62 protein-coding genes, 1 tRNA gene and 1 pseudogene (1 of these 64 only partly in view) are annotated in these 55,362 nt (G+C 63.2%); 16 read left to right on the top strand and 48 right to left on the bottom strand.

Annotated features, from left to right (window positions below):
• The 4 genes from prmC to F3J20_RS18560 all read left to right on the top strand — a co-directional run.
• A protein-coding gene (prmC, locus tag F3J20_RS18575; RefSeq protein WP_167284152.1) for a peptide chain release factor N(5)-glutamine methyltransferase crosses the window boundary here: on the top strand, positions 1–414 show its final stretch. The gene continues 465 nt to the left of window position 1, outside the view; only the last 414 of its 879 coding nucleotides appear in the window; its start codon lies off the left edge, out of view; the stop codon is at positions 412–414.
• A 143-nt stretch (positions 415–557) separates the two neighbouring features.
• Entirely contained in the window at positions 558–869 is a 312-nt protein-coding gene (grxD, locus tag F3J20_RS18570; protein WP_167045712.1) for a Grx4 family monothiol glutaredoxin, read from the top strand.
• Between the two features lie 28 nt (positions 870–897).
• Positions 898–1,497 carry a UbiX family flavin prenyltransferase gene (locus F3J20_RS18565; RefSeq protein ID WP_167284151.1) on the top strand — a complete coding sequence of 200 codons (600 nt, stop codon included), beginning with the start codon at positions 898–900 and terminating at the stop codon, positions 1,495–1,497.
• 191 nt (positions 1,498–1,688) lie between these two features.
• A complete protein-coding gene (locus F3J20_RS18560; RefSeq protein ID WP_167284150.1) occupies positions 1,689–2,474 on the top strand; it encodes a class III extradiol ring-cleavage dioxygenase in 786 nt (261 codons plus the stop codon).
• Positions 2,475–2,635: 161 nt separating this feature from the next.
• Here F3J20_RS18560 and F3J20_RS18555 read toward each other — a convergent pair whose 3' ends face one another.
• Complete coding sequence (locus tag F3J20_RS18555; protein WP_167045703.1) at positions 2,636–4,231, bottom strand: APC family permease; 1,596 nt, start codon at positions 4,229–4,231, stop codon at positions 2,636–2,638.
• Between the two features lie 430 nt (positions 4,232–4,661).
• Here F3J20_RS18555 and F3J20_RS18550 point away from each other — a divergent pair, with 430 nt between their 5' ends.
• Positions 4,662–4,865, top strand: a complete 204-nt coding sequence (locus F3J20_RS18550) for a cold-shock protein (protein WP_007180251.1) — start codon at positions 4,662–4,664, stop codon at positions 4,863–4,865.
• A 125-nt stretch (positions 4,866–4,990) separates the two neighbouring features.
• Here F3J20_RS18550 and F3J20_RS18545 read toward each other — a convergent pair whose 3' ends face one another.
• The gene (locus F3J20_RS18545) at positions 4,991–6,241 is read right to left on the bottom strand and encodes an Hsp70 family protein (RefSeq protein WP_167045700.1); all 1,251 of its coding nucleotides are present in this window, start codon (positions 6,239–6,241) and stop codon (positions 4,991–4,993) included.
• Between the two features lie 219 nt (positions 6,242–6,460).
• On the opposite strand from F3J20_RS18545, the gene F3J20_RS18540 reads away from it, so the two are divergent.
• The 4 genes from F3J20_RS18540 (at position 6,461) to F3J20_RS18525 (ending at position 9,747) form a co-directional block, all read left to right on the top strand.
• Positions 6,461–7,945 carry an MFS transporter gene (locus F3J20_RS18540; RefSeq protein WP_167284149.1) on the top strand — a complete coding sequence of 495 codons (1,485 nt, stop codon included), beginning with the start codon at positions 6,461–6,463 and terminating at the stop codon, positions 7,943–7,945.
• 382 nt (positions 7,946–8,327) lie between these two features.
• Positions 8,328–8,804 carry a type VI secretion system tube protein Hcp gene (locus F3J20_RS18535; protein WP_275691471.1) on the top strand — a complete coding sequence of 159 codons (477 nt, stop codon included), beginning with the start codon at positions 8,328–8,330 and terminating at the stop codon, positions 8,802–8,804.
• Complete coding sequence (locus F3J20_RS18530) at positions 8,801–9,193, top strand: DUF3592 domain-containing protein (protein WP_167284147.1); 393 nt, start codon at positions 8,801–8,803, stop codon at positions 9,191–9,193. Before F3J20_RS18535 ends, F3J20_RS18530 begins: the two co-directional genes overlap by 4 nt.
• On the top strand, positions 9,190–9,747 hold the full coding sequence (locus tag F3J20_RS18525) for a hypothetical protein (protein ID WP_167284146.1): 558 nt from the start codon (positions 9,190–9,192) through the stop codon (positions 9,745–9,747). Before F3J20_RS18530 ends, F3J20_RS18525 begins: the two co-directional genes overlap by 4 nt.
• Positions 9,748–9,865: 118 nt before the next feature.
• Here F3J20_RS18525 and F3J20_RS18520 read toward each other — a convergent pair whose 3' ends face one another.
• The gene (locus F3J20_RS18520; RefSeq protein ID WP_205299333.1) at positions 9,866–10,459 is read right to left on the bottom strand and encodes a nitroreductase family protein; all 594 of its coding nucleotides are present in this window, start codon (positions 10,457–10,459) and stop codon (positions 9,866–9,868) included.
• A gap of 189 nt (positions 10,460–10,648) precedes the next feature.
• Positions 10,649–11,932 (bottom strand): MFS transporter, encoded by a 1,284-nt coding sequence (locus F3J20_RS18515; RefSeq protein ID WP_167045683.1) that lies wholly within the window; start codon positions 11,930–11,932, stop codon positions 10,649–10,651.
• A gap of 153 nt (positions 11,933–12,085) precedes the next feature.
• On the opposite strand from F3J20_RS18515, the gene F3J20_RS18510 reads away from it, so the two are divergent.
• Positions 12,086–12,727, top strand: coding sequence for a TetR/AcrR family transcriptional regulator (locus tag F3J20_RS18510; protein WP_167284144.1), 642 nt, complete (start codon positions 12,086–12,088; stop codon positions 12,725–12,727).
• 54 nt (positions 12,728–12,781) lie between these two features.
• The gene (locus tag F3J20_RS18505) at positions 12,782–13,336 is read left to right on the top strand and encodes a DUF1415 domain-containing protein (protein ID WP_167284143.1); all 555 of its coding nucleotides are present in this window, start codon (positions 12,782–12,784) and stop codon (positions 13,334–13,336) included.
• A gap of 96 nt (positions 13,337–13,432) precedes the next feature.
• Here the strand turns inward: F3J20_RS18505 and F3J20_RS18500 are convergent, their stop codons facing one another.
• Positions 13,433–14,275, bottom strand: a complete 843-nt coding sequence (locus F3J20_RS18500; protein ID WP_167045674.1) for an SAM-dependent methyltransferase — start codon at positions 14,273–14,275, stop codon at positions 13,433–13,435.
• Positions 14,276–14,660: 385 nt separating this feature from the next.
• Between F3J20_RS18500 and F3J20_RS18495 the strand changes: the two genes are divergently transcribed.
• Positions 14,661–14,981, top strand: a complete 321-nt coding sequence (locus F3J20_RS18495) for a DNA-binding protein (RefSeq protein ID WP_167045671.1) — start codon at positions 14,661–14,663, stop codon at positions 14,979–14,981.
• Positions 14,982–15,135: 154 nt separating this feature from the next.
• Here F3J20_RS18495 and F3J20_RS18490 read toward each other — a convergent pair whose 3' ends face one another.
• A complete protein-coding gene (locus F3J20_RS18490) occupies positions 15,136–15,345 on the bottom strand; it encodes a DUF1059 domain-containing protein (RefSeq protein WP_167045668.1) in 210 nt (69 codons plus the stop codon).
• 444 nt (positions 15,346–15,789) lie between these two features.
• Here F3J20_RS18490 and F3J20_RS18485 point away from each other — a divergent pair, with 444 nt between their 5' ends.
• Positions 15,790–17,061: a TIGR03862 family flavoprotein gene (locus tag F3J20_RS18485; protein ID WP_167284142.1), complete on the top strand. Its 1,272-nt coding sequence runs from the start codon at positions 15,790–15,792 to the stop codon at positions 17,059–17,061.
• A gap of 90 nt (positions 17,062–17,151) precedes the next feature.
• Here the strand turns inward: F3J20_RS18485 and F3J20_RS18480 are convergent, their stop codons facing one another.
• The 3 genes from F3J20_RS18480 to F3J20_RS18470 form a co-directional block, all read right to left on the bottom strand.
• The gene (locus tag F3J20_RS18480) at positions 17,152–18,285 is read right to left on the bottom strand and encodes a class I SAM-dependent methyltransferase (protein WP_167284141.1); all 1,134 of its coding nucleotides are present in this window, start codon (positions 18,283–18,285) and stop codon (positions 17,152–17,154) included.
• Between the two features lie 434 nt (positions 18,286–18,719).
• Positions 18,720–20,882, bottom strand: a complete 2,163-nt coding sequence (locus tag F3J20_RS18475; protein WP_167284140.1) for a glycoside hydrolase family 28 protein — start codon at positions 20,880–20,882, stop codon at positions 18,720–18,722.
• 452 nt (positions 20,883–21,334) lie between these two features.
• Positions 21,335–21,946, bottom strand: coding sequence for an ABATE domain-containing protein (locus tag F3J20_RS18470; RefSeq protein ID WP_167284177.1), 612 nt, complete (start codon positions 21,944–21,946; stop codon positions 21,335–21,337).
• Here F3J20_RS18470 and F3J20_RS18465 point away from each other — a divergent pair.
• A pseudogene (locus F3J20_RS18465) lies at positions 21,917–22,177 on the top strand (alpha/beta fold hydrolase); the annotation flags it as partial. The gene F3J20_RS18470 and the pseudogene F3J20_RS18465 overlap by 30 nt on opposite strands.
• A 480-nt stretch (positions 22,178–22,657) precedes the next feature.
• Here the strand turns inward: F3J20_RS18465 and F3J20_RS18460 are convergent.
• The gene (locus tag F3J20_RS18460; protein ID WP_167045650.1) at positions 22,658–23,002 is read right to left on the bottom strand and encodes a DoxX family protein; all 345 of its coding nucleotides are present in this window, start codon (positions 23,000–23,002) and stop codon (positions 22,658–22,660) included.
• A 2-nt stretch (positions 23,003–23,004) separates the two neighbouring features.
• Entirely contained in the window at positions 23,005–23,928 is a 924-nt protein-coding gene (locus F3J20_RS18455; protein WP_167284139.1) for an NAD-dependent epimerase/dehydratase family protein, read from the bottom strand.
• A 127-nt stretch (positions 23,929–24,055) separates the two neighbouring features.
• On the opposite strand from F3J20_RS18455, the gene F3J20_RS18450 reads away from it, so the two are divergent.
• Positions 24,056–24,661, top strand: a complete 606-nt coding sequence (locus F3J20_RS18450) for a TetR/AcrR family transcriptional regulator (protein WP_167045644.1) — start codon at positions 24,056–24,058, stop codon at positions 24,659–24,661.
• Between the two features lie 468 nt (positions 24,662–25,129).
• Here the strand turns inward: F3J20_RS18450 and F3J20_RS18440 are convergent, their stop codons facing one another.
• From F3J20_RS18440 to F3J20_RS18400, 9 genes are all read right to left on the bottom strand, one after another.
• On the bottom strand, positions 25,130–25,414 hold the full coding sequence (locus tag F3J20_RS18440; protein WP_240159127.1) for a ribbon-helix-helix protein, CopG family: 285 nt from the start codon (positions 25,412–25,414) through the stop codon (positions 25,130–25,132).
• Positions 25,415–25,907: 493 nt separating this feature from the next.
• The gene (locus F3J20_RS18435) at positions 25,908–27,104 is read right to left on the bottom strand and encodes an integrase arm-type DNA-binding domain-containing protein (protein WP_167284138.1); all 1,197 of its coding nucleotides are present in this window, start codon (positions 27,102–27,104) and stop codon (positions 25,908–25,910) included.
• Between the two features lie 184 nt (positions 27,105–27,288).
• Positions 27,289–27,364: transfer RNA gene (locus tag F3J20_RS18430), tRNA-Thr, on the bottom strand.
• Positions 27,365–27,383: 19 nt separating this feature from the next.
• Positions 27,384–27,884, bottom strand: coding sequence for a ClpXP protease specificity-enhancing factor (locus F3J20_RS18425; protein ID WP_167045638.1), 501 nt, complete (start codon positions 27,882–27,884; stop codon positions 27,384–27,386).
• Positions 27,885–27,950: 66 nt separating this feature from the next.
• Positions 27,951–28,562, bottom strand: coding sequence for a glutathione S-transferase N-terminal domain-containing protein (locus F3J20_RS18420; RefSeq protein ID WP_006052302.1), 612 nt, complete (start codon positions 28,560–28,562; stop codon positions 27,951–27,953).
• A gap of 95 nt (positions 28,563–28,657) precedes the next feature.
• The gene (locus F3J20_RS18415) at positions 28,658–29,413 is read right to left on the bottom strand and encodes a cytochrome c1 (protein WP_167284137.1); all 756 of its coding nucleotides are present in this window, start codon (positions 29,411–29,413) and stop codon (positions 28,658–28,660) included.
• A gap of 23 nt (positions 29,414–29,436) precedes the next feature.
• On the bottom strand, positions 29,437–30,816 hold the full coding sequence (locus F3J20_RS18410) for a cytochrome bc complex cytochrome b subunit (protein WP_167045632.1): 1,380 nt from the start codon (positions 30,814–30,816) through the stop codon (positions 29,437–29,439).
• The gene (petA, locus tag F3J20_RS18405; RefSeq protein ID WP_167045869.1) at positions 30,816–31,436 is read right to left on the bottom strand and encodes a ubiquinol-cytochrome c reductase iron-sulfur subunit; all 621 of its coding nucleotides are present in this window, start codon (positions 31,434–31,436) and stop codon (positions 30,816–30,818) included. Before petA ends, F3J20_RS18410 begins: the two co-directional genes overlap by 1 nt.
• A gap of 219 nt (positions 31,437–31,655) precedes the next feature.
• Positions 31,656–32,402 (bottom strand): Nif3-like dinuclear metal center hexameric protein, encoded by a 747-nt coding sequence (locus F3J20_RS18400; protein ID WP_167045629.1) that lies wholly within the window; start codon positions 32,400–32,402, stop codon positions 31,656–31,658.
• A 19-nt stretch (positions 32,403–32,421) separates the two neighbouring features.
• Between F3J20_RS18400 and F3J20_RS18395 the strand changes: the two genes are divergently transcribed.
• Positions 32,422–33,642: a Do family serine endopeptidase gene (locus tag F3J20_RS18395; RefSeq protein WP_167045614.1), complete on the top strand. Its 1,221-nt coding sequence runs from the start codon at positions 32,422–32,424 to the stop codon at positions 33,640–33,642.
• Positions 33,643–33,851: 209 nt separating this feature from the next.
• Here F3J20_RS18395 and tatC read toward each other — a convergent pair whose 3' ends face one another.
• The 28 genes from tatC to F3J20_RS18255 form a co-directional block, all read right to left on the bottom strand.
• Positions 33,852–34,637 carry a twin-arginine translocase subunit TatC gene (gene tatC / locus F3J20_RS18390; RefSeq protein WP_167284136.1) on the bottom strand — a complete coding sequence of 262 codons (786 nt, stop codon included), beginning with the start codon at positions 34,635–34,637 and terminating at the stop codon, positions 33,852–33,854.
• Between the two features lie 34 nt (positions 34,638–34,671).
• A complete protein-coding gene (gene tatB, locus F3J20_RS18385; protein ID WP_167045608.1) occupies positions 34,672–35,205 on the bottom strand; it encodes a Sec-independent protein translocase protein TatB in 534 nt (177 codons plus the stop codon).
• Between the two features lie 48 nt (positions 35,206–35,253).
• A complete protein-coding gene (gene tatA, locus F3J20_RS18380; protein WP_167045605.1) occupies positions 35,254–35,496 on the bottom strand; it encodes a Sec-independent protein translocase subunit TatA in 243 nt (80 codons plus the stop codon).
• Between the two features lie 319 nt (positions 35,497–35,815).
• A complete protein-coding gene (locus tag F3J20_RS18375; protein ID WP_167284135.1) occupies positions 35,816–36,181 on the bottom strand; it encodes a histidine triad nucleotide-binding protein in 366 nt (121 codons plus the stop codon).
• Positions 36,182–36,268: 87 nt separating this feature from the next.
• Positions 36,269–36,664, bottom strand: a complete 396-nt coding sequence (locus F3J20_RS18370) for a hypothetical protein (protein ID WP_167284134.1) — start codon at positions 36,662–36,664, stop codon at positions 36,269–36,271.
• Between the two features lie 127 nt (positions 36,665–36,791).
• Positions 36,792–37,187: a phosphoribosyl-ATP diphosphatase gene (locus F3J20_RS18365; RefSeq protein ID WP_167284133.1), complete on the bottom strand. Its 396-nt coding sequence runs from the start codon at positions 37,185–37,187 to the stop codon at positions 36,792–36,794.
• A complete protein-coding gene (gene hisI, locus F3J20_RS18360; RefSeq protein WP_167045593.1) occupies positions 37,184–37,594 on the bottom strand; it encodes a phosphoribosyl-AMP cyclohydrolase in 411 nt (136 codons plus the stop codon). Before hisI ends, F3J20_RS18365 begins: the two co-directional genes overlap by 4 nt.
• A gap of 1 nt (position 37,595) precedes the next feature.
• On the bottom strand, positions 37,596–38,369 hold the full coding sequence (gene hisF, locus F3J20_RS18355; RefSeq protein ID WP_167045590.1) for an imidazole glycerol phosphate synthase subunit HisF: 774 nt from the start codon (positions 38,367–38,369) through the stop codon (positions 37,596–37,598).
• A 162-nt stretch (positions 38,370–38,531) separates the two neighbouring features.
• A complete protein-coding gene (hisA, locus tag F3J20_RS18350; RefSeq protein ID WP_008918717.1) occupies positions 38,532–39,284 on the bottom strand; it encodes a 1-(5-phosphoribosyl)-5-[(5-phosphoribosylamino)methylideneamino]imidazole-4-carboxamide isomerase in 753 nt (250 codons plus the stop codon).
• A 181-nt stretch (positions 39,285–39,465) separates the two neighbouring features.
• Positions 39,466–40,107, bottom strand: a complete 642-nt coding sequence (hisH, locus tag F3J20_RS18345; RefSeq protein WP_167284132.1) for an imidazole glycerol phosphate synthase subunit HisH — start codon at positions 40,105–40,107, stop codon at positions 39,466–39,468.
• Between the two features lie 148 nt (positions 40,108–40,255).
• Positions 40,256–40,843, bottom strand: coding sequence for an imidazoleglycerol-phosphate dehydratase HisB (gene hisB / locus F3J20_RS18340; RefSeq protein WP_167284131.1), 588 nt, complete (start codon positions 40,841–40,843; stop codon positions 40,256–40,258).
• A 70-nt stretch (positions 40,844–40,913) separates the two neighbouring features.
• Positions 40,914–41,984, bottom strand: a complete 1,071-nt coding sequence (gene hisC / locus F3J20_RS18335; protein ID WP_167045585.1) for a histidinol-phosphate transaminase — start codon at positions 41,982–41,984, stop codon at positions 40,914–40,916.
• 279 nt (positions 41,985–42,263) lie between these two features.
• Positions 42,264–43,598 (bottom strand): histidinol dehydrogenase, encoded by a 1,335-nt coding sequence (gene hisD, locus F3J20_RS18330; RefSeq protein ID WP_167284130.1) that lies wholly within the window; start codon positions 43,596–43,598, stop codon positions 42,264–42,266.
• Between the two features lie 80 nt (positions 43,599–43,678).
• A complete protein-coding gene (gene hisG / locus F3J20_RS18325) occupies positions 43,679–44,380 on the bottom strand; it encodes an ATP phosphoribosyltransferase (protein ID WP_167045579.1) in 702 nt (233 codons plus the stop codon).
• Positions 44,377–45,639 carry a UDP-N-acetylglucosamine 1-carboxyvinyltransferase gene (gene murA / locus F3J20_RS18320; RefSeq protein ID WP_167284175.1) on the bottom strand — a complete coding sequence of 421 codons (1,263 nt, stop codon included), beginning with the start codon at positions 45,637–45,639 and terminating at the stop codon, positions 44,377–44,379. Before murA ends, hisG begins: the two co-directional genes overlap by 4 nt.
• A 111-nt stretch (positions 45,640–45,750) precedes the next feature.
• Positions 45,751–45,990, bottom strand: coding sequence for a BolA family protein (locus tag F3J20_RS18315; RefSeq protein WP_167045576.1), 240 nt, complete (start codon positions 45,988–45,990; stop codon positions 45,751–45,753).
• Between the two features lie 15 nt (positions 45,991–46,005).
• The gene (locus F3J20_RS18310) at positions 46,006–46,770 is read right to left on the bottom strand and encodes an ABC transporter permease (protein WP_167045573.1); all 765 of its coding nucleotides are present in this window, start codon (positions 46,768–46,770) and stop codon (positions 46,006–46,008) included.
• Entirely contained in the window at positions 46,767–47,699 is a 933-nt protein-coding gene (locus F3J20_RS18305; protein ID WP_167045570.1) for an ABC transporter ATP-binding protein, read from the bottom strand. The genes F3J20_RS18310 and F3J20_RS18305 overlap by 4 nt, the downstream gene beginning before the upstream one ends.
• A 189-nt stretch (positions 47,700–47,888) precedes the next feature.
• Complete coding sequence (locus F3J20_RS18300; RefSeq protein ID WP_167045567.1) at positions 47,889–48,209, bottom strand: STAS domain-containing protein; 321 nt, start codon at positions 48,207–48,209, stop codon at positions 47,889–47,891.
• A complete protein-coding gene (locus F3J20_RS18295; protein ID WP_167045564.1) occupies positions 48,206–48,838 on the bottom strand; it encodes an ABC transporter substrate-binding protein in 633 nt (210 codons plus the stop codon). The genes F3J20_RS18300 and F3J20_RS18295 overlap by 4 nt, the downstream gene beginning before the upstream one ends.
• A 114-nt stretch (positions 48,839–48,952) precedes the next feature.
• Complete coding sequence (locus F3J20_RS18290; RefSeq protein ID WP_167045561.1) at positions 48,953–49,951, bottom strand: VacJ family lipoprotein; 999 nt, start codon at positions 49,949–49,951, stop codon at positions 48,953–48,955.
• Positions 49,952–49,962: 11 nt separating this feature from the next.
• A complete protein-coding gene (gene mlaD, locus F3J20_RS18285) occupies positions 49,963–50,487 on the bottom strand; it encodes an outer membrane lipid asymmetry maintenance protein MlaD (RefSeq protein ID WP_167045558.1) in 525 nt (174 codons plus the stop codon).
• Positions 50,488–50,577: 90 nt separating this feature from the next.
• Complete coding sequence (mlaE, locus tag F3J20_RS18280) at positions 50,578–51,345, bottom strand: lipid asymmetry maintenance ABC transporter permease subunit MlaE (protein ID WP_167045555.1); 768 nt, start codon at positions 51,343–51,345, stop codon at positions 50,578–50,580.
• Positions 51,342–52,163: an ABC transporter ATP-binding protein gene (locus F3J20_RS18275; protein ID WP_206000816.1), complete on the bottom strand. Its 822-nt coding sequence runs from the start codon at positions 52,161–52,163 to the stop codon at positions 51,342–51,344. Before F3J20_RS18275 ends, mlaE begins: the two co-directional genes overlap by 4 nt.
• Before the next feature lie 94 nt (positions 52,164–52,257).
• Positions 52,258–53,385 carry a thiamine phosphate synthase gene (gene thiE, locus F3J20_RS18270; RefSeq protein WP_167284128.1) on the bottom strand — a complete coding sequence of 376 codons (1,128 nt, stop codon included), beginning with the start codon at positions 53,383–53,385 and terminating at the stop codon, positions 52,258–52,260.
• Complete coding sequence (locus tag F3J20_RS18265) at positions 53,382–54,197, bottom strand: thiazole synthase (RefSeq protein WP_167045545.1); 816 nt, start codon at positions 54,195–54,197, stop codon at positions 53,382–53,384. The genes thiE and F3J20_RS18265 overlap by 4 nt, the downstream gene beginning before the upstream one ends.
• Before the next feature lie 120 nt (positions 54,198–54,317).
• On the bottom strand, positions 54,318–54,515 hold the full coding sequence (gene thiS, locus F3J20_RS18260; RefSeq protein ID WP_167284127.1) for a sulfur carrier protein ThiS: 198 nt from the start codon (positions 54,513–54,515) through the stop codon (positions 54,318–54,320).
• 65 nt (positions 54,516–54,580) lie between these two features.
• Positions 54,581–55,362 (bottom strand): FAD-dependent oxidoreductase (locus tag F3J20_RS18255; protein WP_167284126.1); only part of this gene is annotated, 782 nt, incomplete at its 5' end.

Raw genomic sequence — 55,362 nt, 5'->3', positions numbered from 1 at the left:
TCGCGCAACGGTATGCGTCTGCTCGACGGCAATCGCCCGGGCGGCCCCGTGACGTTTCTGCAAAGCGACTGGTACGGCTCGCTCGACGCGGCGCTGCGCTTTGACGCGATCGTCAGCAATCCGCCGTATATCGCGAGCGGCGACCCGCATCTGCAGCAAGGCGATCTGCGTTTCGAGCCGCGTGGCGCGCTCACCGACGAAGCGGACGGCTTGAGCGCGATCCGCGCGATCGTCGCCGGCGCGCCCGCCCGCCTCGTCGCCGACGGCGTGCTGTGGATCGAGCACGGCTACGACCAGGCCGAAACCGTGCGCGCGCTGCTCGCCGCGCGGGGTTTCGCAGCGGTCCGTTCGGAGCGTGACCTCGCCGGCATCGAGCGGATCAGCGGCGGCACGTGGCGCGGCGAAGCGGCCTGACCGCGCGCGCCAGCGGAGAGGAAATCGCGCACGCACGGCCCGCCGCACGAACCCTGCCGGACGATGCGGCCCCGGCTGGCCGTACCGAAATCCGCTATCATTTCAGCCTATTCCCTACACATATCGGAACCGCAAGGTCAGCCATGGATACGCAACAACGCATCAAGCAAATCGTCGACGGCAACAATGTCGTCCTCTTCATGAAGGGCTCGGCCCAGTTTCCGATGTGCGGCTTTTCCGGCCGTGCCATCCAGATCCTGAAGGCATGCGGCGTCAGCGAAATCGAGACCGTCGACGTTCTCAAAGACGACGAAATCCGCCAGGGCATCAAGGTGTTCTCGAACTGGCCGACCATTCCGCAGCTGTACGTGAAGGGCGAATTCATCGGCGGCTCTGACATCATGATGGAGATGTATGAATCGGGCGAACTGCAGCAGCTGTTCGCGGCCGCCTGACGTTCGCTCCCCACGGGCGCCGCAAGCCATGGAAACACGCGCTGCGGCGCCCCGCCGGCTGATCGTCGCGATCACCGGCGCGACCGGCGCCATCTACGGCGTCCGGCTGCTCGAAACGCTGCGCCGGCTTGGCGGCGTCGAAAGCCATCTGCTGGTTTCAAGCGCGGGATGGCTCAACATCCAGCACGAACTCCAGTTGGGCAAGGAAGACGTGCATCCGCTCGCGGATGTCGTCCATTCGGTACGCGACATCGGCGCGAGCATCGCGTCGGGCTCGTTCGCGACCGACGGCATGATTGTCGCCCCCTGCTCGATGAAGACGCTCGCGAGCGTCGCGCACGGTTTCTCCGACAACCTCGTCACGCGCGCCGCCGACGTCACGCTGAAGGAACGCCGCCGGCTCGTGCTGCTCGTGCGCGAAACGCCGTTCAACCTCGCGCATCTGCGCAATATGACGGCCGTCACCGAAATGGGCGGCGTAATCTTTCCGCCGCTCCCCGCCTTTTATAACCAACCCGCTTCGATCGACGAGATGGTCGATCACACGGTCGCGCGCGTGCTCGATCTGTTCGCGCTCGGCCCGGCGCTGTCCCCCGCCTGGAAAGGGCTGCGCAACACGCAGGACTGACGCCCGGCACCGCGGCTCGCGGCACCGGCGTACGTGCCGCGCCCTCTGGCGGCTCTGGCAGCGACACGGGACGATTAACAACATCGGCGACACAATCAAATCCGCTTTGGCCCGTTTATCAAGCAGCCGTGCGGACTTATATTCGTGGTAATTCAATCTCCACGCCGCGACCGCAAGGCCGCGTTGTCGCCATGAACCGCTTACCTTCGCTTTTTCTGTCCCACGGTGCGCCTACGTTGCCGATCGATCCGTCGATGCCGTCCGCTGAATTCGGCGCGCTGAGCGCGCAACTGCCGCGTCCCGAGGCCGTGCTGATGCTGTCCGCCCATTGGGGCAGCGCCCAGCCGCTCGCGAGCATCGCGACGGCGCCCGAGACCATCCACGATTTCTACGGCTTTCCGCGCCAGTTGTACGAAATCCAGTACCCGGCGCCGGGCGCGCCCGACGTCGCGCGCAGCGCCGCCGCGCTGCTCGGTGCGAACGGTATCGCCGCCGACGTTCAGCCGCACGGCCTCGACCACGGCGCATGGGTACCGATGCTGCTTATGTTCCCGCATGCCGACGTGCCGATCGCGCAACTGTCGATCCAGCCGCATCTGAACGCGGAACATCATTTCCGCGTCGGCCGCGCGCTGCGGGCGCTGAAGGACGAAGGCGTGATGGTGATCGGCTCCGGCCAGATCACGCATAACTTGCGCGCCGCCGATTTTTCGGCGCGTCCGGAAGATGCCGATCCGCGCGTCGCCGAATTCACCGGCTGGTTCGAGGAGAAGCTCGCCGCACGCGACATCGACGCGCTGCTCGACTATCGCCGCCAGGCGCCGCACGCGGTGCTGATGCACCCGACCGACGAGCATCTGCTGCCCGTCTTCGCCGCACTCGGCGTCGCGGACGACGATTATTCGCTGGCGATCCAGTCGCTCGGCACTTACCAGCGCTCGCTGGCGATGACCAACTACGTGTTCGGCTCCGCCTGATCCGGCTTCGGCGCGCGCGGGCCCAACCGGCAACGGATCGCCAACACGCCCGCCGCCGCGCAGCGTCAACAAAAAAGCCCGCCTGAGCAACTCAGGCGGGCTTTGTTTCGTCCGGACCAGACCGACCGCGGTTGCGGTCCGGCAGCTCGGGAGCGCAGCGCTTAATGCGCGCCGATCCCTTCGAGCACTTCGTCGTGCTCTTCGCGCTCGTCGAGATACTCCGAGCGATAGCCGCTATTGACGCCCCAGTAGTAGAACGCCAGCGAGAAGGCGATCACGACCAGCATGTCCCAGCCGTACGGCAGGACGCCGAAGCCGCCGAACTCCTTGCTGCCGATCAGCGACAGAACCGCCATGACCGGCAGATACGCGACCAGCCACCATGCGGCCTTCAGATCGCGGCCCCAGCCCTCGAAGCCCGACTTCGCCTGGAAGTAGAAGTACACCGGCAGCGCGACGACCATCAGCAGGATGATTTCGCCGGTCAGCGGCCACTTCGCCCAGTACAGGATCAGCGAGGCGCAGACGAACGCGAACGGGGCGATCACCTTCATGCCCGCGATCTTCAGCGGACGCTCGAGATCGGTCGCGGCGCGGCGCAGCGCCATCAGGCTGATCGGGCCGGTCAGGTAGGAGATCACGGTCGCGACCGAGATCACCGCCGCGAGCGAGCTCCAGCCGCGGAAGAAGAACAGGAAGATGAACGACACGAACAGGTTGAACCACATCGCCGGACGCGGCACGCCATAGAACGGATGCACCTGGCCGAAGATCTTCGGCATCGTGTTGTTGCGCTCCATGGCGTAGATCATGCGCGTCGTGGTCGCCATATAGGTCGTACCGGTGCCGCTCGGGCTCACGAACGCATCGACGTACAGCAGGATCGCGAGCCAGTTCAGGTTCAGCGCGATCGCCAGTTCCGCGAACGGCGACGCGAAGCTGAAGTGGCTCCAGCCCTTCATCACGTCAGCCGGGTTCACCGAGCCAATGTAGGCGATCTGCAGCAGCACGTAGATCACGAGCGCGAGCAGGATCGAGCCGATCACCGCGAACGGCACGCTCTTCGCCGGATTGCGCGCTTCGCCGGCGAGGTTGATCGGACTCTGGAAGCCGTTGAACGCGAACACGATGCCGCTCGTCGCGACGGCGGTCAGCACCGCCGACCAGCCGTACGGCGCAAACGCGGTGGTCTGCCCGAAGTTCTCGGTGTGGACGCCGGTCAGCATCAGCCCGAGGATCGTGGCGCCGGGAATGATGAACTTGAAGATCGTGATCGCCGTATTGGCGCGCGCGAACAGCTTCACGCCCCAATAGTTCAGCAGGAAGTAGATGATCACGAGCCCGGCGGACAGCAGCAAGCCGTTCGTGGTCAACGATCCGTTGACGAACAGCGCATGAGCCCAGTCGTAGGGCCACGTGCTCATGTATTGAATGGACGCCTCGGCCTCGATCGGAATCACCGATACGATCGCGATCCAGTTGGCCCACGCGCTGATGAAACCGACCAGCGCCCCGTGCGAGTAGCGCGCGTAGCGCACCATCCCGCCAGATTCCGGAAACATCGCGCCGAGTTCCGCGTAGGTCAGCGCAATCGCAAGAATCACAACCGCCCCGATGATCCAGGCGCAGATAGCGGCCGGACCGGCAATCTTTGCGGCCTTCCACGCGCCAAACAGCCAGCCCGATCCGATAATCGAGCCCAAACCGGTCAGCATCAGTGCGAATGGCCCGATGTTCCGTTGTATAGAACTTTTCACGTCTTCTCCTAAATCAGAACCATGCCGGCACCGCGTGACATCGCTTGTGGCGCTGGGAACGGGTGACACGCATGAATGCGCGTCGAAAGAGGCAAATCAGGTGCAACCGACGCGCGGCGCGTAGTTTAACGGTTGCACCGTATTACTGCAGCGAAATCAAGGGTTCTCCCTAGCAAAAAGATGTCCAGATCCGCAAGCTTTGTAAGAAATTTACGACCAAGTCTGTCAAAGTATGGCCGAGAGTCTCACAGACTGTTGACCTTTTGGCGAAATCGCCGTATAAAGTTGGAGCAGGATTTCAAGTGGCGAGTGAAGTGGTTCTTTCGTAGGTCGCCCATCAACGGTACTCCGGTTGGTCCCATTACCCCTTCCTTGATTTTCATGCACCCCCGGGCTTCGGCCTTATTTACCATTTTTAGGAAAAAGTAATATGGAAACCGGTACCGTCAAGTGGTTCAATGACGCAAAGGGCTTTGGCTTCATCACGCCGGACGGCGGCGGCGAAGATCTGTTCGCGCATTTCTCGGAAATCCGCACGGAAGGCTTCAAGACGCTGCAAGAAAACCAGAAGGTGACGTTTGAAGTGAAGACGGGCCCGAAGGGCAAGCAAGCGGCTAACATCAAGCCGGTGTAAGCTCCGCGCTTCCTTCTGGACGCACCCCAAACCCCGCTTCGGCGGGGTTTTTTATTATCCGTCACAAATTGAATGCGCGGATTAACTTCGCAATCCGCTACGGTTTATTTGACGATTATTCGAGATTATCCAAACACGCGCCGGGCATGAATGCCGAGGCCGGTCGCCACACTCGCGAGCCGGTCGCCGAACACCGCTTTCGCATCCGGAAATGCCGCGGCCAGCGCGCCCGACAAAAACGCGAGGCCCGTCGAGCCGCCCGTGAAGTAGACCGCGTCGACATCGCGCGCCGCGACGCCTGCCGCCTGGACCGTATCGCGCGCCGCCTGCACGATGCGCCGCGTTTCGTCATCGCCGGCCTTGATGAGCTGCGCTTCGTCGAACGCGAGGCGCAGGTCGTCTTCCACTTCCTCGAGATCGATCACGGTCTCGCCGCCCGCCGCGACGCCGATTTTCGCCTCCTCCGCATGCGCGGCGAGCGCATGGCCAAAGCGCTGCTCGACGACGCGCATCAGCCGGTCGTGATGCCTTGCGTCGCTGAAAAGATGCCGCATCAGCGCCAGCTCGCTGACGCGCTTCGGTGTGTACACGGTGTTGATCAGATGCCAGGTCGCGAGATCGAAATAGATCCGGTTCGGAATTTCGCGGCCTTCCGGATCGAGCGACTGATAGCCGAGTTCGCGCAGGATCGTCGAGAGTTCGACGCGGCGGTCGAAGTCCGTGCCCGCGACGTGCACGCCGTGATGAGCCAGCACGTCGTCCTTGCGCTCGACGCGCTTCATCCGCTGCGGCCCGACGCGCACGAGCGAAAAGTCCGACGTACCGCCGCCGATGTCGGCCACGAGCACGAGCCCCTCTTCCGTCAGATGCGATTCGTAGTCGAACGCGGCGGCGATCGGCTCATACTGGAAATGAATCTCGCGCAAACCGACCGTGCGAGCTGCGGCTTCGAGCTGCTGCTGTGCCATCTGGTCGGCGCGCGGGTCGTCGTCGACGAAAAACACCGGACGGCCCAGCACCGCGCGGTCGATCGCCTCGCCGGCGCTCGTTTCGGCCGAGCGCTTCAGGTGATTCAGGAAAATCGCGATCACGTCCGTATATTTGATCGCGGAGCCGTCGCCGAGATCGGTCGAATTCTCGGCGAGCGGCGAGCCGAGAATGCTTTTCATCGAGCGCATCAGACGGCCATCGAAACCGTCGATGTAGGCCGCGAGCGCCGCGCGCCCGAATTCGCTGGTGTTTTCGTCGGTATTGAAAAAGACCGAGGTCGGCAGCGTTGTGTAGGCGCCCTCGACCGGCGCGAGCCTTAGCTGCACACCATCGGAAATCGCGACGGCCGAGTTGGAAGTACCGAAGTCAATCGCGCAATAGTTCATGGCAGGAATCGCCGCTCACGGCTGGCGCGGACAGAAAGGGGAGCGGCTTTGTATCACGAAAACTCGGCCAGTATCAACTGAGGTATCCGCGGTGGTCGGGACATCGCAAAACGCGAGCCGAACCAGAGCGAACGAAAGCGGGCAAAAACACACGGAACAGATATTGCTCCTTCGGGCAGGATACACCACCAGAATTCGCCATCACGGAGACTTCGAGCAATGAGCGCGCCGCCCACCGCCGCCATCGACGAGAAAAACGCCACGCTCATCGAGACCGATCTGCCCTCGCGGCTCGACCGCCTGCCGTGGGGCCGCTTTCATACGCTGATCGTCGTGGCGCTCGGCGTGACGTGGCTGCTCGACGGCCTTGAAGTGACGCTGGCCGGCGCGGTCGCGAGCGCGCTGAAAACGAGCCCGGCGCTGCGCTTCTCGAATGCCGACGTCGGCCTCGCCGGCAGCGCGTACATTGCCGGCGCGGTGCTCGGCGCGCTCGGCTTCGGCTGGCTGACCGACCGGCTCGGCCGCCGCAAGCTCTTTTTCATCACGCTCACGCTGTATCTGCCCGCGACCGCGGCCACCGCGCTGTCGTGGAATCTCGCGAGCTTCATGCTGTTTCGCTTCCTGACCGGTGCGGGCATCGGCGGCGAATACACGGCGATCAATTCGACGATCCAGGAATTCACGCCGGCGCGCGTGCGCGGCTGGACCGACCTCGGCATCAACGGCACGTTCTGGGTCGGCGCCGGACTCGGCGCGGCGGGCTCGCTGGTGCTGCTCGACCCGCACCTGCTGCCGGCCGATTGGGGCTGGCGCGCCTGCTTCTTCATCGGCGCGGTGCTCGCGCTCGTGATCCTGCCGATGCGCGTCTGGGCGCCCGAAAGTCCGCGCTGGCTACTCACGCACGGCGGCGAACGCGATGCGCGGGAGATCGTCGCCGGCATCGAGACGCGCTTTCGCAACGAAGGCCACACGCTCGCCGACGACAGCCTCACGCGGCTGCGGTTGCGTGTTCGCGGCCATACGCCATTGCGCGAGGTGTTCCATACGCTCTTTAACGTGCATCGACGTCGTGCGCTGGTCGGCCTCACGCTGATGACCGCGCAGGCGTTCTTCTACAACGCGATTTTTTTCACCTACGCGCTCGTGCTGACCGATTTCTATGGCGTGCCGGGCGGCCATATCGGCTGGTATCTGCTGCCGTTCGCGCTCGGCAATTTCCTCGGACCGATCGTGCTCGGCCGGCTCTTCGACGTGATCGGCCGGCGCAAGATGATCGCGACGACCTATGCGCTGTCGGCGATCCTGTTGACGCTCTCCGGTTACCTGTTCGAGCGGCAACTGCTCACCGTCGTCACGCAGACGGTCGCGTGGATGGTGATTTTCTTCTTCGCGTCGGCGGCCGCGAGTTCGGCGTATCTGACGGTGAGCGAATCGTTTCCGCTCGAAATCCGCGCGCTCGCGATCGCGGTGTTCTATGCGTTCGGCACGGCGCTCGGCGGCATTGTCGGGCCAGCGTTTTTCGGCCGGCTGATCGATACGCACCAGCGCGGCGAAGTGTTTTTCGGCTATCTGGTCGGCTCGGCGCTGATGCTGGCGGCGGCGATCGTCGCGGCGATCTGGGGAGTGGATGCGGAGCGTAAATCGCTCGAACAGGTGGCGGCGCCGCTGTCGAGTGTGGGGGACGATGGGGATCGGCATGGGTAGTCAACGGGACTCTCGACGACCCGACTCTTTCGCTCATGCCCGATATGTTCGCCACTCATGTTCACGACTCCGCGTCTACGCGCTGTAACGTCACGCGAGTTTTGACACTGTTTCACGAATAAGCAGGTGCCAGCGCCGAGTCATCTTGCGCGCCATGAGCGGCGCAGTGACATTGTGATCCCCGTCCACACAAGGCTTTTCAGCCACGAGGGTTGTGAACGACCACGCAAACAACGCATTCCTATGCGCTCACCACTCTATCCCGAAAAAAATATTCAAATCGCCCTTGGTAGCATGGTTCGGCACTTCTTTTGAGCTATAGACCTTTTCGGTCCGTATTGGGTGAAAGAGAAGATAAATTGAACAACGCGTACGGAGATTTTTGCATGGCCGATATTTTTTAAAGATTGGCGGCATGGCAGGCGAATCGCAGGATGTCATTCATAAAGGTGAAATCGAACTCATTAGCTGGCACTGGAAGATGGCCCAGTCATCTTCGATGGTCTCCGGCTCAGGTGGTGGCATGGGCAAAGCTACGATCAATGATCTGCAATTCGTTCACCAAATCGATCGCGCCAGCCCCAATCTGATGCGTTATTGTCTCACCGGCCGTCGTATCCCCGAAGCTACTCTGTCGGTACGAAAATCCGGAGGACAGCCGCTCGACTTTCTGACAATCACAATGGGGGATGTTCTTATTACAGCTGTTGAGCCGATTGTTTTCGATTACAACTACCACGAAAGTGTCACCCTTTCCTTCGCTCGCGTAAAGCAGGAATATACGATCCAGTCTCAGTCGGGCGGCAGTTCTGGTACCGTTACCGCCAGCTTTGATATCAGAGAGAATCGTGAACAATGAAAAGGTCTTATAACTACGTCGCACTGGCAATTGGCGGCGTCTTATTGATTATGGCGGCGCTTGTTGGTTTAAACACGATGGTTTTTTACCGAACCTCTGCTGTTGGTATAGCCAGAGTAGCCCGTCTGAATGCGGGTAACCATCACCCTCAAATAGAATTCGATGCCACCAATGGACAGCATTACCGCTTGCCTGCCAGTTCATGGCAGGCAGTAGAAATTGGCCAGAAATTAAGGATTCGCTATAGCGCTGATGCTCCCCGGGCATCTGTGGTAATCGACAGCATCATCGATATCTGGATATGGTTTTTCTTCTTGCTCTTTCTCGTGGCCATGTTTTTGATTGGTGGAGTAAGAGACTTGAGATTTGAGCGAGTAAGTATCAGATGAAGATATTGAGAAAAAGCGGTTGGACATTTGATACGAGTGCCGGCGGTGGAGCTGGCTACGGTATGTTTTCCACCGAAGGTGGAATATTTGTTCTCGATGATCTCGAAGGGAATAGACATCGATATTTTTTTAGTGCGTTCGGCCTCTCGCTTTCATGGGCGCTAACGTCACTTCTGCGTATTCCGAAACTGGCGCTCCCCAAGATTATTGTCAAAGGAGATGAATTGAGTGGATCGGCGGCTACGTCCAATTTCAAAAGCTATGGAAAACTTTTTCTAACCGAAAGCTTCAAAGGGGTGGATTTGAAGGACCCGCGGAGCCTCGAGGGTGGAACGGTATATCTGGAAGGGGCAGGAGGATATCTGCTGGGCGGCAACGGATCGTTAATGATGCTAGGGATCAGCCGAGCCTTGCTTTTGATGGGAGTCGCCAAACCAGATTTGATCGGCATGGCGATTCGAAGCGCTCCAGCAGCTTTGACAATGGCAGGCGTCAACGAAGGCCTACAGAATATGGCTGCCCTGGCATTCATGCCAGGGCAAATTACCTATTAGAGCCTTTACTCCGACTGACATCACTCCTGTACGCCCCGCATAACCCCACGAAAAAAACGCGCGAACAATGCCGCGCGTTTTTTATAGCCACTCACGGCAAGTGCCGCGAATCAGCCTCTCAAAAAGCCTTCTTCCACCCACCGCCATACGCGATGTCCGCGAACGGCGCACGCTGGCGCGCCGCCTTCTCGCGTTCGCGCAGCACCGGGTCCAGTTTCTCGACGTCACCATAATGGCCCAGCGAAATGACCGCGATCGGCTCGACGTCGCTCGGCAACTCGAAGGCCGTGCGGAATGCGTTCACGTCGAAACCGCTCATCTGATGCGCGGCCAGCCCGAGCGCATGAGCCTGCAACACCAGCGACATGGCCGCCGCGCCCGCATCGTATTGCGCGCAGCGATTCACCTCACCCTTGTTGGTGAGCGTGTGCGTGGTCACCACGATCAGCACCGGCACAGGCGCATTCCAGCCCTGGTTGAACGGCACCAGCGTGGCAAAAGCCTTCTTGAATGCAACTTCGTCGACGCTGCGATCGAAGACGAGAAAACGCCAAGGCTGCGCGTTGTACGAAGACGGCGCCCAGCGCGCCGCTTCGAGCACGGCGCGCAGCTGCTCGCGGCTCACCGGCTCGCTCGAATACGCGCGCGGGCTCCAGCGGCCTGCAATCAGCTCGTGAATGGCAACTTCAGTAGAGGCGGGTTTGTTGGTCATGCGCTTCTCTCGGTGGAAATCCATGATCGCCGGGCGGCTGCCCGGGGCCACATAGGATAACGGGCTTTCGGCACACGCTCCACCGGGCGGGACGGTCGTATGCGCGCTAGCCGCAAAAAGCGGACGGCCCCGTTGCGGGGCCATCCGCTGCTGCGTGTTTTACGACGCCATCACACTGGGCAAACAGCGTTAGACCGCCTGCGGCGTCGGCACCTTGGCTGGCCGGTTGATACGCAGCACGATCACCGCGGCGACGAGGCACAAGCCGCCCGAGATCATCGACGCCACAGTGTAGGTGCCGAGGCTCGCGCGCAGCATGCCTGCGCCGAGCGCCGCAAACGCAGCACCGAGCTGGTGGCCCGCCACCACCCAGCCAAACACGATCGGCGCCGATTCCTTGCCGTAGACGTCGGTGGCAAGACGCACGGTAGGCGGCACCGTGGCAATCCAGTCGAGGCCGTAGAACACCGCGAACAGCGGCAAGCCGAAGAAGTCGATACCGAACGCGTGCGGCAGATACATCAGCGACAAACCGCGCAGGCCGTAGTACCAGAACAGCAGCACGCGGCTATTGAAACGGTCCGACAGCCAGCCCGACAGCGTCGTGCCGAACAGATCGAACACGCCCATCGCAGCGAGCAGCGACGCGCCCTGCACCTCGGTCATGCCGTAGTCTCCGCACATCGCGATCAGATGGGTGCCGACATAGCCATTGGTGCTCGCGCCGCAAATAAAAAAGCTGAAGAACAGCAGCCAGAAATCGCGCGTCCGGCTCGCCGACGCGAGCGTGCCGAATGCGATCGCCAGCGGATTCTGCTTCGTGACGGTCTTGGCGAGCGGCGCATCGTGCGGCTCGCCGTACGGGCGCAGTTTCATGTCTTCCGGATGCTCGGGCAGCAGGAACGCGACGAGCGGAATCACGATGCCGGCCGCGAGCGCCACGACCCACACGACCTGGCGCCAGCCGTAGTGCTCGGCGATCGCCGCGAGCATCGGCAGGAACACGAGCTGGCCCGTGGCCGAACTGGCCGTCAGGATGCCCATCACGAGACCGCGGCGCGTCGTGAACCAGCGCGTCACGACGGTCGCCGACAACGATAGCGCCGCCACGCCGGTCGAGCCGCCGACCATCACGCCCCAGATCAGCACCATCTGCCACGGGTGCGCCATCAGCGACGACAGCGCCACGCCCGCCGCCATCGTGGCGAGCGCGGTCAGCAGCGTGGGACGCACGCCGAAGCGCTGCATCGCGGCCGCCGCGAACGGCCCCATCAGGCCGTACAGCGCAATGTTCACGGAGATCGCCAGCGAAATCGTCGCGCGGCTCCAGCCGAATTGGTGTTCGAGCGGCACCATCATCACGCTCGGCGTGGCGCGCGTGCCCGCCGCGGCGAGCAGCACCAGAAACACCACGGCGACGGTCAGCCACCCGTAGTGGAAACGCCCGCCTATCAGTCTCGCAGCCCAGTTCATCGGTTCTCCAGTCGACGCGCGCCGTGCAGCAGCGCCGCGCGTATCGTTACGGCTTCGGCAAAGGAACTTGTGACAGAGCGGTCACAATAGTGTTGCGATCTTAGTTACCGATCGGTAACATGTCAAGGCGTCAATTTCAGCAGGTATCCATCCATGTCCGATAGCGAAACTCCCAAGCCTTCTCCGGCACGGCGCGCGCGCGGCGTGCCGACGGCCGGGCCGCAGGCGCAGCGCAATCTGTTGCGCGCCGCGAGCGAACTGTTCTATCGCGAAGGCGTGCGCACGGTCGGCGTCGATGCGGTGGTCGAGCATGCCGGCGTGAACAAGATGAGTCTGTACCGGCAGTTTTCGTCGAAAGACGAACTCGTGATGGCGTATCTCGAACAGAAGGACGAGCAGTTCTTCGGCTACGTGGAAAAAAGCTTCGCCAAACATCCGGGCGAACCGGCAAAGCAGCTTCAGCAGTATTTCGACGATCTCTCGGTGCGCGCATCCGTCGAGAACTATCGCGGCTGTCCGTTCGTGAACGTCTCGGTGGAATTCGCAGATACCGGGCATCCGGCGCGGCAGTTCGTGTTCCGCAACAAGGAGCGTCTGATGGCGCGTCTGCTCGACCTGTCGACGGCGGCCGGCGCGGACGATCCGGCCGCGCTCGCGAATGCGCTCGGCTTGCTGATCGAGGGCGTGTATGCGGCGAGTCAGACGTACGGGCCAGGATGCGGACCGATTCTGGCCGCGCCGAAGGTTGCCGCGCAGTTGATCGCCGCAGCGTGCGGTGGGCCGCAAGCGCGTTGAGTTGGCGCCGATCCCCGCCGCTAAAATGGCGTTTTTACCCGCCTCGCTCATCCCATGCCGTTGCCCGCCGAATCTCACGACACCGTTATCGCCGCAACCCGCCACTGGCTGACCGAGGCCGTGATCGGGCTCAACCTGTGCCCATTCGCCAAAGCCGTGCATGTGAAAGGGCAGATTCGCTACGCGGTCAGCGACGCCGAAGACATGGAAGCGGTGCTGGCCGATCTCGAAGCCGAGCTTCAGGCACTCGTCGATGCCGATCCGAATGCCGTCGACACCACGCTGCTGATCCTGCCGCGCGCACTCGGCGATTTCCTCGACTTCAACGATGGCCTCTACTTCGCGGACCGGCTCATCAAACAGTTGCGACTCGAAGGGATCATCCAGATCGCGAGCTTTCATCCGTATTACCAGTTCGAAGACAGCGAGCCCGACGACATCGAGAATTACACGAACCGGGCGCCCTATCCGATCCTGCATCTGCTGCGCGAAGACAGCATCGATCGGGCCGTGGCAGCGTTCCCCGAGGCGGAAGAGATCTACGAGCGCAATCAGGACACGCTGCGGCGCATCGGTCTCTCGGGCTGGAATGCGTTGATGAAACGGTGAAGCGGTAAAGCGCGCCACGCTAACGGCTATTCACGCCGCGCGCCAAACCGCCTGCCCACCAAACCGACGAACTCAAAGAAACGTCAAGCAAAGACTTCAAGCCGGCAAAAAGAACCGCTCTTTCAACGCCTCGAGCCCGAGCGTGTCCATCACCTCGGTCAGCCGTTCGGCCGGCCGGCGCCGCGGCAGATCCTTGTAGTGCGCGACGATCAGCTCGTTTTTCATCGAGTGTTCCCAGCCGACCAGCTCGGTCACGCTGACCTGATACCCGTGCGCCTCGAGTTGCAGACAGCGCAGCACATTGGTGATCTGGCTGCCGAATTCGCGCGTATGCAGCGGATGCCGCCAGATTTCCGTCAACGCGTTCTTCAGCGACCGTCCCTTGTTCTGCCGCAACACGCCGGCCACTTCAGCCTGACAACACGGCACGACGACGATGTACTTCGCGTGCTTTTCGAGCGCGAAGCGGATCGCATCATCGGTCGCGGTATTGCACGCATGCAGCGCCGTCACGATGTCGACCTGCGCGGGCAGACGCGTCGACGTGATCGACTCCGCCACCGACAGATTCAGGAACGACATCCCCTTGAAGCCGAGCCGCGCGGCCAACTCTTCGGACTTCGTAACGAGTTCTTCGCGCGTTTCGATGCCGTAAATGTGCGAAGCCCCACCTGCAGTGTCCTGAAACTCCTTGAAAAAAAGGTCGTACAGAATAAAACCGAGGTAGGACTTGCCCGCGCCGTGATCGACGAGGGTCAGGCCGTCTTGTGCGCTCTTGAGGTCTTTGAGCAACGGCTCGATGAACTGGAACAGGTGGTAGACCTGCTTCAGCTTGCGGCGGCTGTCCTGATTCATCTTGCCGTCGCGCGTGAGGATATGGAGTTCCTTCAGGAGTTCGACGGACTGGTTAGGACGGATTTCGTGAGATTTACCTGACATCGTGTAAGCCGGCATCAATTACAACGCGAACGTGCGACAGATGACGGAAAAAGAGAAAAGTTGCTGCCAGTTTACCCAAAGTGCGACGCTCCCCGCGAGGAAGCCGTACGAATCATGCAAGGCATGCCATCAACCTGGAACACTTCCTGCTCGGAAAGCGACGCGCGGAGGCGTCGCGGGAATGGCCTGAAGACAGCTTATGCGCCGGCCGGGCTCCCGGGTCCAAGCCGTGTCGCCAGAAACAGGACGCTGCAGGCGCAACGCCGGACACGCGAACCGAAAGCATGTGGGGAGGACGGTCCCGGAACACGGACCGAACGTTACGTAACCAGCGGCACGTCCGGATCGCAACCGGACGTGTGCTCGGATGATAGATGAGGCAGCAATGGATACGGTACCCAACGGCAACGTTGAACAGAAGTTTCAGGAAATGCTGGCAAAGCTCACCACGACGCCAGCCTGGTCGGAGAAACAGCAGCTCGAACTGGAGATGGCGCGAGACATCTCCACCGAAATGCTGCGGCTCGCGGAAATCATGCGCGACGGCAGCGTCGATCTCGAAACGTGCCTCACGATGCTCAAGTACGCGAAAGTACTCGACTTCGTGATGACTACGCTGGCGTCGCGGCGCGACATCAAGCCGCAAACACTGCGCGTCATCTTCAAGCTCGCCGGGCTGAAAGTGGACGAAGCCTACCCCGGCTAGCGGTTCGGGAGCGCGGCGCGAATCGCCGGATGCCTGGCATTGCGTAACGAACTCCCATTCACGACGATCCGCCATGACAATGCGCGAGCGGCTGGACGCCGCTCGCGATGCAAGGCCTCTGCTCTTTTGAGTCGCTCGCGACGCTGCCTTCCATTCACGCCTGCGGCGCTTCGAGCGGCGGCGTTCCCTCATGAAATAGCGTTTTGAGCTGCGTGCGCAGTTCCGGCGAATCCGCATGTTTGTGAACCGAGACCGCGTGCTGGACGGCAGCTTCGAGCAATTCGCTCTCGCTGTCGGCGGACAACGCAACGGTGCAATGCATTTCGCTCGGAAACTCGCGACAGTCGATGTATTGGCGGCTCATGGCAATCTCCTTGATAGAGACGATCGGCCCTTCCATCGATTGAACGCGCGAAGCGCGTCGGCTGCCATCTGACGCGATGACGCTGCCGCGCATGGCGACGGCGGGCATGTCGTCGGCGGCGACACGGCGCAGCAAAGCGAGGGGATCAACGCGGTGATCGGCGGGGGAACGACGCGAACGGCGTCCGATGGAAGGTGTTTGAAAAGTATAGGTCGCGAGGGTCGGCAGCGATGCGGCGAACGCCATGCACAGCAACGCCGGGGGCGACGGAATCCAGTATTTTCCGGCCCATCCGCACCGCGCCGAACGTCGTGTCTGTGCCGGTATCGGTACCCGGCCGCGTTTGCTCCCTGCTGCGTGCGATGTGACAATAACGCCCTTCGTGCTGCGGTCCGCTCGTTCCGCGAACCCGGCGCTGCCCGCCCCGCTTATCCGCAGAACCGCATGCCATCCTCGCTCGATTCCCCCTGCGTCGCCGTGATCGGCGGCGGCCCCGCCGGCCTGATGGCCGCCGAGACGCTTGCCCGGCGCGGCGTGCAAGTCCACGTGTATGACGCGATGCCATCGGTCGGCCGCAAGTTTCTGATGGCGGGCAAAGGCGGCATGAACATCACGCATTCGGAATCGCTCGAACCGTTTCTTGGACGCTACGGCGCGCGCCGCGCGCAGATCGCGCCGCTCCTCGATGCGTTCGGCCCCGATGCGCTGCGCGCGTGGCTGCACGAACTGGGCGTCGAGACGTTCGTCGGCAGTTCGGGGCGAGTCTTCCCGTCCGACATGAAGGCCGCGCCGATGCTGCGCGCGTGGCTGCATCGGCTACGCGAAGCGGGTGTGCAGTTTCATATGCGTCATCAATGGAGCGGTTGGGCCACGACTTCCGGCGACACCGCGGCTCACACGCTTCGGTTCGACACACTGGGCGGCGAACAGACCGTCAGCTGCGACGCCGTGGTGTTCGCGCTCGGTGGCGCGAGCTGGCCGCGCCTCGGCTCCGACGCCGCATGGGTGCCGCTGATGGCCACGCGCGACATACCGGTGACGCCGCTGCGCCCCGCGAACTGCGGCTTCGACGCGGACTGGAGCCCTTATCTGCGCGAGCGTTTCGCGGGTCAGCCGCTCAAGCCCATCGCGATCACACTCACCGATTTAGACAAAAAAGTCCACAATCGACAAGGTGAAGCACTTCTGACTGAAACGGGCCTCGAAGGGAGCCTGATTTACGCGTTGTCGGCGCCGATCCGCGAGCGGATTCTGGCCGACGGCGACGTCACGATTTCACTGGATCTCGCGCCAGGCTTGCCTCTCGAGCGAGTCGTCGCGGAAGTGACGCGACCGCGCGGCTCGCGTTCGATTGCGAGCCATCTGCATGGCCGGATCGGGATTGGCGGGGTCAAACTGGCGCTGCTGCACGAAATTCTGCCAAAGGAAGCCTTCACCGACGCCACCGCTCTCGCGCAGGCGATCAAGGCGCTGCCGGTACGGCTCGTACGGACGCGGCCGATCGAGGAAGCGATCAGCACCGCCGGCGGCATTCCGTTCGAAGCGCTCGACGGCAATCTGATGATCGGGCAGATGCCCGGCGCGTTCTGCGCCGGCGAAATGCTCGACTGGGAAGCGCCGACCGGCGGATATCTGCTGACGGCGTGCTTCGCGAGCGGGCTCGTGGCGGGTCGGGGCGCGTGCGCGTACCTGGAAGCGCGCGCGGCTTCGGTGTGAGGCGCGGATTGTGATTGGGGTGCGGACCGGGGCGCAAATCAAGTGGCAAATCGAGTGGCAAGGATACAGCGCCCCTCACGCCGTTTTCCTTCACCGCACCTTAAGCCGCCACAACGAAGTCACCTCGGCCGCCCGTGCCGCATGGAGCGGATCGTTCCTGTCGCTCGCCTTCGGATGCCGCGGACGAATATCCTCGCGCCCCGCGACGCTGAGCCCCGCGTTGTCGATGGCGGCCAACAGCCATTCGCGCGAGCGCAGACCGAGATACTCGGCGAAATCGGAAATGATCAGCCAGCCTTCGCCGCCCGGCGACAGATGATCCGCGAGACCGTTGAGGAAACCGAGCAGCATGCGGCTGTCCGGATCGTAGACCGCGTATTCGAGCGGCGATGCGGGCCGCGCCGGCACCCACGGCGGATTGCAGACGACGAGCGGTACCTGCCCTTGCGGAAACAGATCCGTCTGCACGATCTCGACCTGCTGCGCGTAACCGAGACGCGCGAGGTTTTCGCTCGCGCACGCGAGCGCGCGCGGGTCCTGATCGGTCGCGACGATTTTCTGCACGCCGCGTTTGGCGAGCAGCGCGGCCAGCACGCCCGTGCCAGTGCCGATGTCGAAGGCTTTGTCGAGCGCGGGCAGCGGCGCGCGCGCGACGAGATCCACGTATTCGCCGCGCACCGGTGAAAACACGCCGTAGTGCGGATGGATGCGCTCGCCGAGCGCGGGAATCTCCACGCCCTTCTTGCGCCATTCGTGCGCGCCGATCAGACCGAGCAGTTCGCGCAGTGACACGACCGAGGCTTCATCAACGGCTGGCCCGTAGGCTTCCTCGCACGCCTGCCGCACGTCCGGCGCGCGGCGCAGCGAAATGCCGTAATCGGCGTCGAGCGGAATCAGGATCATGCCGAGCGTGCGTGCGCGTTGCGACTGTGCCTGCCGATGCAGATTGAACGCATCGAGCGGCGTCGCGCCCTGCTTGCGCGGCTTGCGTTCGAGCCGGCGCGTGACGGCTTGCAGCAATTGGCGCGCGTTCTGGAAGTCGCCGCGCCACAGCAGGGCCGTGCCTTCGCAAGCAAGCCGGTAGGCCGAGTCGGCAGTGGTGCGGTCATCGGCGACGACGACGCGCTTCGGCGGCGGCACGGCCGCCTCGGAACGCCAACGCGCGGTGCGCGGGCCGTCGGCTTCGGGCCAGGTGATGGTTGCGGAAGTTGCGGCGCTGGTCATGAGATCGGGTGGGGTCGATGGTGCGTCGCCGGAGCCGTTGCCCGCTGCTGCGAGCCGGAACGTCCGCGGGCCATACCGGGCGACGCCCGAATAGTACCGTACCGGTGGTGCGTGGACCGGTGGAGCGAGGTGTACGGGGCGTACCGGTGCAGAGGTTAAGGTGAGTTCCGTAGTGCGGTTAGCACGGAAAATAGACTAAAAAGTCCACAATCGACAAGGTGAAAGAGATATCTCTATTTCGAAGTGGCATGGAATGCTCTCCATCCATGCGAAGTCACCATAAAATTCTCATTTATCACGATATTTCATTGCATATTTTCTCAGAAAAACAAAAAACGCCGTCAAAACATCGACAGCGTTCTTTTTTCTCATGGTTCGAGCCAGCCACGCGAAATCAGGCACCAGCGGGCCCCGCCCGCCGGTGCCGAGCCGCATCAACCGGTCAGCACCGAGTTGTAGGCCGTACCCGCGATCACCACGTTGTTCAGCGTGATGCCGTTCGTGTTGGCGACGAAAACCGGTCCCGGCACCGTCGACGATGCCGGTCCGACGCACACCGGCGTACCGAGGTTGCAGTTCGTGATCGTCACGCCTGTGATCGGCGTGACGGTCGGCACCGGCAGCGGACCGTTGTAGTCGGCGGCCACCGGACCCTGCGCGACGATCGCCTGGAAGCACGAATTCGCGCCGGCGGTGAAGCCCGACGTCATCGCGTACGTTACGCTGCCCGACACGTCGGTCGCGGTCACGTTCGAGATGTTGACGTTGTTGATCGTCGCCGGATTCCAGCGCACCGCATCGCCCGACGCGCTGTAGTCGCAGTCGAACGTGATGAGGCCGCCCTGCCCCGTCGACGGGTTCGCCGCGAGGCCGACCGTGCCCGTGCCCGGCACCGAACCCGGGAAAGCCGAGCCGAGCGCGCCGCCGCCGAACTTGCCCGCGAGGTTCACGCCGTTGGGCAGCGTCACGCCGTTGATCCACACGTTGTTGATGAAGCCGCCGCGGTTCATGTTGGTCTTGAAGCGCAGCGCGATGTTCAGCGGATTGCTGGCCCAGTTCTCGTTCTGCATCGTCAGATTGCGCGCGTAGACGTTTTCCACGCCCGCGCTCATTTCGCTGCCGATCGTGAGACCGCCGTGGCCGCTTTGCATCGTGCAGTTCTGGACCACGATGTTCTGCATCGGACCGTACTCGGTGTCGAGGCACTTGCCGGACTTGATCGCGATGCAGTCGTCGCCGGTATTGAACTGGACGTTCTGCACGAGCACGGTGTTGCACGCGTCCGGATCGAAGCCGTCGTTGTTCGGGCCGACGCTGTCGGCGAACACGCCGTCGATCACGACGTTCGAGCAGGCGGTCGGATGGTGCTGCCAGAACGGCGTGTTCTGCGTGTGGTAGTTCTGCAGCAGCACGTTGGTGCAGCCGATGAACTCGATCATGCACGGACGCAGATAGTGGCCGTTGCCGAACACGCGGTTCAGCACCGGCACGCCGAGCTCGGACAGCGCGGGCAGATAGTTCTGATCCTGATTCCAGCCGGTGCCGGTGAGCAGCGTCATCAGCGTCGTGGTGGTGCCGTCCTGGTTCGTGAACGACACGTTGGCCTTCGGATTCGTGATCTGCGACGAGGGCAGGCTCGTCAGCGCGACGTTGTTCGGATTCGCGTAGGCCTGCGTCGTCGTGGTCGAGCTGGTGCAGCCGTAGGTGCTGCTCGATCCCTTGAACGTCCACCAGCACGAGGTCGGCGGCTGGGTGCTGAGCTGGATCGGCGTCATGGCCTGGCCGTTGAGCACGCAGCTGTTGTCGTCGGCGGTCACGGCGATGTTCTTCTGCTGATACGCGTAGATCGGCGAGCCGAAGTTCAGGCAGTCGTTGGCCTGCCAGCGCGTCCAGTACAGGTTGCCGTTTGCGGTCGGATACGGGCCGTTCTTCGCGTAATCGGCCGGGTTCGGGCTGAAATAGATCGCGCAGCCCGCGGTGAGGTGGAAATTCACGTTGCTCAGCAGCACGATCGGGCCGCCGCAATACCAGTTGCCGGCCGGCACGACCACGCGGCCGCCGCCGGCCTGGTTCGCGGCGCGGATCGCGGCGTTGAACGCGGCGCACGCATCGTAGGCCGAGTCTGTGTAGTCGCACGGCACCATGATGTTCGAGCCGGGGCTTTGCAGGTCGCTCGTCGGATGCGCGGTCTGCTCCGAGCCGCCGGTCACCCAGGGAATCGGGCCGCCCGGCCACGCGGTCGACAGGATCAGGGCCGCCGCGGGCAGCGGCTGCGCGCCGTAGCTCGTCACCTGAAAATCGGTCGACGCGAACATCGACGGTGTGATGTTGGCGAGCTTGTTGATGATCGCCGTGGCTTCGCCGCTCGGCCCCCAGATCGGATCGGCTGCAGCGGTCGGCGGCGGGGTGGTGGCGGGCGGCGTGGTGCTGCCGCCGTTGCTGGCGGAAGGCGAGTCGGAACTGCCGCAGCCGGGCAAGCCGGCAATCAGCCCGGCCCCGGCCGTGGCGCCGGCGAACGCGAGAAAGCTGCGGCGAGCCGGCGATTGCGGGCGCTCCTGCAGCGCGTCGTTGCGTGATGCGTCTACTTTTTTTGTCATGAAGCTCTAGTCTCCTGTCACTTATATGGTGTGCCCGACACGTGCCGCAGCGCCTGCGAACGCGGATGTTTCAATCCTATCTTGTAAGACGACATACAAATAATCGAGGTTTACCTGAATAGGAAAGGCCGCGAATTTACTTATTTCTGTCGGGAAATTTTTCGTTTTATGACGTAAATTGGGTTATACGCGTGAGTACACCACACATCATGATGTAAGACATACGATAACTATGAACAAAAGTTAGCGTGATGAGGGCGAGCTCCCGAGAAGCGCGGGACACGCAACAAAAAACCCGTAAACCATTGGGTTCTACGGGGTTGCAGATACCGCCGAAATTCAGCGCGCCAGAAACGCGGCCGGTGGCACGAAGCGTCGAACGGCTCGACTCCGCTCAACTCAACGCATCGCGCGACATCACGGCCAACTTCAGCCAGCCCGCCGGCGCAGCGTCAATCGCCGCCTTCGCCGTCCGGCTTCCTGAGCCGCTTCCGATGTGCGGCAACTTTCGCGCGATTGCCGCAAACCGCCATGCTGCACCACCGCCGGGCATGTCCGCGTGTGTGATCGACAAACAGCAGTGTGCAACGAGGACCTTCGCACGCTTTCACCTGCGTGAAATCCTCGTTGCACACGAGCTGCGCCAATGCCTGCGCAATCGGCATCAACAAAGATTCGGGCGATTTCCAGCGGCGGCTCTCGCGAAATTCCAACGCGGCATCTACGCCGGGCACGACTTCGCCATATCGCTCGTCCCGCCCGAGAAGCTGATTCAAGGGCTCGAGCCCGACGAGATCGGCGGCAGCCAGCGGCCGCCCTTTGTTCTCGCTGACGAAGCGCCTGAACCACTCGCGTAACGCTCGCGCCTGCCCGGCGACCACATCGAATTCGTGCGATGCGAATTGCGCGCGCAATGCCGCCTGCGCCTCGGGCGGCATCATTCGCGCCTGCTCGAGCCAGGCCAGCAGCCCTTCGCCGTCGCTGATCCAGTCGACTTCCTCATCCCCAGGAGTCGCGACCGAGTTCAGGAAATCGAGGTCCAGCTCGACCTGTTCCGCGACTATCGCAACAACGTCGCGTTATACCCCGCGTTTCAGGACTATTTCCGTACCCATCGGCCGCCGTTGCTGGCGGTGTGGGGCAAGCATGATCCGTTCTTCCTGCCGGCGGGTGCCGAGGCGTTCCGGCGCGATATTCCGGACGCGGTGGTGCGATTCTTCGACACCGGTCACTTCGCGCTCGAAACGCACGCGAGCGAAATCGCCGATGCGATCCGCGAGTTTCTGTCCCGATGATGCGATTGGACGCGCCACCGCCGTCAGACGGGTGCGGAATGTTGATTCGATTGTTGTCTCGACCGCCGCACACTGGATGACGTGCCGGGCTCGACTCGACGCTGAGAATGGGCGGCGGCGAAGTCGAGTCGATTCAAGGGAGCTTTGATTGAGCGCGGCGGCAAAAGAAAAACCCCGGGAGACAGTATCTCGCGGGGTTTTCAGGGTAATGCGGGTAACGCAACTTGGTGCGGCTGCAAGGGACTCGAATGGACCTTATACGGTCAGCAATAAAGAGATAGGCAGGCTAATTGTAAGATTGAATGCCCCGAAAAATGCCCCCACTTTGAACTGCAACTTTGGTTCGACTATCGACTTGAGTCCTACCATCCAAACGGTCGCACGAATGCACCAATGCCGTCTATGGCTGAAGGCGACCCAAAACGGTCATTGATTTGGCCGAATAACATCCTGGCTTACTCGCCCGACGGCACGAAAACTTCAACAGCGGATAGCAAAATTGGCCGCCACCAAAGCCGAAAAGACCAGTGCCGGCGCGAGATGCCGGAATGGCTCCCGGTTCCGCAGCAGCGTGAAGAGCGCTGCGATCAAGATCGCGGCGGCCACCGCCAGACCCAAGACCCTGGTTTGTTGTCCAAGAAGAAATGCCGCACTGAGTAGTTCGAGAGCACCACAGAGCAAACGCAGCCATGCCGGGTAACCCCAGCGTGCGAAGTCTTGCTTCACCGCGCCGAGTCCTGCGAGATTGACCACCCCTGCAATCGCGAACAAGGCCGCCACGATCGTTGCGAGAATTGATTCGACAGATACACTGCTCCAGATCATCGTTACGCTCCACTGCTTTGCTGAAAATATGTTTGCATGGAGAGGTCTGCAATCAGGCCGGGGCCTTGGGGTTCCCATGCAAGAATTCGCCGCGCGAGCTGACCACTTACCGTTTGATCGAGCGCCAAGGCGTCGGCAAATGCACCAAGTGATTGGCGGGCGTCGTCGAGCGGCCAGAGCTCGATGCGATCGGCGCCGACCGAAGCACGAATTGCTTCGCCTATTTCGGTAACCGCGACAGCTTCTTCCGCGGTCACATTGAAGATCTGTCCCGTGACTTGGCCGTTCCCCTTTGCCGCTTGCTCCAGCGCAAGCAGGTAAGCGATGGCGAGATCGTCGACATGGACGGCAGGCCAACTATTACGACTGTCGCCGATGATCTTCACACCACCGATCTGTTGGGCCATACCAGCCAGCATGCCGAAGACGCCGCCACCGTAGCCGTGGACCATCGCCGGTCTGAGAATCACTGCGGCAATTGAACGGTTTGCCGCTAGCGCCTGCACCCGTTGTTCCACCACGGGCCGCCAGGCCACGAGTGGTGTCGGACTGAGAGCCGATGCTTCAGTCGCGAGTTTCCCGTTCGTATTGCCGTAGACCCAGATACCAGACGTATAGACAAACACTGAACCCGGGCGCAAATGCGAAAGCATTGCTACGACTGAGACCTCATCGGTAGCGGCAGCAGACGCATCATTGGTCGACGCGGTGTGCACCACGCCATCGGCGGCACCGGCTGCTGCGGCAAAAGACTGCGGCTCGCGCAGGTCACCTGGGTGCAGTTTCACGCCAAGACGCGCCAGCGCGCTGGCCGCCGCCGATGTGTCTTGACGCACCAGCGCCGTTACGTGATGGCCACGGCCGATTGCCTTGCGGGCGACCGCTTGCCCGATGTAGCCCGTGCCACCTGTGATGAATAGTTTCAAAGCGTTCTCCCAACATATCCTGCGTAGTTGAATAGTCACAAACGAGACCATACAGTCTCGTTTTCGCAAACGATAAACGAGACTAACCAGTCTTGTCAACTATTCGGCGATCTGTTATTTATTGGGGATGAACGCTATTTCACTTTCTGGCTTGAGCCCGCTGCAACGCCGCAAGCGATCCGCAATCCTTGACGGTGCGAAAACCGTTTTTCTACGTCAGAGTTTCAGTCTGGCAACGATGGACGATGTTGCTTCTGCCGCCGGCGTGGCCAAACAGACTGTCTATCGGCACTTCGGGTCGAAGGAGGCGTTGTTCGTTGGGCTGGTGCTTTCGATGTGCACCGAGGTAGGCGAGCTGCTTGCCAATTCTCGGCGCGAGCAATCCGATGGTGCGCTGGAAGTCGAGTTGCGCGAGTTGGGATGGTCGCTAGCACACAGCCTTATCACTCCGGATAATCTGCGGCTTTACCGAACCATTGTTGCCGAGGCCGAGCGCCTTCCGGAGCTTGGCCAGGTGTTTTACGAAAATGGGGCGAAGGTCGTGCGTGCTATTGCCGCCCAAATTCTGCGCAAGCGATTTGACGAATCGATTGCTGTCGTACGAGCCGCGACATTCGTTCAGTTGGTGCTGGGCGACGCGTATCTGGAACTGTCAATCGGTTGTCCGGTTCCCGACATTGAAGCGCGCTTTGCGCTGCAGATCGACGAGGCTGTGACAGCAGCACTTCGCTAAGTAAGCGCTTCGTGTTGAAGGTCCGCTTCTGGCCGGCAAGCGACCGCTCGCCGACCGTTACGTCATTAAACTTCAGTTTGCTCCGACATCTCAAGGGCTTGATCCACTGGTTCCCGTGTCCGACCCGATTCTGGGAGCACCAGAACCCAAGAGTCCGGGATGGCCCTGACATACCTTAGTGATCGAATCCACCTTGATCTGCTATCGCCCCCAGATCGCGGGCGCCGTGCAACACCCGGATAATCGTCACCGCCTGATCGGCCGGGCGATAATAAACAGCGTAGGACGAGTGAAATAGCACTCGCAGATCTGCTGCGAGCTGCCTTCGTTCCGGGCAGCCTAACGGAAAAAGTAATAGCTGCTGACAAGCCTCGTAGAGGCCGGCGACAAACCGGTCGGCCGTAGCCTCCGATGCCTCTTCCGCAATGTACGACCAAATTTCCGCCAGATCGAGTTCGGCTCGATCGGTTAGCTGGAGCGTTCGGCTAATAGCTGCCTCCCTCGGGCAATAACGCTCTCAGGATCGAACTTCTTTACGCGGCCAGCAGCAACGTCCGCCAGACCTCGATCGATCTCGGCCTTGAGATCGGCCAGTTCGCTTAGCATCAGTTGACGCCGGGTTTTCCACTCTCGCAACGCTTCACGCACAACCTCGCTGGTCGATGCGTACTCACCGTCTTCGACAGCCTGCTTGATGGCGCTTGCCATCTCTGGCGGCATGGTTACCGTCAGGCGCTCCAGGGTGGTAGACATGGGAGACTCCCGATTAGACACCGGTTCATACTTTATCATACCGCTAGGGTTCAAGTTCCAGCGGCGTTGCAAGATGGACGCCTGCTAGCAGCCGGCGACCACTTTCGCACGAGCCGCCAAGTCTGCGCACACACAGCGCACCTTTTTCGCGACGCTAGCGCACCCGTCTGCTCACGGTATCTCGTTTTTCTGCGCAGACTGTTATCGCTGCTTGCGCCGAGTGCACTCCCTTTTTGCGCCAAGTAGTTTCGCGTTGCCTCGTTTTATTCACTTCGACTCAACAACCGTGCACACGCTATTTGCACCCTTGTTGTCACGATGTCGCACATGCTGCGCATCGCATTTACATGGGCGTTAACTTTTATTGCATAGCGCGCGTATACCCGTTGAACGGGATTAACTCTGAGCCGCAAAAACAACGAGAAAACAAGGTAAGGCAGGATAGGCCAGCGCCGGTTTTGGGCACCAATTGACGAACGACGATTTCCCAAGCCTAGCCGACACGCTCCTGAGACTTGAGATCATCCAGGTAATCGGCCCACCGTTGCATCATCGCCCGCCGCTCCTTGAGAAATTTCGTACGGTTGCACGCTTTCCCGAGCGTGTCGGGAACCGCATGAGCGAGCTGATGCTCAATCACCTCCGGCTTCTGTTCAAGTTCCTCGTGCAGAATCGTGCGGGCCATCGCGCGGAAACCGTGGCCGGTGATTTCCGTGCGCGTGTCGTAACCCAACCGGCGCAGTGCCGCATTAATCGCTGCGTCGCTCATCGGCCGTTGCGCGGAACGCGCGCCGGGAAAAACGTAACGACCGCCACCGGTCAACGCGTAAAGCTCCCGAAGAATCTGAACAGTCTGAGTCGCCAAAGGCACCAGATGCTCCGTCTGAGTCTTCGTAACGAGGTACCGCCATTCCGCCTTGTCCAGATCGATTTGTGTCCACTCAGCCTTGCGCAACTCCCCCGGACGTACAAACAGCATCGGAGCCAGCTTGAGTGCGCAGAGAACCGGAAACGTCCCTGCAAAGCCGTCGAACGCCCGCAGCATCGCCCCGACCTTTTCCGGCTCGGTGATAGAAGCAAAGTGAATGGTTTGCGCCGGCGGAATCGCTTTGACCAGGTTCCCGGCTGGATCGTCTTTGCAGTAGCCCTCTTTGACCCCATAGCGGAATACACGGCTAATCTCGCTGCGAACCTTATGGGCCGTAAATCGTGCTCCACGGCTGTCGATCCGCTTCAGCACAGACAGAATCTCGAGCGCATCGATCTCGCTGACCGGCCGTTTACCAAGCCAAGGAAAAACGTCTTTCTCGAAGCGAGCCTTGGTCTTCTCCCAAGACCCTGCTGTGACATAAGGCTTGCGCTCATCCAGCCAGCCCTGGGTCGCTACTGCAAACGAATTGGCCGCGGCCATCCGCGCAGCACGCTTTTCGGCCTTCTTCACCTCCCCAGGGTCGAACCCCGCTGCAAGCGCCTTCCGCGCCTCATATCGCCGCTCCCGTGCATCCGCTAACGATACGTATGGATAGATCCCAAGCGCGAGTCGCTTCTCCTTTCCGGCAAAGCGGTACTTCAGCCGCCAATATTTCGAACCGTTTGGAGCAACTTCGAGGTACATCCCCTCGCCATCGGTAAGCCGGTACAGATTCTCCCGAGGCAAGGCTTTGCGAATAGCAATGTTGGTCAGCGGCATGGCGTCACCTTACAGTGCATGGGGGCATTTTTTCTGCGGGGTGTCCAAATTTGTTGGTATCTCACCAACAAATGCCCCCAAGTGCCCCCGGGATTCACCCGGAAACCACCAAACCACTATAGAACAAAAAACCCGCTAAGCCTTACGGCGTAACGGGTTTTGGTGTCGCTACTGGGAAGCTAACTGGTGCCGGCTGCAGGACTCGAACCCGCCACCTCATGATTACAAGTCAAGCGCTCTACCTGATGAGCTAAGCCGGCATGAGGCCGTGATTCTACTTCATTTCACGATCTTAAGGCGAGCCCTGCCGCCGCCTTTCGACCCGTCGTCGTCCGGTTGCGGCTTGTCCGCGGCGTTGTCAGTGCTGGCATCCAGATCGGCCGGCGCCGTTTCGACCGCGCGCGGCGCGGCGGGCACTTCGGGTTCGTCCGCGGCGTCCGCGCCCGAATCCTGCGCCTCGCCCCCCGCCGATTCGACCGGAAATGCCATGCCCTGGCCGTTTTCGCGCGCGTAGATCGCGAGAATGTTGGCGACCGGCACCTCGATCTTGTGCGACTTGCCCGAGAAGCGCGCGTTGAACTCGATCCACTCGTTGCCCATCTGCAGCTGGCTCGTCGCCTCGAAGCTGATGTTCAGCACGATCTCGTTGTCACGCACGAACTGACGCGGCACACGCGTCTGATTGTCGACCCGCACCGCGATGTGCGGCGTGTAGCCGTTATCCGTGCACCACTCGTAAAGCGCGCGCAGCAGATAAGGCTTCGTGGAAATCTCTTGCATCAACAGTCCTCTTGCGGGCACGGACGCGCATCGGAGCGATGCGGCGCCCGCGCTCCAAAGCCAAACTCAACGGCGCATCACCTTTTCCGACGGCGTCAGCGCTTCGATATAAGCCGGGCGGCTGAAAATGCGCTCGGCGTACTTCATCAGCGGCGCAGCGTTCTTCGACAGCTCGATGCCGTAGTGATCGAGACGCCACAGCAGCGGCGCGATCGCCACGTCGAGCATCGAGAACTCTTCGCCCAGCATGTACTTGTTCTTCAGGAAGATCGGCGCGAGCTGCGTCAGGCGATCGCGAATCGCGAGGCGCGCCTTCTCGTGATTCTTCTCGGCCGCCTTGCCCTTCTCGTTTTCGAGCGTGCCGACGTGGACGAACAGCTCCTTTTCGAAGTTGAGCAGGAACAGGCGGGCGCGCGCGCGCTGCACCGGGTCGGCCGGCATCAGTTGCGGGTGCGGGAAGCGCTCGTCGATATACTCGTTGATGATGTTCGATTCGTACAGAATCAGGTCCCGTTCGACGAGAATCGGCACTTGACCATACGGATTCATCACGGCGATGTCTTCCGGCTTGTTGAACAGGTCGACGTCGCGGATCTCGAAGTCCATGCCCTTTTCGAACAGCACCAGCCGGCAACGCTGGGAGAACGGGCAAGTAGTGCCGGAATACAGAACCATCATATTTACGTTTCCTCAAAAAGCTGAAGGGCCAGCGCACGGAAAAACCGCTCAGCAGGTTTTTCCTGGCGCCGGCCCCACGCCGTGTAGCGGCGTGATTATTTGATATGTTTCCAGTACGCGGCGTTCAGTCGCCAGGCGAAAAAGCTCAGGATACCGAGGAACAGCAGCACCCACACGCCAAGCTGCTTGCGGGTTTGCTGCGTCGGTTCGGACATCCATGACAGGTACGACACGAGGTCGGCCACAGCAGAATCATAATCTACCGGCGACATCGTCCCCGGAGTCAGTTGCTGGAAGCCGAGGAACTTGTGTACCGTTTCGCCGGTTTTTTCGTCGGTTTCATCGCCGAATTTCGCCGCGCGCTGCCCCTGAAGCTGCCATAGCACGTGAGGCATGCTCACGTTTTCATACACCAGATTGTTCCAGCCGGTCGGCCGCGTATCGTCGCGATAGAAGCTGCGCAGATACGTGTACAGCCAGTCCTTGCCGCGCGCCCGCGCCTCCACCGACAGATCCGGCGGCGTCGCGCCGAACCACGCTTTCGCGTCGTCCGGGCGCATCGCCACCGTCATCGTGTTGCCGACCTTGTCGGTGGTGAACAGCAGGTTCGCCTGAATTTCAGCCGGCGTAATGCCGAGATCGGTCAGGCGGTTGTAGCGCATCAGGTTCGCGCTGTGGCAATTCAGGCAGTAGTTTACAAACAATTGCGCGCCGCGCTGCAAAGAAGCGAAATTGTTCGTGTTGTCCGGCGCGCGGTCGAGCGGGAAATTCTCGTCCGCGTGGGCCGGCGCGGCCAGTAGCGCAAGCAGCGTCGCGCCGATCAGCGCGCACATCGAAAGCAGTTTTTTCATCTTCGTATTCTCCTGGCTCGCGATTAGTGAGGCTTGAACCGCACCCGCTCCGGCGGCTGCTTGAACTTGCCAAGCCGCGTCCAGAACGGCATGCCGAGGAAAAACGCGAAGTAGATCAGCGCGCAGACCTGGGCGATCAGCGTCGAGACCGGCGACGGCGGCCGCGTGCCGAGGAAGCCCAGCGTCAGGAACGCGATCACGAAGATGCCGTAGAACACCTTGTGAAAAAACGGCCGGTAGCGGATCGACTTGACCGGCGACTGGTCGAGCCACGGCAGGAAGAACAGCGAAATCACCGCGCTGCCCATCACCACCACGCCCCAGAACTTCGACTCGGTGAACGCCATCGCGAGAATCACGAGCACCGCGAGCACCGGCAGACCGAGCTTCCACTTGCCGCGCGCGCGCACGAGCGCGAGCAGGCCGAGCAGACCGATCACGATCATCAGCACGATCTTGAACGGGTCCGTGGTGGCGCGCAGCATCGCGTAAAAGGCCGTGAAGTACCACACCGGGGCAATTTCCGGCGGCGTTTGCAGCGGATTCGCGGGAATGAAGTTGTTCGCTTCGAGGAAGTACCCGCCCATTTCCGGCGCGAAGAAAATGATCGCCGCGAAGATCAGCAGGAAAACCGTCACGCCCATGAAGTCGTGCACGGAGTAGTACGGGTGGAACGGAATGCCGTCGAGCGGCACGCCGTCCGGGCCCTTCTTCGCCTTGATCTCGATGCCGTCCGGGTTGTTCGAGCCGACCTCGTGCAGCGCCACGAGGTGCGCGATCACGAGGCCGACCAGCACGAGCGGAATCGCGATCACATGAAACGCGAAGAAGCGGTTCAGCGTGACGTCGGAGACGACATAGTCGCCGCGAATCCACAGCGACAGATCCGGCCCGATGAACGGAATCGCCGAGAACAGGTTCACGATCACCTGCGCGCCCCAGAACGACATCTGGCCCCACGGCAGCAGGTAGCCGAAGAACGCCTCGGCCATCAGGCACAGGAAGATCATGCAGCCGAAAATCCACACGAGCTCGCGCGGCTTGCGGTACGAGCCGTACATGAGCCCGCGGAACATGTGCAGGTACACGACGACGAAGAACATCGACGCGCCCGTCGAATGCATGTAGCGGATCAGCCAGCCCCACGGCACCTCGCGCATGATGTACTCGACCGACGAAAACGCGAGCGTCGCGTCGGGCTTGTAGTTCATCGTGAGGAAGATGCCGGTGACGATCTGGTTGACCAGCACCAGCAACGCAAGCGAACCGAAGAAGTACCAGAAGTTGAAGTTCTTCGGCGCGTAGTACTCGGAAACGTGCTTCTTCCAAGTGGAAGTCATCGGGAAGCGCTGGTCGATCCAACCAGCCAGCCCGGTCGTCTCTACTTCGTGTTCGCTCGCCATTACGCTTCTCCTTTTTCGTCCTTCCCGATCACAAGGGACGTCGCCGACGTGAACATGAAACGCGGGATGTCGAGGTTCTGCGGGGCGGGTTTGTTCTTGAAGACGCGGCCGGCCATGTCGTAGGTCGAGCCGTGGCACGGGCACAGAAAGCCGCCTGGCCAGTCGTCGGGGAGATTGGGCTGCGGGCCCTCCTGGAAGCGCGGCGTCGGCGTGCAGCCCAGATGCGTGCACACGGCGACGGCGACGAGCAGATGCTTGTTCTCGGCGCGCGAACGGAATTCGTTGTTGCAGTAATCCGGCAGCGGCATCGAGAACGGATTCAGCGAGTGAGGGTCCGCCACCATGTTGTCCGCTTTCTGGACGTCGGCCAGCATGCGGTCCGTGCGGTTGATGACCCACACCGGCTTGCCGCGCCAGGCGACCGTCATCATGTCGCCGGGCTTGAGACTGCTGAAATCGACTTCGACCGGGGCACCCGCTGCCTTGGCCTTTTCGGATGGTGCAAACGAACTAACAAAGGGTACAACAACGGCAACACCTCCTATGCCGCCTGCTACGGTCGTCGCTACCAGCCAGTTACGGCGGCTGCCATCGACGCGTTCCTCTTCTTTGTCTCGCATCACACGCCCCACTTCTGAGTTGGATTTTTCCTTCACGTCGCTTCTACCGCCGCTAGTTTGCTCGAATGGAGTCGCCATTTACAAGGGCCGAGTGCCAAAAACCATGCGAAGCCCTTGATAACTCAGGGTTTGTCCGTACCGATCGCAAACTTTTTCGCACCTCCTTTTAAGTGCCTTCTACGGTATTCATGCCTTCCACTTTGTTAATGCAATTCGCAATTAAACCGGATTGGGGATATCGATAAAGAGGTGTTCGATATCGAACGATTCGGACAGATGCTTGCCCACCGCCTGCACGCCGAAACGTTCGGTCGCATGGTGGCCGGCGGCGAGAAAAGCGACGCCGCTTTCCGCCGCCGCATGCATGACCGATTCCGACACCTCGCCCGTCACGTAGACGTCGGCGCCCGCGTCGATCGCCGCGCCGAACATGCTCTGTGCGGCGCCCGTGCACCAGCCGACGCGGCGCAACTCCATGTCCGGATCGCCGAATACGAGCGGCGCGCGGCCGAGCGTCTGTTCGATCTCGGCGGTGAGGTGCGACAGCGTGATCGGCATCGGCAGCGTGGCGAGCCAGCCGAGATCGTTCTCGCCGAAGCGCGCGTCGCCGATCCAGCCCATCTTCTCGCCGATCTGCGCGTTGTTGCCGAGTTCGGAGTGATCGTCGAGCGGCAAGTGGTAGGCGAACAGGTTCAGGTCGTTGGCGAGCAGCAGCTTCAGGCGCGCATGTTTGCGGCCGGTGATCTGCGGCGCCTCGTTGCGCCAGAAGTAGCCGTGATGCACCAGCACGGCGTCCGCGCCCCACTCGAGCGCAGCCTCGAGGAAGGCCGCCGAGGCGGTCACGCCGGTCGCGAGACGGCTGATCCGGCGCCGTCCTTCGACCTGCAGTCCGTTCGGGCAATAGTCCTTGAAGCGCGCGGTTTCAAGGAGATTGTTCAAGTACAATTCAAGTTCTATCCGATCCATATAGACCTCTAGTCTTCAGATGCTTAGACGCTTCTGGCTGTTATTTGCCCAAGCGGTGACTGTGCTGTTGGCGCTGATGTTCATCATTGCGACCCTCAAACCGCAGTGGCTCCAGCGTCAAGGGCAGTTCGGCAGACAACTCGCCGAACCGATCGTCGCGCTGCGGGAAGTGGCGCCAGGCATCGGCGGCGGCCATGCCGAGGCGTCCTATGCGGATGCCGCGCAAAAAGCGATGCCCGCGGTCGTCAATGTGTTCTCCAGCAAGGATGGCTCACTGCCACCCGACCCGCGCGCGAAAGACCCGCTGTTCCGCTACTTCTTCGGCGACAAAAACAATCGCAAGCAGCCGGAGCAGCCCGCCTCGAATCTCGGCTCAGGCGTGATAGTGAGTTCGGAAGGTTACATTCTAACGAACCAGCACGTCGTCGACGGCGCCGATCAGATCGAAGTCGCGCTCGCCGACGGCCGCACCACCAGCGCGAAGGTGATCGGCGTCGATCCCGAAACCGATCTGGCCGTGCTCAAGATCAACCTGACCAATCTGCCCACCATCACGCTTGGGCGCATGGATCAGACGCACGTCGGCGACGTCGTGCTCGCGATCGGCAATCCGTTCGGCGTCGGCCAGACCGTGACGATGGGCATCGTCAGCGCGCTCGGGCGCAATCACCTCGGCATCAACACGTTCGAAAACTTCATCCAGACCGACGCGGCGATCAACCCCGGCAACTCGGGCGGGGCGCTCGTCGACGTGAACGGCAACCTGCTCGGCATCAATACCGCGATCTATTCGCGCTCGGGCGGCTCGCTCGGCATCGGCTTCGCGATTCCGGTGTCGACCGCGCGCAGCGTGCTCGAAAGCATCATCACGACGGGCTCGGTCACGCGCGGCTGGATCGGCGTCGAGCCGCAGGACGTCACGCCCGAAATCGCCGAGTCGTTCGGGCTCGAGCAGAAGTCGGGCGCGATCGTCGCGGGCGTGCTGAAGAGCGGCCCGGCGGATCGCGCGGGCATCAAGCCCGGCGACATCCTGATGAGCGTGAACAACCAGGAAATCACCGACACCACGCGCCTGCTGAACGTGATCGCGCAGATCAAACCGGGCACGTCGGCGAAAGTGCATCTGGTGCGCAAGGGCCATCCGATCGACCTCGACGTGACGATCGGCAAGCGTCCGCCGCCGCCGAAGCAGGCCGAAGACGATAACGGCGGCGATCAGCCGGATGATGATGGGGGTTGAGGGCCGCCGGGCGTGAGCCTCGCGGACGCGTCGTAAGGTATGGCGAGGTGTGTTGCCGCCAGCAGGCGCCGCGCATAGCGCCTCCGCGCCGGCGCGTAGTGCGAAGACCGCCGGCTAGCCGGATACGCACGTACGAAAGCAAAAGGGCAGTCCATGATGGACTGCCCTTTTGCTTTGCCTGGCCGGGCTTGCTCGCCGCATGCCGGCGCTCAATTCGACGGCGGACTGGCATCCTCCGTCACCGCCGCCGGCTGCTTGCCGACGAACACCCGCGCCGCGATGATGCCCGCTTCGTACAGCACGATCAGCGGCACCGCGAGGATCAGTTGCGAGAACACGTCCGGCGGCGTCACGACGGCCGACACCACGAACGCGCCGACGATCACGTAGGGGCGAATCTCCTTGAGCTTCTTCAGCGTGATGACGTTCATGCGCACGAGCAGCACGACGACGATCGGCACCTCGAACGTCACGCCGAACGCGATGAACATCGTCAGCACGAAGCTCAGGTAATTGTCGATATCGGTCGTCATCTCCGCGCCGAGCGGCGCGTTGTAGTGCGCCATCACGCGAAAGATAGTCGGAAACACGACGAAGTACGCAAACGCCATGCCGCACAGGAACAGCGTGTAACTGCTCGCCACCAGCGGCGCGACCAGCTTCTTCTCGTGCTGATACAAGCCCGGCGCGACGAACGCCCAGATCTGGTACAGCACGACCGGCAGCGCGATCACGAACGCCACCAGCATCGTCACTTTCATCGGCACGAAGAACGAGCCGGTGACGTCGGTGACGATCATCTTGCCGTCCTTCGGCAGGTTCATCATGAGCGGCCGCGCCAGCAGCCGGAAAATGTCCGGCGCCCAGTACACGAGCCCGATGAACACCACGATGACGGCTAAGCCCGCACGGATGATGCGGTCACGCAGTTCGACAAGGTGGGAAATGAAGGTCTCTTCAGCGCCTTCGCTCTGGGATTGCTGGGGGTCGCTCACACCGGCCCTCGGTTAGAGATTGTCGTTCTGATCATCAGAAGAACCGCGTCGGACGACGCAGGCTGGCGGGCGTATGCCGGGCAACGCGCGCGGCACCCGACTGCACGCGCGTGCGGCGCAGGCTTGCGCGCTTGTACCAGGCGGGTGTAGCGCTCTGCTTGACGCGCCAGTTCTTGCGCCTGGGCGCAGCGGCCGGCGTGCTGACCGGCCACGATGTGGTGCCCGAAGCGTTGCTGCCGGCATCTTCGAGCGCACCGCCGGCCATGCCCGGCGACACCGACGTGCCGCTGTTCCACGCTTCGTTCAGTTCGTTCTCGTGCTTGCGCAGATTGTCCTGAACCGCGCTTTCGACATTGCTCGCGGCCTTTTCGAACTCGGTTTTCATGCGCCGTAGTTCGTCCAGCTCGATTTCGCGCGTGACCTCGGCCTTCACGTCATTGATATACCGCTGTGCGCGGCCGAACAGCGCGCCGGCCGTACGAGCGACACGCGGCAGGCGCTCAGGCCCGAGGACGACCAGCGCGACGACGCCGATCAGCGCCATCTTGGTTAGACCGAGGTCCAGCATGAAGTGGAATGTCCGTCAGTAACGCGGGAACGGCAAAAGCGCCGCGGCTTAGCGGTAGTCGCTCGAATGCGGCGTCTTTTCCTTGGCTTCGACGTCCACCGCGCCGTTGCGCGGCAGTTCGCGTTGCTGCTGCGCGTCGTCTGCCGGCGATTCGGCGTCCTTCATGCCTTCCTTGAACCCCTTCACCGCGCCGCCCAGATCGCTGCCGATGTTGCGCAGCTTCTTCGTACCGAACACGAGCGCAACGATCAGCAACACGATCAGCCAATGCCAAATGCTCAACGAACCCATGACTACTCTCCTTAACTTCGGCATCGCCCCGCGATGCCGAAAATTTTGTGCGCCTTGCGACGCAACCTGAAGCGCGAACGCTTCGTCTCCATCGCGTCTGTACCGCTTTGTCCCCGGCGCCTTGCCCCGGCAAGCGCTCGCGGTTGCAAGGCAGTTGCGATTCACCCGGCGGCACAACCGCTGCCATTCTGGTCAGACGACCGCGTCGGCGTTATTACACTGCGGCAAATACAACGCCCACGCCGATCGCCTTTGCCTCACCCGCCGCGTCCCGTGAGCGCGAAGCATCGCGCCCCCCATGAAAGCCGCGCCGCCGCGCCTAGCCCATGCGCTGCCAGGGACGCGGCCCCGCGAGAATATGCGCGTGCAGGTGATACACCTCCTGCCCGCCGCCCGGACCGGTATTGATTACCGTGCGAAAACCCGTTTCGCCGCCGCTGTAGGCGACACCCAGTTGCTCGGCGAGGCGCGCCGTCAAGACAAGCATTCTACCAAGCAGAGGCGCATCGTTTTCGGTGCAGTTCGACAGCGTCGCGATGTGCTTGCGAGGGATGACCAGCACGTGAGTTTCGGCCGCCGGACGGATGTCGCGGAAGGCGACGAACTCGTCGTCTTCATAGACTTTGGTCGACGGGATTTCGCCGGCGGCGATCTTGCAGAAAAGGCAATTCGGATCGTGACTCATCGTATTCCTGACGCGATATGACTGGAGCGCGAAGCACGCGGCAAGATCCGACCCGAAAGCCGGCCTGATGAACAGACCGCAAGTCGCTCAGACCCAGCCGCGTGGATTCGCGAACGGCTTGTTATCGTACAGATACAGCCAGCCTTTGATAATACGGTACAACATCCAGATGCTGACGGCCCACAGCACCGGAATGCCGATCACGACGAGCAGCAGCGACGCGCCGATCGCATAGCCGACGAGGCCCATCCAGAACGTGCGGATCTGCCACTGGAAGTGCGCTTCGTACGGTGTGCCGGCCACGTCCGGCCGCTTGATGTAGTTGACGATGACGGCAATCAGAATGGTCAGCCCGCCAGTGAGCCAGTGCACCGCATACAGCGCGTACAGCACGTGCGTGAGCGTGCGCAGGCTGCGCTCGCGCTCAGGCTCCATGGCGTTGCGATAGACCGGCGACGGATAGCTTCCTTGCGACTGTTCCATGCTCGCGTCCTCCGAAGGTGCGTTTACCGCAATATGGGTGCCCGCGCCCGCGACTTCAAGCGCAAGCGCCCGGTTACTGCCTCGTCACGACTGCCGGATTGCCACTCAGTCGCAGCGCAATCGCCGCTCAGTCGCCGTTCTGCTCGCGCTCGCGGCTCTTGCGCAGCGCTTTTTCCTCGATGCCCGACAGCCCTTCGCGGCGTTCGAGTTCAGCGAGCACGTCCGCCGGGCTCAGATCGAAATGCGACAGCATCACGAGGCAATGAAACCACAGGTCCGCGACCTCGCCGACCAGCGCCTTCGGCGCGCCGCCGTGGCGCGCGTCTTTCGCGGCCAGCACGACTTCGGTGGCTTCCTCGCCGATCTTCTTCAGCACCGCGTCGTCGCCCTTGTGAAACAGGCGCGACACGTACGAAATGTCCGGATCGCCGCCCTTGCGGCTGTCGATGACCGCCGCGAGACGCAGCAGCGTATCGTTCGTGGAAGCCGAAGCGGGCGACGGGTTTTGCGTGGATTGCGTCATTTGTAGATGTGTTCGGGGTCTTTCAGCACGGGATCGACGGCCTGCCAGTCGCCGTCCGCGACCGAGCCTTCGAATTTCTGGAAAAAGCACGAGTGGCGCCCGGTGTGGCACGCGATGCCCGACACCTGCTCCACCTTGAGCAGCACCACGTCTTCGTCGCAATCGAGCCGCACTTCATGCACGTGCTGCACGTGGCCGGACTCCTCGCCCTTGAACCACAGGCGCTGGCGCGAGCGCGAGAAATACACCGCGCGGCCCGTTTCGACCGTCTTCGCGAGAGCCTCGCGGTTCATCCACGCGAACATCAGCACGTCGTTCGTCGACGCTTCCTGCGCGATCACAGGCACGAGGCCGTTCGCGTCCCACTTGACCTTGTCGAGCCAGTTCACTGCCGAAGAATTCGTCACGTCACAACCTCACCGAAATGCCCTGGTCGGCCATGAAGCGCTTGGCCTCGCCGACCGTGTGTTCACCGTAGTGGAAGATGCTCGCGGCGAGCACCGCGTCCGCGTGGCCGTCCTTGATGCCGTCGGCGAGATGCTGCAGATTGCCGACGCCGCCCGAGGCGATCACCGGCACCGGCACCGCGTCCGACACCGCGCGCGTCAGCGCGAGGTCGAAGCCGCTCTTGGTGCCGTCGCGATCCATGCTGGTCAGCAGGATTTCGCCCGCGCCGAGTTCGGCCATTTTGCGCGCCCATTCGACCGCTTCGAGACCGGTCGCCTTGCGCCCGCCATGCGTGAACACTTCCCAGCGCGGCGGCTCGCCGTCGGCGGACACGCGCTTCGCGTCGATCGCGACGACGATGCACTGCGAGCCGTACTTGTCGGTGGCCTCTTTCACGAGTTGCGGATTCGCAACCGCCGACGAGTTCATGCTGATCTTGTCGGCCCCCGCGTTGAGCAGGCGCCGCACGTCCTCGACCGCGCGCACGCCGCCGCCGACCGTCAGCGGAATGAACACCTGCGAGGCGACCGCCTCGATGATCGGCAGAATCAGGTCGCGCTGATCCGAAGTCGCGGTGATGTCGAGGAACGTGAGTTCGTCGGCGCCCTGGTCGTCGTAACGGCGCGCGATTTCGACAGGGTCGCCGGCGTCGCGCAGTTCGACGAAGTTGACGCCCTTGACCACGCGGCCCGCGGTAACGTCGAGACAGGGAATGATGCGTTTAGCTAGAGCCATGATCGTGCAATTCTGCCAATACCGCTGATGAGGCCGCTCGCTCGTGGAGCAAGCGGCACGGTGCCGGCGCGACCTGTTGCGTCGCGCCGCGAGTGGAATGCCGGCAGGAAGCCGGCAAGGTTCCGGGTGCGGGGGCGTGCGACGCGCGCTGCCGGCACGCGCTTAGGCGTCGTCCGCTTCGCGCAGCTTGTCCGCGAGCGTTTGCGCCGCCGCGAAGTCGAGATCGCCCGAATAGATCGCGCGGCCGCAAATTACGCCTTCGATGCCCTCGCCTTCGACTTCGCACAGCGATTCGATGTCCGCGAGATTCGACAGGCCGCCGCTCGCGATCACTGGAATCTTCACCGCGCGCGCGAGGCGCACGGTCGCTTCGATGTTGATGCCTTGCAGCATGCCGTCGCGGCCGATGTCGGTGTAGATGATGGACTCGCAGCCGTAGTCCTCGAACTTGCGCGCGAGGTCGGCCACTTCGTGGCCGGTCAGCTTGCTCCAGCCGTCGGTGGCAACCTTGCCGTCCTTCGCGTCGAGCCCGACGATGATGTGGCCGCCGAACGCGGTGCACGCGTCCTGCAGAAAGCCCGGGTTCTTCACCGCCGCCGTGCCGATGATCACATACGACAGGCCGTCGTCGAGATAGCGCTCGATCGTGTTCAGGTCGCGAATGCCGCCGCCCAGTTGCACCGGAATCTCGCCGCCCACTTCCTCGATGATCGCCCGGATCGCATCGCCGTTCTTCGGCTTGCCGGCGAATGCACCATTCAGGTCGACCAGATGCAGACGACGCGCGCCGCGGTCGACCCAATGTCGGGCCATTGCCGCCGGTTCCTCGGAAAAAATCGTCGCCTGGTCCATATCGCCCTGTTTGAGGCGTACACACTGACCATCTTTCAGGTCGATGGCGGGAATCAGCAGCATAGCAATCGGGTGTTGTCTGGGAGTGGGTTGAAGGTCGGCGGCAGCGGCTGAATAGACAGCCCGCCGCAGCGCCGTTTCGCTAGTTTAGTACAACTCTTTCGGCGCTCCAGCGGGGCACCGGTCAGATACGGGACCGCGGCACCGCGCGCCCTGCGCGCGGCAACGGGATAAAGAAAGGCGTTCACGGGTTCCAGTGCACGAAGTTGCGATACACGCGCAAGCCCGCTTCGGCGCTCTTTTCAGGATGAAATTGGGTGGCGAAGATGTTATCCCGCGCTACCGCCGAGGTAAAGGGCACGCCGTAGACCGTCTCGCCCGACGTATGCGCGGAATTGTCCGGCACGACGTAGTAGCTGTGCACGAAGTAGAAGAACGCGTTGTCGGCGACGCCGTCCCACAGCGGATGCGGCTGCGCCTGGTGCACACGGTTCCAGCCCATCTGCGGGACCTTGAAGCGCGAGCCGTCGTCCTGCACCTGGCCTTCGAGTTCGAAGCGCACCACCTTGCCGGGCAGCAGCCCGAGCCCTCGCGTATCGCCCTCGGCGCTCCAGTCGAACAGCATCTGCTCGCCGACGCATACGCCCATCAGCGGCTTGCCGCGCGACGCCTCGACGACCGCTTCCTGCAGGCCGGACTCGCCGAGACTGCGCATGCAGTCGGGCATCGCGCCCTGGCCCGGCAGCACCACGCGGTCGGCCGCGCGAATCGCCTCGGAACGATCGACGATCGCCACGTCCGCTTCCGGCGCGGCCTTGCGCAATGCCTGGGCCACCGAGCGCAGGTTGCCCATTCCGTAATCCACAATCGCTATCGAAGTTTTCATTTCAAGTTTGGCCGCCCTGCCTTCAAGCGATCGGCGCGGCTGCGCGGCGTCGAACGACATACCGGCTCGCGCGCTCCTGCCCGATGAATCGCTTGAGGAAATCGCTCGAAGGTGAATGGCCTAAAGACGTTGGAGGCGATGAAACCTGTTAGAGGCTGCCCTTGGTCGACGGAATCTGCCCTGCGGCGCGTTCGTCGAGCTCGACGGCCATGCGCAGCGCGCGGCCGAATGCCTTGAACACCGTTTCGAGCTGATGATGCGCGTTGATGCCGCGCAGATTGTCGATGTGCAGCGTCACGCCGGCATGGTTCACGAAGCCGCGGAAGAATTCGATCGACAGATCGACGTCGAACGTGCCGATGCGCGCCCGCGTGAACGGCACATGAAATTCGAGGCCCGGACGGCCGGAAAAATCGATCACGACACGCGACAGCGCTTCGTCGAGCGGCACGTAGGAATGACCGTAGCGGCGGATGCCCTTGCGGTCGCCGATCGCCTTCGCGACGGCCTGACCCAATGTAATGCCGGTGTCTTCGACCGTATGGTGGTCGTCGATATGCAGGTCGCCATGCGCCTCGATCTCGAGGTCGAACAGACCGTGGCGGGCGATCTGGTCGAGCATGTGGTCCAGAAACGGCACGCCGGTGGCCAGCCTCTGCTGACCGGTGCCGTCCAGATTGATCTTCACACGGATCTGCGTTTCGCTGGTGTTGCGAACGACTTCCGCAAGGCGCATGGTAATTCCTCGAATCTCGCTAGAAAGCGCTAATGATGTGGGGTGGAAAAAAGGCGAGCCGGGCTGCCGATCAGCGCAGCACGAGCTTCAGTCCGGCGAGCAACTGGGCGTTTTCCTCGGGAGACCCGACGGTCAAACGCACGCAATTCGCCAGCAATGCATGCATTTTACTCACGTTTTTGATCAGAACCCGCGCCGTGAGCAGCGTTTCGAACAGCACGGACGCATCGGGCACGCGCACGAGCAGGAAGTTGCCCGCGCTCGGGAACACCTCGGCGCCCGGCAGCGCAGCTACCGCCTGCGCGAGTTTCGTGCGCTCTTCGCGCAATTGCGCGGCCTGCGCATCGAGCACACCGACGTGATCGAGCAGGAAACCGGCGGCGGCTTGCGTCAGCACGTTGATGTTGTACGGCGGGCGCACCTTGTCGAATTCGGTCAGCCACGCGGGCTTGCCGACCAGATAGCCGAGGCGGATACCCGCGAGACCGAGCTTCGACACCGTGCGCATCACGACGACGTTGTCGAACTGGTCGGCGCGCGGCAGCCAGCTTTTCTGCGCGAACGGCTGATACGCCTCGTCGATCACGACGAGGCTGCCCTGCGCCGCGGCGATGATGCGCTCCATGTCGGCGTCATCGAAAAGCGTGCCGGTCGGGTTGTTCGGATACGCGAGATAGACCACCGCCGGCTTATGCTCGGCAAGCGCCGCGAGCATCGCGTCGGTGTCGAGCGTGAAGTCGGGCTTGAGCGGCACGCCGACGAATTCGAGATTCGCCAGCTTCGCCGACATCTGATACATGACGAAACCGGGCACCGGCGCGAGCACCTTCGCGCCGGGCCGCGCGCACGCGACCGAGATGATGCTGATGATTTCATCCGAGCCGTTGCCGAGCAGCACATCGCAGCCGGCCGGCACGCCCATCACGTGACGGATGCGCTCGATCAGCGCTTCCGGGCGCGGTGCCGGATAGCGGTTCAGCGCGACGCCGGCGAGATGCGCGCCGAGATGCGCGGCCAGTTCCGGCGGCAGCGGAAACGGATTTTCCATGGCGTCGAGCTTGATGAAGCCGGTCGCGTCCGGAACCGGGTAGCTCGTCATTGCGAGCACGTCGCTGCGGATGAGGTCGTGAGGTGTCGTCATAGTTCGTGGCCCGGGCCGTGGGGAAATGCCGGCCCGGCATCGGCGGCGCAGGGCCGCGCTGGTTGGTCTCTATTGTCGTTATTGAACGCTTGAGTGCGGGCGATCCGTCGCTGAACGCGGCGGGTTGGCACCGGAAACAACGGGAGCATCGGCAAGGATCGCCGGGACTCGACAGCGGGCCCCGCTTCGTGCGGCTGCCGCCCTGCCTCTTGCCGTTGCTTCCGCGCCTGCCGCCTTGGGATCAGCTTTGCCGCGCGCCGCCGTTGTCTGTCATCCGCCTCAGCCGCGTTCGTTGTTGTTGTGCCGCATCCGGTATTCGGCGCTGCGCGCATGCGCTTGCAGGCCTTCGCCGTAGGCGAGTTCGGCGGCGATCTCGCCGAGCGTCTGCGCGCCTTCCGCGCTGACTTCGATCAGGCTCGAACGCTTGAAGAAATCATAAACGCCGAGCGGCGACGAGAACCGCGCGGTGCGCGAAGTCGGCAACACGTGGTTCGGCCCCGCGCAGTAGTCGCCGAGGCTCTCGCTCGTGTAGCGGCCAAGGAAGATCGCGCCCGCGTGGCGAATCTGCTGCGCCCATTGATGCGGCTCCAGCGCCGAGATTTCGAGGTGCTCGGGCGCGATATCGTTGGCGATCGCGCAGGCTTCGGCCATATCGCGCACCTTGATCAGCGCGCCGCGATTTTCGAGCGACGTGCGGATCACTTCGTGGCGCGGCATGGCCGGCAGCAGTTCGTCGATCGCTTCCTTCACACGCGCGATGAACGCGTCGTCCGGGCACAGCAGGATCGACTGCGCGAGTTCGTCGTGCTCGGCTTGCGAGAACAGGTCCATCGCGACCCAGCGCGGGTCCGTCGTACCGTCGCACAGCACGAGAATTTCCGAGGGCCCCGCGATCATGTCGATGCCGACCGTGCCGAACACGCGCCGCTTCGCCGAGGCGACGTACGCGTTGCCGGGGCCGCAGATCTTGTCGACCGCGGGCACCGTCTGCGTGCCGTACGCGAGCGCGCCGACCGCCTGCGCGCCGCCGATCGTGAACACGCGATCGACGCCGCCGAGCAGCGCTGCCGCCAGCACGAGCGGATTCTTCACGCCGTCCGGCGTCGGCACGACCATGACGATTTCGCGCACGCCGGCCACGCGGGCCGGAATCGCGTTCATCAGCACCGACGACGGATACGCCGCCTTGCCGCCCGGCACGTAGATGCCCGCGCGATCGAGCGGCGTAACCTTCTGGCCGAGCACCGTGCCGTCGGCCTCGGTGTACTGCCAGCTATGGCTGCCGCACTCGATCCTCTGCTTCTCGTGATAGCCGCGCACGCGCGCCGCCGCCGCTTCGAGCGACGCGCGCCGCTTCGGTTCGAGGCTTTCGAGCGCCGCTTCGAGCTCCGACATCGGCAGTTCGAGCGCGGCCACGCTCTGCGCATCGAGCCGGTCGAAACGGTTCGTGTACTCGAGCACCGCCTCGTCGCCGCGCGCCTTCACGTCGTTCAGAATCTGCGCGACCGAGCGCTCGATGGCGTCGTCTTCGCTCGCCTCGAACGCGAGCACCGCGTGCAGCGACTTCTGGAAGTCGGGCGCGGTGGAATCGAGTTTGCGAATCTTGGTAGACATACAGGTATCCGTTTCGGTAAGGCGCTCGGTCGCAGCGTAGTCAGAGTGCCGGGCAGAGTACCAGCGCCGGGTGCCGACGCTCAGGCCGCCGGGGCGCCGGCTTTCGACGATGCCTTGGCAAACGCGTCGAGAATCGGCCGCAATGCGGCGCGTTTGAGCTTCAGCGCCGCCTGGTTCACGACGAGGCGCGACGAAATCTGCATGATCTCTTCCACCTCGACAAGATTGTTCGCGCGCAGCGTATTGCCTGAGCTGACCAGGTCGACGATCGCGTCGGCGAGGCCGACCAGCGGCGCCAGTTCCATCGAACCGTACAGCTTGATCAGGTCGACGTGCACGCCCTTGGCAGCAAAATGCTCACGTGCGGTTTCCACGTACTTGGTCGCGACACGCAGACGCGCGCCCTGACGCACCACGCTCGCGTAATCGAAACCGGCCGCGACCGCGACCGACATGCGGCAACGCGCGATGTCGAGATCGATCGGCTGATACAGGCCGCTGCCGCCATGTTCGAGCAGCACGTCCTTGCCGGCCACGCCGAAGTCGGCCGCGCCGTACTCGACATAGGTCGGCACGTCGGTCGCGCGCACGATGATCACGCGCAGGTTCGCGTCGGTGGTCGGCAGGATCAGCTTGCGCGAGGTTTCCGGGTCTTCCGCGACTTCGATGCCGGCCGCCGCGAGCAACGGCAGCGTTTCCTCGAAGATACGCCCTTTCGACAACGCGAGCGTGAGCGGCGCGCTCACCGCCGGCGACGACGACGTTTGCGGCATCGAACTCATGCTGCGCTCCCGGACACGCGGCGCACCTTCGCGCCGATTGCGTTGAGCTTCGCTTCCATGCGGTCGTAGCCGCGATCGAGGTGATAGATGCGGTCGATCAGCGTCTCGCCCTCGGCGCGCAGCGCGGCGATCACGAGACTCGCGGACGCGCGCAGATCGGTCGCCATCACCTTCGCGCCGGACAGCTTCGCGACGCCGTTCACGAGTGCGGTGTTGCCGTCGATCGTGATGCTGGCGCCGAGGCGGTTCAGCTCCTGCACGTGCATGAAGCGGTTCTCGAAGATCGTCTCGACGACCTGCGAGGTGCCGTCGGCGATCGCGTTGAGCGCCATGAACTGCGCCTGCATGTCAGTCGGAAACGCCGGGTATTCGGACGTGCGGAACGTAACCGCGCTCGGGCGCCGGTCCATGCGCACGCGCATCCAGTCGTCACCTTCCTCGACCGTGACGCCCGCTTCGCGCAGCTTCTCGGTAACGGCTTCGAGCAGCAGCGGACGCATCTTGCGCAGCGTGACGTCGCCGCCGGCCGCCGCGACCGCGCACAGGAACGTGCCCGCTTCGATGCGGTCCGGAATCACCGCGTGCTGCGCGCCGTGCAGCTTGTCGACGCCCTGGATCACGAGACGGTCGGTGCCGATGCCCTCGATCTTCGCGCCCATCGCGACAAGCAGATGCGCGAGGTCGACCACTTCGGGTTCGCGCGCGGCATTCTCGATGACCGTCTCGCCTTCGGCGAGCACCGCCGCCATCAGCAGGTTCTCGGTGCCGGTCACGGTAATCATGTCGGTGACGATGCGCGCGCCCTTCAGACGCTTCGCACGCGCTTCGATGAAGCCATGCTCGATCGTGATCTCGGCGCCCATCGCCTGCAGGCCCTTGATGTGCTGGTCGACCGGCCGCGCGCCGATCGCGCAGCCGCCCGGCAGCGACACGCGCGCATGACCGAAGCGCGCGACGAGCGGACCGAGCACGAGGATCGACGCACGCATCGTCTTCACCATCTCGTACGGCGCGACGAGGTTGTCGACCTTCGACGCGTCGAGCGCCACGCGGCCCTCGCCCGCCTCGATACGCACGCCCATCTGGCCGAGCAGCTTGAGCATCGTGCGCACGTCCTGCAGATCGGGCACGTTCTCCAGATGCACCGGCTCGGCGCTCAGGAGACCCGCGCACAGGATCGGCAATGCCGCGTTCTTCGCCCCCGAGACGACAACTTCACCGGAGAGCGGGTGACCACCTTCAATGACGAGTTTATCCATGCCTGTCGGCTCCTGATCGGCCCGGTTCGCGCCCGGACCTGCCTTGACTGTGTTCGGCGCGCCGCTCGCGGCGTCGCGCCCTTCCTGTGTGATTCGCACTGAATTTCCAGATTACGCGTTCTGCCATTCGGCGGGCGTCAGCGTCTTCATGCTGAGCGCGTGGATTTCTTCGCGCATGCGGTCGCCGAGCGCCGCATACACGAGTTGATGGCGCTGGATCAGGCGCTTGCCTTCGAAGCTCGGCGAGACGATCGTCGCAAAGAAATGCTGACCGTCGCCTTGGACTTCGAGATGCTCGCACGCGAGCCCAGCCGCTATGTATTGCTTGACCTGTTCGGGAGTCGGCAACATGAGAGATGCTCCTCGTCAGTGGCGCAGCTTGTAGCCGGTGGCGAGCATGCGCATCGCCACGACCGCCAGCACCACGAAGAAACCGGCGACGATCGCAAGGCTCACGAGCGGGTCGATGTCCGACACGCCGAAAAAGCCATAGCGAAAGCCGTCGATCATGTAGAAAAACGGATTGAGCCGCGACACTTCGCGCCACACGGGCGGCAGCGTATGCGTCGAATAGAACACGCCCGAGAGGAACGTGAGCGGCATGATGAGGAAGTTCTGGAACGCGGCGAGCTGGTCGAACTTCTCGGCCCAGATGCCGGCGATCAGGCCCAGCGTGCCGAGAATCCCCGCGCCGAACATCGCGAACACGATGATGTAGAGCGGCGCGCTGAAGCTGAGCGGCACGAACCAGATCGTCACGATGAACACGCCGAAGCCGACGCACAGACCGCGCGCGACGGCGGCAAGCACGTAGGCCGCGAACATCTCGTAGTGCGACAGCGGCGGCAGCAGCACGAACACGAGGTTGCCGGTGATCTTCGACTGAATCAGCGAGGAAGAACTGTTCGCGAACGCGTTCTGCAGCACGCTCATCATCACGAGGCCCGGAATCAGGAAGCTCGTGTATTCGACACCGGGATAAACCTGCACGTGGCCGCGCAGCGCGTGGCCGAAGATGGTCAGATAAAGCAGCGCCGTGATGACCGGCGCGAGCACGGTCTGGAACGACACCTTCCAGAAACGCAGCAGTTCTTTGTAAAACAGCGTGCTGAATCCACTGTAGCCGCTCATGCGAGCCCCTCGATCACTTCCGGACCGTTCATCACCTGAACGAATACGTCTTCGAGGTCGGCCTTGCGGACCTCGATCTCTTCGAATGTACAACCGGCCGCGCGGCACTGCGCGAGGATGCGCTCGACGTCGTCGTAGCTCGCCAGACGCAGCAGATGCTGGCGGCCGTTGCCGCTGGTTGCGCTGCTTTCCGCTTCGAGCGGACGCAGCTCGGCGGGCAGCACGCCCTGTGCGAAGCGCACGAACAGCTGCATGCCGGCGAAGCGCTGCAGCAGCGTGCTCGTGCGATCGAGCGCGACGACCTCGCCGCGGCGCAGCATCGCGATGCGGTCGCACAGCGATTCGGCTTCTTCCAGATAGTGCGTGGTCAGCACGATCGTGTGACCCTCGCGATTCAGGCGCGAAATGAATTTCCACAGAGTCTGGCGCAATTCGACGTCGACACCCGCGGTCGGCTCGTCGAGCACGATGACGGGCGGACGGTGCACGAGCGCCTGGGCGACCAGCACACGCCGCTTCATGCCGCCGGACAGCGCGCGCATGTTGGCGTCGGCTTTCTCGGTGAGATCGAGATTGGCCATGATCTCGTCGATCCACGCGTCGTTGTTGCGCAGACCGTAGTAGCCGGACTGGATGCGCAAGGTTTCGCGCACGGTGAAGAACGGGTCGAACACGAGTTCCTGCGGCACCACGCCGAGCGCGCGGCGCGCGTCGCGGAAATCGCCGACGACATCGTGACCGCGCACCGCGATGCTGCCTTCGTCGGCGCGCGCGAGACCCGCGAGAATGCTGATGAGCGTCGTCTTGCCCGCGCCGTTCGGACCGAGCAGTCCGAAGAACTCGCCTTCTTCGACCGTGAGGCTGACGCCCTTGAGCGCCTGTAAGTCCTTGTAGCGCTTCTTGACGTTACGAATTTCTATGGCTGACATGACTATGGGCCGCGTGCGTGGCGGCGCCTGAAGTAGCCCCGACGGAGCGTGGGGGCGAGCAAATGCTGGAAGAAACGGAACCGGGGCCGATTCAGGGCCAATTCAGCGCCCCAAAAAACGTTTGATTATAGGGCAAAAAGCCCTAAGCCCGGCCCGACAGGAAGGATTGGAGACGACGCCAGTGGAGCGTCAATGTCGCGCCGACGCAACCGCGCCGGATGCGGCGGGAGCAAGAAGCGTGTCGACGCCGTAGGCGCGCGCGAGGCTGGCGAGACCCGCCGGCAGATTGACGATTTCAAACTTGAGGCCGCGCGCCGCGCTCGCGCGCACCCACGCGAGCAGCACGGCGAGTGCCGCCGAATCGAACTGCGTGAGCGGCGCGCAATCGACGCCGCCCGCGCCCGCCGCGATGCGTTGCAGACCCGCCGCGAGCGCGGCCTTCGCACTCGCGTGGGTCAGCGTCGCGCCGCACTCGAAGCGGTTCGCGACCGGACTCAGCACTTCGCTCACGACTGCTTGCCTGAGGCGAGTTGCTGGTTGCGCTGCGTGAGGAACTGGATCAGCCCGTCCACGCCCTTCTGCTGGATCTGCTCGTTGAACTGCTGCTGATACGCCTGGATCAGCCATGCGCCGAGCACGTTGATGTCATACACGCGCCAGCCTTGCGGCGTCTTGTACAGGCGGTAGTCGAGCTCGATCGGCTGGCCGTTGTTCATCACGACCGAGCGCACCACCGTATCGGTGTCGTCCGGGTTCATGCGGAACGGCTTGTACTGGATCTGCTGGTCCTTCACCTGCGCGAGCGCGCCCGAGTAGGTGCGGATCAGCAGCATCTTGAACTGCTCGACCACCTGGTTCTGCTGCTCGGGCGTCGCGGTGCGCCAGTTGCGGCCCATCGCGAGCTGCGTAGTGCGGCGAAAATCGGTGTACGGCAGGATCTTTTCGTTGACGAGCGCCGTGATGTGCGAGATGTCGCCCTGCTGGATCGACTTGTCGTTGCGCACCGCGTCGACCACCTGCTGGGTCACGGTCTTGATCAGCGTATCCGGCGCGCTGGTGTCGGCGGTTTGTGCCGATGCGCCTGCGCTGACGAACGAAAACAACGCGGCAAACAGGGGAATCAGGAAGAATTTTTTCATATCGAGCCTTACCTCAAAAATAGTGCAACGGTTTGAGCCGACCTTACCACGCGAGTTCGACAGCAATCCATGCGCAAACTGCGAGAGTCGTATCGATCTGTTACCGGCGCGCGCTCAATGCAGCTTGAAGGACGGGAAGTTGAAACGCGTGGGCGGCACCAGTTGACCCGCCGGAATCTGCGTTTCGGGACCGCCGTTCACATCGAGCGGCGGAGTGGCGGTGCCCGAGGCCGCCTCGGGCGCCGACGCGCCCTGCGCAGTCGCAGCCACGCCCGATGCCGGCGCCGCCTTGGCGGCAACACCTTGCGTGCCCGCGGCGGCGCCTGCCGCACCGGCCGCGCCCGTCTCGCCTTCGTCGTACTTCGGCAGCGGCGCTTCCTCGTCATAGCTCGGCAGGTCCTGCGGGCGCCGGCGGTTGTCCGACAGCAGATACTGACGGCGCTGCAGATACGCGTTGCGCACGAACGAGTATTTGTCGAGCGCCGCGCCTTCCAGCAGGTTGCTCGCGCCGAGCAGGTTCGCACGCGTATTGACGATGTTCAGGCCCCACAGGGCCCAGCTCAGGCCCGACGGACTGACGTAGCTGATCGGGTTCACGTAGTAGTTGCCGATCGAGCCGACCGCGTCGCGCACCGTGCTCGGGCCGAACAGCGGCAGCACGAGATACGGGCCCGCCGGCACGCCGTAGTGGCCGAGCGTCAGACCGAGGTCGTTGTCGTGCTTGGGCAGCTTCGCAAGCGTCGCGACGTCGAACAGGCCGCCGACACCGAACACCGTATTGATTACGATGCGCATGATGTCCGACACGCCGTCGGCGATGCGCAACTGCAGCAGGTTGTTCGCCGCGATGTAGACGTCGCCGATATTCGAGAAGAAGTTCGTCACGCTGTCGCGCACCGGCTGCGGCGTCGCCCAGACATAGCCCTGCGCGACCGGCTTCAGCGCGTACTGGTCGATCTTGTCGTTGACGGTGAACACCGTGCGGTTCAGGCCTTCGAACGGATCGCCCTTGGTCGGCGTCTGCACGGTCGTGCAGCCGGTGACGAGCGCCGCGGCCACCGCCACCTTGCCTAACTGGAAGACGCGCACGCGCGCCGAACGTGTGGTTTGCATTCTTGTTCTCCTTATTGGCTGGCGGCGCCAGCAGCAGGCGCCGCCGGCGCATTCGCCCCGCCCGCGGGCTTCGAGGCGCCGGAATCCGCCGCCTTGCTGTAGAGGAACTGGCCGATCAGGTTTTCGAGCACGATCGCCGATTGCGTCATCGAGATCGTATCGCCAGCCTTCAGCATTTCCGTGTCGCCGCCCGGTTCGAGCCCGATGTACTGCTCGCCGAGCAGGCCCGAAGTCAGTATCTTCGCCGAAGTATCTTTCGGAAACTGGTATTGCTTGTCGATATCGATCGTGACGAGCGCCTGGTAGGCATTGCTGTCGAAGCCGATCGAGGCGACCCGGCCGACCGTCACGCCGGCGCTCTTCACCGGCGCGCGCGCCTTCAGCCCGCCGATGTTGTCGAACTTGAGTTTGACCGGATACGTTGCCTGGAACGACAACGAGCTCATGTTGCCGGCCTTCAGCGCGAGAAACAGCAGCGCCACGAAACCCAGCACCACGAACAGGCCGACCCAGAAGTCGAGAGCAGTCTTTTTCATCGTCATCCCAAAGTGAATCCGCCACGCCATCGGCACCCCGTCGCGCGCGGCGCACGATGCGCCGCCGGTAGCCGGTGTGCGGCGCGGTCTTTAGCTGAACATCAGTGCGGTCAGCAGAAAATCGAGCCCGAGCACCGCGAGCGACGCGTACACGACCGTGCGGGTCGTCGCGCGCGACACGCCTTCCGGCGTCGGCTTCGCTTCGTAGCCCTGAAACAGCGCGACGAACGTCACCGCAAGGCCGAACACCACGCTCTTGACAACCCCGGCGCCGACATCGCGCCACACGTCGACGCCCCCCTGCATCTGCGACCAGAACGCGCCGGCATCGACGCCGATCAGCAGCACGCCCACCACGTAACCGCCCAGAATACCGACCGCGCTGAAAATCGCGGCGAGGATCGGCATCGAGATAATGCCCGCCCACAGGCGCGGCGCGACCACGACCTTGACCGGATCGACGGCCATCATTTCCATCGCGGTCAGCTGCTCGCCCGCCTTCATGAGGCCGATCTCGGCCGTGAGCGAAGTGCCCGCGCGGCCCGCGAACAGCAGCGCCGTGACCACCGGCCCGAGTTCGCGCACGAGCGACAGCGCGACGAGCAAGCCGAGCGCCTGCTCGGAGCCATAGCGGTTGAGCGTGTAGTAGCCCTGCAGGCCGAGCACGAAGCCGACGAAGAGCCCCGACACGGCGATGATCACGAGCGAATAATTACCGACGAAGTGGATCTGCTTCGTGACAAGACGCGGCCGGCGCAGCAGCGGGAAAAACTCGAGCACGAGGCGCAGGAAGAAGCGCGTCGCGTAACCGGCCGTGCCGAGCCCGCTGATCACCGAGCGACCGAGCGCACTGATCATGACTGGCCTCCGCCGATGCCGAAGTCCGCCGCGAGCGGCGTCTGGGCCGGATAGTGGAATTTGAACGGGCCGTCCGGCGCGCCGTCGATGAACTGCCGCACGGTCGGATCGGTCGAGGCGCGCAGTTCGTCCGGGGTGCCCTCGGCGAGCACCCCGCCGTTGGCGAGAAAGTAGACGTAATCCGCGATGGCGAACGATTCGGGCACGTCGTGCGTGACGAGAATCGAGGTGGCGCCGAGCGCCTGATTGAGCGTGCGGATCAGGTTCGCGGTGATGCCGAGCGAGATCGGATCGAGGCCGGCGAACGGCTCGTCGTACATCATCAGTTCGGGGTCGAGCGCGATGGCGCGCGCGAGCGCCACGCGGCGCGCCATGCCGCCCGAAATCTCCGAGGGCAGCAGATCGCGCGCGCCGCGCAAGCCCACCGCGTTGAGCTTCATCAGCACGAGGTCGCGCAGCAGTTCTTCGGGGAGATCGGTGTGCTCGCGCAGCGAGAAGGCAACGTTTTCGAACACCGACATGTCGGTAAACAACGCGCCGAACTGGAACAGCATGCCCATTTTGCGGCGCAGCGCGTAAAGGCCTTCGCGCGTCTGCCGGCCGAGGTCCTGGCCGTGGAACAGCACCTCGCCGCGCTGCGCGCGCACGAGGCCGCCGATCAGGCGCAGCACCGTGGTCTTGCCGCAACCGGAGCCGCCCATGACCGCGACGACCTGCCCGCGACGGAAGCGCAGGTTCAGATTCGACAGGACGAGCCGGTCGCCGTAACCGAAGTCGACGTCGCGCAGTTCGAGTAGGGGCTCGCGGGAGGAAGGCACCAAGCTGACAATCCTTTTACACGGAAGGCCGAATTATAGGGCCATCATGCAAAAGCTGCCGTGAGGTGCCCCGTCCATTGACTATGCCTGAGGATTATTGCGTAAACACGTGTTGCAACGCAGAAACCGCGGCAGCCGGATCGGCCGCATCGGTCACTGCGCGCACCACCGCGGCGCAGCCGACGCCGGTTGCCAGCACGTCGGGCAGCACCTGCAGATCGATCCCGCCGATCGCGACGAGCGGCACCACGCCGTCGAGCAGCCGCACGTAGCGTGCCAAACGCCGCAAGCCCTGCGGCGCGGTCGGCACCACCTTGGTCGCGGTCGGAAACACCGCGCCCAGTGCAATGTAACTCGGACGGAAGTGCAGCGCCTTCAGCGTCTCATAAAAACCGTGCGTCGACAGACCAAGCCGGACGCCAGCCGCCGCAATCGCGGACAGATCAGCGGTATGCACGTCTTCCTGGCCGAGATGCACGCCGTACGCACCGGCCTCGATGGCGGCCTGCCAGTGATCGTTGATGAACACCTGGGCGTCGTGCGCGCGTCCCACCGCCACGCTGCGGGCGATTTCGCGCTTCAGTTCGTCGGCGGGTTCGGCCGACTTGCGGCGCAACTGCACGGTCTTCACGCCGAGGCCGACCACCCGCTCGACCCAGTCCGCGGTCGGCAGCACCGGGTACAGGCCGAGCTTGTGCGGGCAGCGCGGAAACGGCTGCGCCGGCGCGGCCGGCAAGCCGGTCAGGCGCGGAAAGCGCGCGAGGTCGGATGGGAATGCGTCGGCGGCGCGGGTCTCGTCACGAGCTTCGTCACGGGTTTCGTCACGGTCGCGCCAGGCGAGCGCGAGCACGAGCGCGTCGTGCGGATCGAAACCGCAGTCGAGGAACGCAGCGAGCGCGACAATCCAGTCGTCCGCCAGATGGCCTTCGAGGCCGTACTTCTCGCCGCCCAGATGCAGCGTCGCGCGGTTTTCCGCGGTGACGATCACGCCCGCGCCCTGCGTGAGCCAGCGCGCCATCTGCTCGCCGTGCCGTTGCGCGTCGGCAAGCACGATCAGGTCGCCGCCGTTCGGCGCATCGGGCGCGGTCAGGCAGATGCGCCACGGCGCGTGCGTCGGCGGCCAGTCGCCGAGACGCGCGCGGATGCGCTCGGCGGCTTCGACCAGTTCGTCGGCGGGCGGCCAGAACAGATCGCGGTCCTTCAACGTCAAGGACTGTGTCATGCGGCACTCCCATCCTGATGCCAGAACGGCATGCCGACCACCGGCGTGCTCGCGTGCGCGCTTTCGCGCTCGGCCATCGGCCCCGCGAGATACGCCTGCCGGCCCGCCTCGACGCCGAGCGCGAACGCGCGCGCCATCGCGTCGGGGTGCGTCGCCTGCGACACGGCCGTGTTCAGCAGCACGCCGTCGAAGCCCCACTCCATCACCTGAGCCGCGTGCGACGGCACGCCGAGCCCGGCATCGACGATCAGCGGCACGTCCGGCAACCGCTCGCGCAGCACGCGTAGCCCGTACGGATTGATCACGCCCTTGCCGGTGCCGATCGGCGCGCCCCACGGCATCAGCGCCTCGCAACCGGCGTCGAGCAGACGGCGGCCGATCACGAGGTCTTCGGTGCAGTACGGCAGCACCTTGAAGCCGTCCTTGACGAGCCGCGCGGCGGCCTCGATCAGGCCCACCGGGTCGGGCTGCAGCGTGTAGTCGTCGCCGATCAGTTCGAGCTTGATCCAGTCGGTTTCGAAGATTTCGCGCGCCATGTGCGCGGTCGTGACCACTTCGCCGACCGTCAGGCAGCCCGCCGTGTTCGGCAGCAGCGGCACGGCGTGGCGCTTGAGCAGATCGAAGAAGCCGGCTTCGGCGCCGCCCTCGTTCATCTGCCGGCGCAGCGCGACGGTGACCATGCCGGGCCGCGCCGCGTCGATCGAATCGGACAGCGATTGCAGCGACGGATAGCGCGAGGTGCCAAGCAGCACGCGGCTCGCGAAAGTTTGGCCGTATAGCGTGAGGGCGTCGGCGGTCTGATGGGAGGTCATGTGCGTCATCCTGGTTTGCCGCTGCGACGTTGCGCAACGGCCTTGCGGCAAGGGGTTTCCGGCGCTCGTTTGCGGCAACGGGCCCGGTAATGAATCGGCGGCAGGCCGGCGCGCCGGCGCTCAGCCGCCCGCGACCGGTTGCACGACGTCGAGCCGGTCGCCGGCTTGCAGCGCGCGCGCCGCATGCTGGGTGCGCGCGACGAAATCGCCGTTGAGCGCGACCGCGAACGGCGGACGCGCGCCATAGGCAGCGAGCGCATCGGCGACAGTCGAGCCCTCGGGCAGCGACAACGGCTTCTGATTGATATGAATGTCCATGGTGCTCGAATACGGTTCAATCGATGGCGAAAACGGCCCGATGCGCGGCGCGGCGGCCGCGGCGCTCAGGCCGGCTCCCGCATGAAATCCTGCTGGAAAAGCTCGCTCCAGCGTGCCTCGCGCCGCCAGCCGGCGAACGCGTCGGGGTCGCCGATGCGGCCGTCGAGCAAGGCGCTCGCGAAGCGCACGGCTTCGTCGGCGACTTCGGGCGCGATCATATAGCCGTGCCGGTACAGGCCGTTCACGCGCAGCGTGCGCGCGCCGTCCCACAGCAGCGCCGGACGATGATCGGGCAAGGTCGGGCGGCACTGCGAGTTGAGTTCGAGAATGCGCGCCTCGCCGAAACCCGGATGCACCGAAAACGCCGCGCTCAGCAGTTCGAGCGCCGAGCGCACGCTGACGGGCGACATGTCCTCGCCTTCGACCTCGGTCGCGCCGATCACATAGAGGCCGTTCTGCTTCGGCGCGATATAGAGCGGATAGCGCGGATGCAGCAGCCGCACCGGACGCGTCAACTGCAAACCCGGCGCATGCACGCGCGCGACTTCGCCGCGGATGCCGCGCAGCGTCGGCAGCACCGGCTTCGCGCCGAGACCACGGCAGTCGATCGTGATGCCGGCTTCGGGCAGCGCAGCCTCGTCGACGGGCGTATTCCAGTGGGTCTGCACGCCGCGTTCGGCGAGACCGGCGGCGAGCGCGGCCAGCACCTGGCGGTTATCGAGCTGGCCTTCGCGCGGCAGCAGCCAGCCCTGGTTGAAGCGGCCGGCCAGCGCGGGCTCGGCGGCGCCGAGCTGGGCGCCGGCCAGCGCGACGAAGCCGCCGTCGAGCAGTTCGGCCGGCGCATTCG

The sequence above is a fragment of the Paraburkholderia sp. Cy-641 genome (assembly GCF_011752945.1).
Classification (GTDB): Bacteria; Pseudomonadota; Gammaproteobacteria; order Burkholderiales; family Burkholderiaceae; genus Paraburkholderia.
The sequence above is the reverse complement of the archived record's forward strand: the minus strand, read 5'-3'. Positions and strand labels throughout refer to the sequence as shown.

Coding starts and splice junctions, on each gene's coding strand:
- grxD (WP_167045712.1), top strand. CDS start 558: ATGGATACGCAACAACGCATCAAGCAAATCGTCGACGGCAACAATGTC.
- F3J20_RS18565 (WP_167284151.1), top strand. CDS start 898: ATGGAAACACGCGCTGCGGCGCCCCGCCGGCTGATCGTCGCGATCACC.
- F3J20_RS18560 (WP_167284150.1), top strand. CDS start 1,689: ATGAACCGCTTACCTTCGCTTTTTCTGTCCCACGGTGCGCCTACGTTG.
- F3J20_RS18550 (WP_007180251.1), top strand. CDS start 4,662: ATGGAAACCGGTACCGTCAAGTGGTTCAATGACGCAAAGGGCTTTGGC.
- F3J20_RS18545 (WP_167045700.1), bottom strand. CDS start 6,241: ATGAACTATTGCGCGATTGACTTCGGTACTTCCAACTCGGCCGTCGCG.
- F3J20_RS18540 (WP_167284149.1), top strand. CDS start 6,461: ATGAGCGCGCCGCCCACCGCCGCCATCGACGAGAAAAACGCCACGCTC.
- F3J20_RS18530 (WP_167284147.1), top strand. CDS start 8,801: ATGAAAAGGTCTTATAACTACGTCGCACTGGCAATTGGCGGCGTCTTA.
- F3J20_RS18525 (WP_167284146.1), top strand. CDS start 9,190: ATGAAGATATTGAGAAAAAGCGGTTGGACATTTGATACGAGTGCCGGC.
- F3J20_RS18520 (WP_205299333.1), bottom strand. CDS start 10,459: ATGACCAACAAACCCGCCTCTACTGAAGTTGCCATTCACGAGCTGATT.
- F3J20_RS18515 (WP_167045683.1), bottom strand. CDS start 11,932: ATGAACTGGGCTGCGAGACTGATAGGCGGGCGTTTCCACTACGGGTGG.
- F3J20_RS18510 (WP_167284144.1), top strand. CDS start 12,086: ATGTCCGATAGCGAAACTCCCAAGCCTTCTCCGGCACGGCGCGCGCGC.
- F3J20_RS18505 (WP_167284143.1), top strand. CDS start 12,782: ATGCCGTTGCCCGCCGAATCTCACGACACCGTTATCGCCGCAACCCGC.
- F3J20_RS18500 (WP_167045674.1), bottom strand. CDS start 14,275: ATGTCAGGTAAATCTCACGAAATCCGTCCTAACCAGTCCGTCGAACTC.
- F3J20_RS18495 (WP_167045671.1), top strand. CDS start 14,661: ATGGATACGGTACCCAACGGCAACGTTGAACAGAAGTTTCAGGAAATG.
- F3J20_RS18490 (WP_167045668.1), bottom strand. CDS start 15,345: ATGAGCCGCCAATACATCGACTGTCGCGAGTTTCCGAGCGAAATGCAT.
- F3J20_RS18485 (WP_167284142.1), top strand. CDS start 15,790: ATGCCATCCTCGCTCGATTCCCCCTGCGTCGCCGTGATCGGCGGCGGC.
- F3J20_RS18480 (WP_167284141.1), bottom strand. CDS start 18,285: ATGACCAGCGCCGCAACTTCCGCAACCATCACCTGGCCCGAAGCCGAC.
- F3J20_RS18475 (WP_167284140.1), bottom strand. CDS start 20,882: ATGACAAAAAAAGTAGACGCATCACGCAACGACGCGCTGCAGGAGCGC.
- F3J20_RS18460 (WP_167045650.1), bottom strand. CDS start 23,002: ATGATCTGGAGCAGTGTATCTGTCGAATCAATTCTCGCAACGATCGTG.
- F3J20_RS18450 (WP_167045644.1), top strand. CDS start 24,056: ATGAACGCTATTTCACTTTCTGGCTTGAGCCCGCTGCAACGCCGCAAG.
- F3J20_RS18440 (WP_240159127.1), bottom strand. CDS start 25,414: ATGTCTACCACCCTGGAGCGCCTGACGGTAACCATGCCGCCAGAGATG.
- F3J20_RS18435 (WP_167284138.1), bottom strand. CDS start 27,104: ATGCCGCTGACCAACATTGCTATTCGCAAAGCCTTGCCTCGGGAGAAT.
- F3J20_RS18425 (WP_167045638.1), bottom strand. CDS start 27,884: ATGCAAGAGATTTCCACGAAGCCTTATCTGCTGCGCGCGCTTTACGAG.
- F3J20_RS18420 (WP_006052302.1), bottom strand. CDS start 28,562: ATGATGGTTCTGTATTCCGGCACTACTTGCCCGTTCTCCCAGCGTTGC.
- F3J20_RS18415 (WP_167284137.1), bottom strand. CDS start 29,413: ATGAAAAAACTGCTTTCGATGTGCGCGCTGATCGGCGCGACGCTGCTT.
- F3J20_RS18410 (WP_167045632.1), bottom strand. CDS start 30,816: ATGGCGAGCGAACACGAAGTAGAGACGACCGGGCTGGCTGGTTGGATC.
- petA (WP_167045869.1), bottom strand. CDS start 31,436: ATGCGAGACAAAGAAGAGGAACGCGTCGATGGCAGCCGCCGTAACTGG.
- F3J20_RS18400 (WP_167045629.1), bottom strand. CDS start 32,402: ATGGATCGGATAGAACTTGAATTGTACTTGAACAATCTCCTTGAAACC.
- F3J20_RS18395 (WP_167045614.1), top strand. CDS start 32,422: ATGCTTAGACGCTTCTGGCTGTTATTTGCCCAAGCGGTGACTGTGCTG.
- tatB (WP_167045608.1), bottom strand. CDS start 35,205: ATGCTGGACCTCGGTCTAACCAAGATGGCGCTGATCGGCGTCGTCGCG.
- tatA (WP_167045605.1), bottom strand. CDS start 35,496: ATGGGTTCGTTGAGCATTTGGCATTGGCTGATCGTGTTGCTGATCGTT.
- F3J20_RS18375 (WP_167284135.1), bottom strand. CDS start 36,181: ATGAGTCACGATCCGAATTGCCTTTTCTGCAAGATCGCCGCCGGCGAA.
- F3J20_RS18370 (WP_167284134.1), bottom strand. CDS start 36,664: ATGGAACAGTCGCAAGGAAGCTATCCGTCGCCGGTCTATCGCAACGCC.
- F3J20_RS18365 (WP_167284133.1), bottom strand. CDS start 37,187: ATGACGCAATCCACGCAAAACCCGTCGCCCGCTTCGGCTTCCACGAAC.
- hisF (WP_167045590.1), bottom strand. CDS start 38,369: ATGGCTCTAGCTAAACGCATCATTCCCTGTCTCGACGTTACCGCGGGC.
- hisA (WP_008918717.1), bottom strand. CDS start 39,284: ATGCTGCTGATTCCCGCCATCGACCTGAAAGATGGTCAGTGTGTACGC.
- hisH (WP_167284132.1), bottom strand. CDS start 40,107: ATGAAAACTTCGATAGCGATTGTGGATTACGGAATGGGCAACCTGCGC.
- hisB (WP_167284131.1), bottom strand. CDS start 40,843: ATGCGCCTTGCGGAAGTCGTTCGCAACACCAGCGAAACGCAGATCCGT.
- hisC (WP_167045585.1), bottom strand. CDS start 41,984: ATGACGACACCTCACGACCTCATCCGCAGCGACGTGCTCGCAATGACG.
- hisD (WP_167284130.1), bottom strand. CDS start 43,598: ATGTCTACCAAGATTCGCAAACTCGATTCCACCGCGCCCGACTTCCAG.
- hisG (WP_167045579.1), bottom strand. CDS start 44,380: ATGAGTTCGATGCCGCAAACGTCGTCGTCGCCGGCGGTGAGCGCGCCG.
- murA (WP_167284175.1), bottom strand. CDS start 45,639: ATGGATAAACTCGTCATTGAAGGTGGTCACCCGCTCTCCGGTGAAGTT.
- F3J20_RS18315 (WP_167045576.1), bottom strand. CDS start 45,990: ATGTTGCCGACTCCCGAACAGGTCAAGCAATACATAGCGGCTGGGCTC.
- F3J20_RS18310 (WP_167045573.1), bottom strand. CDS start 46,770: ATGAGCGGCTACAGTGGATTCAGCACGCTGTTTTACAAAGAACTGCTG.
- F3J20_RS18305 (WP_167045570.1), bottom strand. CDS start 47,699: ATGTCAGCCATAGAAATTCGTAACGTCAAGAAGCGCTACAAGGACTTA.
- F3J20_RS18295 (WP_167045564.1), bottom strand. CDS start 48,838: ATGAAAAAATTCTTCCTGATTCCCCTGTTTGCCGCGTTGTTTTCGTTC.
- F3J20_RS18290 (WP_167045561.1), bottom strand. CDS start 49,951: ATGCAAACCACACGTTCGGCGCGCGTGCGCGTCTTCCAGTTAGGCAAG.
- mlaD (WP_167045558.1), bottom strand. CDS start 50,487: ATGAAAAAGACTGCTCTCGACTTCTGGGTCGGCCTGTTCGTGGTGCTG.
- mlaE (WP_167045555.1), bottom strand. CDS start 51,345: ATGATCAGTGCGCTCGGTCGCTCGGTGATCAGCGGGCTCGGCACGGCC.
- thiE (WP_167284128.1), bottom strand. CDS start 53,385: ATGACACAGTCCTTGACGTTGAAGGACCGCGATCTGTTCTGGCCGCCC.
- F3J20_RS18265 (WP_167045545.1), bottom strand. CDS start 54,197: ATGACCTCCCATCAGACCGCCGACGCCCTCACGCTATACGGCCAAACT.
- thiS (WP_167284127.1), bottom strand. CDS start 54,515: ATGGACATTCATATCAATCAGAAGCCGTTGTCGCTGCCCGAGGGCTCG.